The sequence below is a fragment of the Peribacillus sp. NPDC056705 genome, assembly GCF_043656335.1.
Genome location: NZ_JBHTYI010000022.1, coordinates 1 through 57,671, shown reverse-complemented (window position 1 = coordinate 57,671; position 57,671 = coordinate 1). Strand labels below are relative to the sequence as shown.

General features: G+C 38.5%; 53 protein-coding genes, 2 pseudogenes and 1 riboswitch (1 of these 56 running past the window's edge). Of the genes and pseudogenes, 10 read left to right on the top strand and 45 right to left on the bottom strand.

Translation table 11 applies throughout. From position 1 onward, the window contains the following. Positions 1–192 carry the 5' portion of a serine/threonine protein kinase gene (locus ACFRAK_RS20565; RefSeq protein ID WP_387598840.1) on the bottom strand. The gene continues 405 nt to the left of window position 1, outside the view, so 192 of the gene's 597 nt are visible here — the first part of the coding sequence; its start codon is at positions 190–192; the stop codon falls past the left edge of the window. 326 nt (positions 193–518) lie between these two features. Here ACFRAK_RS20565 and ACFRAK_RS20560 point away from each other — a divergent pair, with 326 nt between their 5' ends. The 3 genes from ACFRAK_RS20560 to ACFRAK_RS20550 all read left to right on the top strand — a co-directional run bounded on the left by ACFRAK_RS20560 (position 519) and on the right by ACFRAK_RS20550 (position 3,373). Beyond that, positions 519–992, top strand: a complete 474-nt coding sequence (locus ACFRAK_RS20560; protein ID WP_394572360.1) for an NUDIX hydrolase — start codon at positions 519–521, stop codon at positions 990–992. Continuing rightward, on the top strand, positions 992–2,080 hold the full coding sequence (locus ACFRAK_RS20555; protein WP_387598845.1) for a glycosyltransferase: 1,089 nt from the start codon (positions 992–994) through the stop codon (positions 2,078–2,080). Before ACFRAK_RS20560 ends, ACFRAK_RS20555 begins: the two co-directional genes overlap by 1 nt. 504 nt (positions 2,081–2,584) lie before the next feature. Beyond that, a complete protein-coding gene (locus tag ACFRAK_RS20550) occupies positions 2,585–3,373 on the top strand; it encodes a HipA family kinase (RefSeq protein WP_387708337.1) in 789 nt (262 codons plus the stop codon). 59 nt (positions 3,374–3,432) lie between these two features. Here ACFRAK_RS20550 and ACFRAK_RS20545 read toward each other — a convergent pair whose 3' ends face one another. Further along, positions 3,433–3,807: a hypothetical protein gene (locus ACFRAK_RS20545; protein WP_387598851.1), complete on the bottom strand. Its 375-nt coding sequence runs from the start codon at positions 3,805–3,807 to the stop codon at positions 3,433–3,435. 578 nt (positions 3,808–4,385) lie between these two features. Here ACFRAK_RS20545 and ACFRAK_RS20540 point away from each other — a divergent pair. After that, entirely contained in the window at positions 4,386–5,030 is a 645-nt protein-coding gene (locus ACFRAK_RS20540) for a 2OG-Fe(II) oxygenase (protein ID WP_387598853.1), read from the top strand. A gap of 178 nt (positions 5,031–5,208) precedes the next feature. Here ACFRAK_RS20540 and ACFRAK_RS20535 read toward each other — a convergent pair whose 3' ends face one another. The 4 genes from ACFRAK_RS20535 to ACFRAK_RS20520 form a co-directional block, all read right to left on the bottom strand. Beyond that, entirely contained in the window at positions 5,209–5,988 is a 780-nt protein-coding gene (locus ACFRAK_RS20535; protein ID WP_387598856.1) for a hypothetical protein, read from the bottom strand. A 597-nt stretch (positions 5,989–6,585) separates the two neighbouring features. Beyond that, positions 6,586–7,266 carry an NAD(P)H-binding protein gene (locus ACFRAK_RS20530; RefSeq protein WP_394572358.1) on the bottom strand — a complete coding sequence of 227 codons (681 nt, stop codon included), beginning with the start codon at positions 7,264–7,266 and terminating at the stop codon, positions 6,586–6,588. A 73-nt stretch (positions 7,267–7,339) separates the two neighbouring features. Further along, positions 7,340–7,909, bottom strand: coding sequence for a histidine phosphatase family protein (locus tag ACFRAK_RS20525; RefSeq protein WP_394572369.1), 570 nt, complete (start codon positions 7,907–7,909; stop codon positions 7,340–7,342). 27 nt (positions 7,910–7,936) lie between these two features. Next, on the bottom strand, positions 7,937–8,281 hold the full coding sequence (locus tag ACFRAK_RS20520) for an avidin-fold protein (RefSeq protein ID WP_394572356.1): 345 nt from the start codon (positions 8,279–8,281) through the stop codon (positions 7,937–7,939). 241 nt (positions 8,282–8,522) lie between these two features. Here ACFRAK_RS20520 and ACFRAK_RS20515 point away from each other — a divergent pair, with 241 nt between their 5' ends. Beyond that, positions 8,523–9,044 (top strand): DUF2179 domain-containing protein, encoded by a 522-nt coding sequence (locus ACFRAK_RS20515; RefSeq protein WP_034306915.1) that lies wholly within the window; start codon positions 8,523–8,525, stop codon positions 9,042–9,044. Between the two features lie 41 nt (positions 9,045–9,085). On the opposite strand, the gene ACFRAK_RS20510 is transcribed toward ACFRAK_RS20515, so the two are convergent. The 27 genes and pseudogenes from ACFRAK_RS20510 to pdxS form a co-directional block, all read right to left on the bottom strand. Beyond that, positions 9,086–9,364: an HNH endonuclease gene (locus tag ACFRAK_RS20510; RefSeq protein WP_387598864.1), complete on the bottom strand. Its 279-nt coding sequence runs from the start codon at positions 9,362–9,364 to the stop codon at positions 9,086–9,088. Between the two features lie 15 nt (positions 9,365–9,379). Then, a complete protein-coding gene (locus ACFRAK_RS20505; protein ID WP_387598867.1) occupies positions 9,380–9,784 on the bottom strand; it encodes a cytosolic protein in 405 nt (134 codons plus the stop codon). A gap of 63 nt (positions 9,785–9,847) precedes the next feature. After that, positions 9,848–10,603 (bottom strand): exodeoxyribonuclease III, encoded by a 756-nt coding sequence (locus ACFRAK_RS20500; protein ID WP_260288319.1) that lies wholly within the window; start codon positions 10,601–10,603, stop codon positions 9,848–9,850. 75 nt (positions 10,604–10,678) lie between these two features. After that, positions 10,679–12,184, bottom strand: coding sequence for a cardiolipin synthase (gene cls / locus ACFRAK_RS20495; protein ID WP_387598871.1), 1,506 nt, complete (start codon positions 12,182–12,184; stop codon positions 10,679–10,681). A gap of 128 nt (positions 12,185–12,312) precedes the next feature. Further along, the gene (gene glgA, locus ACFRAK_RS20490) at positions 12,313–13,749 is read right to left on the bottom strand and encodes a glycogen synthase GlgA (RefSeq protein ID WP_394572353.1); all 1,437 of its coding nucleotides are present in this window, start codon (positions 13,747–13,749) and stop codon (positions 12,313–12,315) included. Between the two features lie 16 nt (positions 13,750–13,765). Beyond that, positions 13,766–14,872 (bottom strand): glucose-1-phosphate adenylyltransferase subunit GlgD, encoded by a 1,107-nt coding sequence (gene glgD, locus ACFRAK_RS20485; RefSeq protein WP_260288303.1) that lies wholly within the window; start codon positions 14,870–14,872, stop codon positions 13,766–13,768. Between the two features lie 17 nt (positions 14,873–14,889). Further along, on the bottom strand, positions 14,890–16,056 hold the full coding sequence (locus ACFRAK_RS20480) for a glucose-1-phosphate adenylyltransferase (protein WP_387598878.1): 1,167 nt from the start codon (positions 16,054–16,056) through the stop codon (positions 14,890–14,892). Further along, a complete protein-coding gene (gene glgB / locus ACFRAK_RS20475; RefSeq protein WP_387707936.1) occupies positions 16,056–17,996 on the bottom strand; it encodes a 1,4-alpha-glucan branching protein GlgB in 1,941 nt (646 codons plus the stop codon). The genes ACFRAK_RS20480 and glgB overlap by 1 nt, the downstream gene beginning before the upstream one ends. A gap of 247 nt (positions 17,997–18,243) precedes the next feature. Further along, on the bottom strand, positions 18,244–19,257 hold the full coding sequence (locus ACFRAK_RS20470; protein ID WP_394572351.1) for a glycoside hydrolase family 15 protein: 1,014 nt from the start codon (positions 19,255–19,257) through the stop codon (positions 18,244–18,246). Positions 19,258–19,582: 325 nt separating this feature from the next. Beyond that, entirely contained in the window at positions 19,583–19,909 is a 327-nt protein-coding gene (locus ACFRAK_RS20465) for an AzlD domain-containing protein (RefSeq protein ID WP_387598887.1), read from the bottom strand. Next, positions 19,900–20,640: an AzlC family ABC transporter permease gene (locus ACFRAK_RS20460; RefSeq protein ID WP_394572349.1), complete on the bottom strand. Its 741-nt coding sequence runs from the start codon at positions 20,638–20,640 to the stop codon at positions 19,900–19,902. Before ACFRAK_RS20460 ends, ACFRAK_RS20465 begins: the two co-directional genes overlap by 10 nt. Positions 20,641–20,661: 21 nt before the next feature. Continuing rightward, positions 20,662–21,180: a mismatch-specific DNA-glycosylase gene (locus ACFRAK_RS20455; protein ID WP_394572348.1), complete on the bottom strand. Its 519-nt coding sequence runs from the start codon at positions 21,178–21,180 to the stop codon at positions 20,662–20,664. Between the two features lie 1,392 nt (positions 21,181–22,572). Further along, complete coding sequence (locus ACFRAK_RS20450) at positions 22,573–23,472, bottom strand: sulfite exporter TauE/SafE family protein (RefSeq protein ID WP_349728375.1); 900 nt, start codon at positions 23,470–23,472, stop codon at positions 22,573–22,575. A gap of 154 nt (positions 23,473–23,626) precedes the next feature. Continuing rightward, complete coding sequence (locus ACFRAK_RS20445) at positions 23,627–24,259, bottom strand: NAD(P)-binding protein (RefSeq protein WP_394572346.1); 633 nt, start codon at positions 24,257–24,259, stop codon at positions 23,627–23,629. Beyond that, a complete protein-coding gene (locus ACFRAK_RS20440; RefSeq protein ID WP_394572344.1) occupies positions 24,240–25,001 on the bottom strand; it encodes a sirohydrochlorin chelatase in 762 nt (253 codons plus the stop codon). Before ACFRAK_RS20440 ends, ACFRAK_RS20445 begins: the two co-directional genes overlap by 20 nt. After that, on the bottom strand, positions 25,001–25,777 hold the full coding sequence (gene cobA / locus ACFRAK_RS20435) for a uroporphyrinogen-III C-methyltransferase (protein ID WP_387598900.1): 777 nt from the start codon (positions 25,775–25,777) through the stop codon (positions 25,001–25,003). The genes ACFRAK_RS20440 and cobA overlap by 1 nt, the downstream gene beginning before the upstream one ends. 19 nt (positions 25,778–25,796) lie before the next feature. Then, positions 25,797–26,012 carry a DUF3906 family protein gene (locus tag ACFRAK_RS20430; protein WP_260288293.1) on the bottom strand — a complete coding sequence of 72 codons (216 nt, stop codon included), beginning with the start codon at positions 26,010–26,012 and terminating at the stop codon, positions 25,797–25,799. Positions 26,013–26,032: 20 nt separating this feature from the next. Then, positions 26,033–27,658 (bottom strand): annotated as a pseudogene (locus ACFRAK_RS20425) (nitrite/sulfite reductase). Between the two features lie 16 nt (positions 27,659–27,674). Beyond that, positions 27,675–28,274: an adenylyl-sulfate kinase gene (gene cysC, locus ACFRAK_RS20420; RefSeq protein ID WP_061463380.1), complete on the bottom strand. Its 600-nt coding sequence runs from the start codon at positions 28,272–28,274 to the stop codon at positions 27,675–27,677. 43 nt (positions 28,275–28,317) lie between these two features. Further along, positions 28,318–29,466, bottom strand: coding sequence for a sulfate adenylyltransferase (sat, locus tag ACFRAK_RS20415; protein ID WP_387598908.1), 1,149 nt, complete (start codon positions 29,464–29,466; stop codon positions 28,318–28,320). 29 nt (positions 29,467–29,495) lie between these two features. Continuing rightward, entirely contained in the window at positions 29,496–30,200 is a 705-nt protein-coding gene (locus tag ACFRAK_RS20410; RefSeq protein ID WP_260288317.1) for a phosphoadenylyl-sulfate reductase, read from the bottom strand. A 182-nt stretch (positions 30,201–30,382) separates the two neighbouring features. Next, positions 30,383–30,526, bottom strand: coding sequence for a YezD family protein (locus ACFRAK_RS20405; RefSeq protein ID WP_072273036.1), 144 nt, complete (start codon positions 30,524–30,526; stop codon positions 30,383–30,385). Between the two features lie 170 nt (positions 30,527–30,696). Continuing rightward, a riboswitch (SAM riboswitch) is annotated at positions 30,697–30,805 on the bottom strand. Between the two features lie 279 nt (positions 30,806–31,084). Beyond that, entirely contained in the window at positions 31,085–31,618 is a 534-nt protein-coding gene (gene ssuE, locus ACFRAK_RS20400; RefSeq protein ID WP_192204939.1) for an NADPH-dependent FMN reductase, read from the bottom strand. A 211-nt stretch (positions 31,619–31,829) separates the two neighbouring features. Further along, complete coding sequence (locus ACFRAK_RS20395) at positions 31,830–32,417, bottom strand: TetR/AcrR family transcriptional regulator (RefSeq protein ID WP_387598913.1); 588 nt, start codon at positions 32,415–32,417, stop codon at positions 31,830–31,832. Between the two features lie 174 nt (positions 32,418–32,591). After that, positions 32,592–33,338, bottom strand: a complete 747-nt coding sequence (locus ACFRAK_RS20390) for an SDR family NAD(P)-dependent oxidoreductase (protein ID WP_394572341.1) — start codon at positions 33,336–33,338, stop codon at positions 32,592–32,594. A 155-nt stretch (positions 33,339–33,493) separates the two neighbouring features. Next, positions 33,494–34,093 (bottom strand): pyridoxal 5'-phosphate synthase glutaminase subunit PdxT, encoded by a 600-nt coding sequence (gene pdxT / locus ACFRAK_RS20385; RefSeq protein ID WP_387598916.1) that lies wholly within the window; start codon positions 34,091–34,093, stop codon positions 33,494–33,496. A 1-nt stretch (position 34,094) separates the two neighbouring features. Next, entirely contained in the window at positions 34,095–34,982 is an 888-nt protein-coding gene (pdxS, locus tag ACFRAK_RS20380) for a pyridoxal 5'-phosphate synthase lyase subunit PdxS (RefSeq protein WP_192204942.1), read from the bottom strand. A gap of 134 nt (positions 34,983–35,116) precedes the next feature. Here pdxS and pdxR point away from each other — a divergent pair, with 134 nt between their 5' ends. After that, positions 35,117–36,511, top strand: a complete 1,395-nt coding sequence (gene pdxR, locus ACFRAK_RS20375) for a MocR-like pyridoxine biosynthesis transcription factor PdxR (RefSeq protein WP_387707520.1) — start codon at positions 35,117–35,119, stop codon at positions 36,509–36,511. A 274-nt stretch (positions 36,512–36,785) separates the two neighbouring features. Here the strand turns inward: pdxR and pabB are convergent, their stop codons facing one another. The 7 genes from pabB to ACFRAK_RS20340 form a co-directional block, all read right to left on the bottom strand. Then, positions 36,786–38,534 carry an aminodeoxychorismate synthase component I gene (gene pabB / locus ACFRAK_RS20370; RefSeq protein WP_394572340.1) on the bottom strand — a complete coding sequence of 583 codons (1,749 nt, stop codon included), beginning with the start codon at positions 38,532–38,534 and terminating at the stop codon, positions 36,786–36,788. Between the two features lie 92 nt (positions 38,535–38,626). After that, a complete protein-coding gene (locus tag ACFRAK_RS20365) occupies positions 38,627–39,649 on the bottom strand; it encodes an LLM class flavin-dependent oxidoreductase (protein WP_394572339.1) in 1,023 nt (340 codons plus the stop codon). Positions 39,650–39,742: 93 nt separating this feature from the next. After that, positions 39,743–40,741 (bottom strand): LLM class flavin-dependent oxidoreductase, encoded by a 999-nt coding sequence (locus ACFRAK_RS20360; RefSeq protein ID WP_387598928.1) that lies wholly within the window; start codon positions 40,739–40,741, stop codon positions 39,743–39,745. Positions 40,742–41,034: 293 nt separating this feature from the next. Continuing rightward, positions 41,035–43,281, bottom strand: a complete 2,247-nt coding sequence (locus ACFRAK_RS20355; protein WP_394572336.1) for an AAA domain-containing protein — start codon at positions 43,279–43,281, stop codon at positions 41,035–41,037. Between the two features lie 232 nt (positions 43,282–43,513). Further along, positions 43,514–45,310, bottom strand: a complete 1,797-nt coding sequence (gene pepF / locus ACFRAK_RS20350) for an oligoendopeptidase F (RefSeq protein WP_394572335.1) — start codon at positions 45,308–45,310, stop codon at positions 43,514–43,516. 117 nt (positions 45,311–45,427) lie between these two features. Then, positions 45,428–46,054, bottom strand: a complete 627-nt coding sequence (locus tag ACFRAK_RS20345; protein ID WP_192204950.1) for an FMN-dependent NADH-azoreductase — start codon at positions 46,052–46,054, stop codon at positions 45,428–45,430. A gap of 232 nt (positions 46,055–46,286) precedes the next feature. Then, complete coding sequence (locus ACFRAK_RS20340) at positions 46,287–47,021, bottom strand: YqcI/YcgG family protein (RefSeq protein ID WP_387598938.1); 735 nt, start codon at positions 47,019–47,021, stop codon at positions 46,287–46,289. A 228-nt stretch (positions 47,022–47,249) separates the two neighbouring features. Here ACFRAK_RS20340 and ACFRAK_RS20335 point away from each other — a divergent pair, with 228 nt between their 5' ends. Then, positions 47,250–47,504 (top strand): alpha/beta-type small acid-soluble spore protein, encoded by a 255-nt coding sequence (locus ACFRAK_RS20335; RefSeq protein ID WP_260288278.1) that lies wholly within the window; start codon positions 47,250–47,252, stop codon positions 47,502–47,504. Positions 47,505–47,648: 144 nt separating this feature from the next. On the opposite strand, the gene ACFRAK_RS20330 is transcribed toward ACFRAK_RS20335, so the two are convergent. Further along, positions 47,649–48,860, bottom strand: a complete 1,212-nt coding sequence (locus ACFRAK_RS20330; RefSeq protein WP_394572333.1) for an iron-containing alcohol dehydrogenase — start codon at positions 48,858–48,860, stop codon at positions 47,649–47,651. A 128-nt stretch (positions 48,861–48,988) separates the two neighbouring features. Beyond that, the gene (locus tag ACFRAK_RS20325; RefSeq protein ID WP_387598947.1) at positions 48,989–49,876 is read right to left on the bottom strand and encodes a R2-like ligand-binding oxidase; all 888 of its coding nucleotides are present in this window, start codon (positions 49,874–49,876) and stop codon (positions 48,989–48,991) included. Positions 49,877–50,013: 137 nt separating this feature from the next. Between ACFRAK_RS20325 and ACFRAK_RS20320 the strand changes: the two genes are divergently transcribed. Further along, positions 50,014–50,700: a helix-turn-helix transcriptional regulator gene (locus ACFRAK_RS20320; RefSeq protein WP_387598950.1), complete on the top strand. Its 687-nt coding sequence runs from the start codon at positions 50,014–50,016 to the stop codon at positions 50,698–50,700. 42 nt (positions 50,701–50,742) lie between these two features. Here the strand turns inward: ACFRAK_RS20320 and ACFRAK_RS20315 are convergent, their stop codons facing one another. Continuing rightward, positions 50,743–51,831, bottom strand: coding sequence for a branched-chain amino acid aminotransferase (locus tag ACFRAK_RS20315; protein WP_141994439.1), 1,089 nt, complete (start codon positions 51,829–51,831; stop codon positions 50,743–50,745). A 683-nt stretch (positions 51,832–52,514) separates the two neighbouring features. On the opposite strand from ACFRAK_RS20315, the gene ACFRAK_RS20310 reads away from it, so the two are divergent. Both ACFRAK_RS20310 and ACFRAK_RS20305 read left to right on the top strand, forming a co-directional pair. Beyond that, a complete protein-coding gene (locus tag ACFRAK_RS20310) occupies positions 52,515–53,783 on the top strand; it encodes an L-lactate MFS transporter (RefSeq protein WP_260288274.1) in 1,269 nt (422 codons plus the stop codon). A gap of 594 nt (positions 53,784–54,377) precedes the next feature. Further along, positions 54,378–55,445 (top strand): AI-2E family transporter, encoded by a 1,068-nt coding sequence (locus ACFRAK_RS20305; protein WP_387708112.1) that lies wholly within the window; start codon positions 54,378–54,380, stop codon positions 55,443–55,445. A 359-nt stretch (positions 55,446–55,804) separates the two neighbouring features. Here ACFRAK_RS20305 and ACFRAK_RS20300 read toward each other — a convergent pair whose 3' ends face one another. Both ACFRAK_RS20300 and ACFRAK_RS20295 read right to left on the bottom strand, forming a co-directional pair. Then, positions 55,805–56,203 carry a VOC family protein gene (locus ACFRAK_RS20300; RefSeq protein ID WP_387598956.1) on the bottom strand — a complete coding sequence of 133 codons (399 nt, stop codon included), beginning with the start codon at positions 56,201–56,203 and terminating at the stop codon, positions 55,805–55,807. A 114-nt stretch (positions 56,204–56,317) separates the two neighbouring features. Continuing rightward, positions 56,318–57,278: pseudogene (locus tag ACFRAK_RS20295) on the bottom strand (IS1595 family transposase). Positions 57,279–57,671 lie beyond the last annotated feature (393 nt).

The window sequence follows — 57,671 nt, the reverse complement described above, 5'->3', positions numbered from 1 at the left end:
AAGTGCTTTCCCCTCTTTAGTTGCTGCATTAGGATTGACATATATTTTTACGCAAAGATCTTCATCAAGCTGAAAAACTGCACCTTGACTTCCTTCCCCAATTAGTTTAAATTTGGTTGGATTATGAATAATAAGTCCCTTTTTACCGTTCTTTTCTATTCTCTCAACCTTTATTGATTTAAAATCCTCCATCTACTCTTGCACCTCTTTTCTTCTTTTTAATAACCATTACCTATAATATGAAATCATCGATTAGTTGCTTTAGGTTAATAACACACTTTATCACAAAATTAAGTCATCCCCTCTTTTACAGGCTTCTTAATGATGAAAAGGTCCTAAAGGAAAGCTTTTCCCAGCATTTCTTCAGTGTCTTATGCTCATATACGTACAATTAAAAACTTCACAAAAAACATACAAATATATGTACTTGTCCGTTTCAAGTCCTTTCCATTTTGCATTTAATAAAAAAGAAGAATAACCAGAAGGAAAATGATCAATGATCAGAAAGGGGACTTGAGATGGGATACATTGAAGATTTACGGGCTCTCGTTGGAACCAGAGCTTTGATACTTACTGGGGTTACCGTTTTGGTTATCGATCAAAACAGCCGTTTTCTGATGGTACAATCTGATGAAATATGGAAATTGCCGGGCGGCTTTATCGAATTAGGAGAATCTGCGGAAGAGGCATGCAGACGTGAAATTTTGGAGGAAACGGGAATTAACATCGGTAACCTTCAATTAATTGGTGTCTTTTCTGGGAAGGACTATTTTACGAAACTGCCTAATGGTGATCAATACTATTCAGTCAACATTGCTTACGTGACCGAAGACATACTCAGCGGAGATTTAAAACCTGATGATATGGAAATACAAAAGGTTCAATTTTTTAAATGGTCCGCCTTTCCGAAAGAATTAACTGAACGAGATCGACAAATATTTCAAAGTTTTATCGAAAACTTGATTTCAAAGGGAAGGAAGAGATTGAAGTAATGAAGACCATCGCTTTTTACATTAGAGAACCTATTAAAATAAATCAAGGATTCATGTACAATCAGATCATCATGTTGGATCAATATCGGCCTATTGTAATAGGACCTTACCCAAATAGCGACAATGTTCAATATCAGTTTGAACATTATTTTAATTTAAACGAAATCCCAGACCTTGGAACCTTCCTTAAGGAGCAAAATGTCGTGGCGATTCACGCTCACCAAGGGAAACATTCCACTGATATATTACCAACAGCTATAGAGTATGATATTCCTTTGATTGTGCATTTTCGGGGACGTGATTCATCCACTCAAACATATAAGAGATTTCGCAAAAATGTCCTCCGATATCAAAATTTAGTAAAACAGGGAGCCGGCTGCTTTGCCGTTTGCCATTTTCTTGCAGATGAACTAAAAAAATTAGGATTTAAAGAAGATAAAATACATGTATTATATGGCGGTCTGGATTTAGAATTATACCCGTATGTCCAACGTTCCCTACCTGAAGAAGGTGAAATCCGAATCTTGTCTGTGGCCAGGCTTGTCGAGAAAAAAGGATTTTTTACGCTTTTGAAGGCTTTTCAACGGATTCATCAAGAATACCCAAGAACGACACTGCACATCATTGGGACAGGCAAAGATGAAGAGAAGCTAAGAGTTTTCATTGATGAAAATCAATTAAACGAACAAGTTTTTCTTAGGGGGCCAATGGATTCCAATCAAATTTCTAAGGAATTAAGAGATTCCCATCTCTTTTGCCTTGCCAGTGAAACAGGCGAAGATGGCGATGTAGAAGGAATCCCAAATGCATTAAAAGAAGCCATGGCAAGCGGTTTACCAGTCATCTCCACCTTTCATGGAGGGATCCCGGAATTGATTGAGCATAAAAAAACAGGATACCTTGTTCCTGAGAAAGATGATATAAAACTGGCTCAAGGTATAAAATATTTCCTGAATCATCCAAGAGTATGGAAGAGATATACCAGAAGTGCAAGACAGGTTATTGATGAAAATTTTGATTTAAAAAAACAAATCATCGAACAACAAAGGCTATACAGCTTAATGGAAAAAAATAACGGAGTTAATTGACATAGTCAAAGTAAATGATTATGTTGTCAGTAAATCAGCGATGTTCCTTTCTCCTTTTATCCCCCTCGGACTAGTAATTCTTAAAAAGCACTCCTGAATCACATTCCAAAAAAATACAAAATTCAGTTAGAATTTTGTCCATTTGATTGATCATGGAACATATTTGAGTGGATGTCATTAGTCTAATATAACGCTTACCCAGAATCTGAAATATGATATCCCTTACCAGAAAGAAACCGATGGGGATTCACTATGCTAAATGGAGAGGCTTTTACATCATTTGCAGAAAAGATTGTGCCCCTTCCATACGAATTAACTGCAAATCTTCCCTGTTAAGGGCGGGTTCCCAAAAGAGTAAAGTGAAGCGCTGTACCAATTTCTTTTAGAACAAAAGGTCATATACCAAATCTTATGACCAATTTGATCGAACAATGCAAGAGCAATATGGTCATAAAAAAGACAAGGTAAAAGCTAGACAAATATCTTTAAAGGAGACAAAGTGATATGACAAAATATCCTGTTCGATATGTACAAACATTAAGGGGCGGAACCGCACATGTCATTCTTTTCAGCGATGGTAAAGAATATGTCGTGAAGTGGTTCGATATTAAGAAAGAAAGAGAAAAAGAAGTGGTCAATGAATACCTGATCGGCAAATTGGCAGAGCTCCTTTCACTTCCCGTTATCCCATTTGATCTTGTATATATACCGGAAGAATTTATCAAGAAAACTCCTGAATTACAATCCACTATATACAATTATAGTTCTGGATACCAATATGGCTGTGTTTATATTAAAAACAGTACAGTTTTCGAAAATGTTAGACAGAATCTTCCCACTAAGTCGGATGTTAAAAACCGAGATATGCTAGCCGGTATAACGGTATTCGACCAATGGGTAAATAACTCTGATCGAGGTACGATGAATGTCATATTGGAAAATCTAAGTGATGGTGGCTATTATGTCCATATGATTGATCATGGCAGAGTTTTTCCTGGACGTTACAAATGGTCAGCTCAAACGCTAAGTGAAACACCGGTATATAACTACCATTGGCCTTTTTATAAATGGGCCTTCTCCCTTCTCGATGATCACACAGAGCTTACATCGTTTATAGAAAAGGTAGTGAAATTGCCGAACAAATCGATTTATCAAGTAATTGATTCCATCCCAAAAGAGTGGAATGTGAGTAAGAAGGATAGAGATGCTCTCTACAATTTTCTTTTAGACCAGAAAATTAAATTGCCAGATATCGTTAATCGTATCATCCAGCATCATAGCAACCCAAAATAACATTGGTTTTTCCCCTAGAAAAAAGTAACTCCTTATTAGCTTTAAAGGAGTTACTTTTTTTATCTATAAATCTTTCCATTCCATATAGAATCGAAATCCATTTCTTTTAACTCTTCCAAAAATAATGGAAATAGACCCAACTTTTTTAAACCTTTGAATATCAACTCTTGCCTGTTTCGAATTCTTATATAGGAGCTATAATGATCAATCACTTTTAATTCCTCATCTTTAGTTATAATGTGGCGCAAATCGATAGCCAATCTGGTAAACTTTAAACGTTTCATTTCTTTAAGCACAAAAAGAATTTGCCTTATCAATTTTTCTGATAAGATACCTCCAGACCTAAATATTGGAATGAAGTTACCCACAAGATATTCCAAATTAATATAGATTTGCCCGAGTGTAATAGCGGAAGTCTCTTGTGCAATTTTCAATACATCCACCGCTTTAACGAGATATTCTTGTTTTGCACTTTACAAGAAACTTAGAGAAAAAGAAAAAAGTAATGTATGAGGAAATGTTAAGGAAGTGAAGGAATTTAAATCTATGTGTTACTGAAGGGATTAAAAAAGTAGATGTAATAAAAAAAATCCAATTTCGAACAGTTCATTACGAAAGGAAGCATTTTTTTGAAAAGTCCTTCTATAAATGAAGAAGAATGATAAAACTTGCACAAAAATATGTGTAAGTAAGCGTCATTTCATCTTTATTGAACAGAAGGAAATAAATTCACGTAAGGATTTTTGAAAAAATGCACACATGAATATCTATACTAAGAGACTTGTGGCATATTGTGAGCTTACTATATTTTATGTAAAAGATTAGAGCATGCTATTGTCAAGGTCCAGTTCACCAGTAATTTTAACTGGTCCATCTCATAATCGGACTGTTAGCAAGAATTAAGAAACAGTTATATAACAAGGCTCATGGTATAATTAACATTGTAAAACGCTTACAGGAGCAATTCAAACTAATTGTTCGGAAAATTCTTTCTGTTGGGAGTCGATGAAAGTTGACAGTGGAAAATAAAATAAGTAAAGAACAAACTATCTTTAATCATATTGGAAATAAAATCAAAACAGATGATCGAGAAATTAATGTTATTGCTAGATTAGATGAACCACTAATTGTAATATTAGGAAATGTTTTGAGTGACGAAGAGTGTGACGGGCTTATTGAATTGTCAAAAGACAGAATGAATCGTTCCAAAATTGGAGCTAAGCACGAAGTAAATGAGATAAGAACGAGCAGTAGTATGTTTTTTCAAGAAAATGAATATGATATCATTACCAAAATTGAAAAAAGGATTTCAACCATCATGAATATACCCATTGAACATGGAGATGGTATTCAAGTTCTTAAATATACACCTGGGCAAGAGTATAAAGCTCATTTTGATTTTTTTACATCCTCAAGTATAGCAGCAAAAAATAATAGAATTAGCACAATCATCATGTACTTAAATAATGTGGAGCATGGAGGGGAAACTTTTTTTCCTAAACTGAATTTTTCAGTATCCCCACGAAAGGGAATGGCTGTGTATTTCGAATACTTCTATAACGACAAAAATCTAAACGAACTGACTCTACACGGTGGAGCACCCGTTATCACCGGGGAAAAATGGGTTGCAACACAATGGATGAGGAGACAAAAGTAGTCTGCAGATTGATAATGTGTAAACGGCAGCCTTTATAAGCCTCAATTTTAGGTGCCTTTGTTCATTAGGCACCTATTTCATTAGGATCATGTTCATTAAAAAACGATGAAAACACAAAAAGAATGATCAATATTACCCTGGTTGGTCTCTTTGATCTCAAAATTTCTGAGCACACTATTCATTTTCCCTTAGTACTTTTTCTAAAATTATCGTAATCGGTCTTAATGTAATGAAATACCTTCGCGTTGCCATTATGGTCCGGATGAGTTATTTTTAATAACCCTTTATATTCTGCTAATACTTCTTTATTGCTCGCCGTTTTAGAAAGCCCTAATTTTTCACTATAATCATTTGATTGTGTAGTGGAGTCAATATTGTAATTGTTTCTGATGTTTTCTTTTAATTTTATCAATTCATTACGTAATTCAATATTTTCTTTTAATAAATCCTTTGTTTCATTTTGTAATTCACTTTTCTCATTCTTTAGAATGGCAACTTCCTTTTTGAACATATCCCTCTGCTGAATCAATATTCTTTTTGCAGTTTCATGAAGTTCTTCAATACCTTCTATATGCTTATCTTGAGCTTGTATTTTTAATTTTAATCGGTGTATGATTTCGTCCTTATTTTGGTCTATGATATCATTTATAGCCAGCTTTGGAGCTAATTCATCGCTTATGTAACCATTGTTCCTCTTACCGTTTCCAGAGTATTTAATCTTACCTTCGCTAAGCCAGCGTTTAACAGTTTGCACACTATTACTTTCTGTTACTCCTGCATCTTTTAGCATTTCAAATGCTTGATCTGTGCCATCCATAATGTATCCAGTTTTTCTATTCTTGTTTCCTCCCTCATATTTAATCTTACCTTCACGAAGCCAGCGTCTAACAGTTTGTATACTGCTACTTTCTGTTACTCCTGCATCCTTTAACAGGTCGAAAGCTTGATCTGTGTTCACATTGTTCCCCCTTTCCTCTTATTACGCAATGCATGTTAATCGAATGATATTAGCCTATTAAAAGGAATGTATTTTACAACGAATGCGACTAATTTGTATGTCAATGTTTTAAATAATAGCATAGCCATTATCTAAACAAAGAACAAATAGATGAAGAATGTATGACGAATATCACAGAGAGATAACGATAAGGTATCAAAATTAAAAATGTGAAACCAAAAATACATGATCGGTAGCCACTAAAGGCATGATATCAATGGTGGAGTTCGGTTATTAATCGCAATATATACATTCAGATTGAATCCAGGATCATGTGAAAGTGAGAATGAACGCTACATTATACATAAACAGATGTTATCACATGCTCTGCTACCTTGCGGGATGATCTTTGGCTGCATATGAAAAGAGATAAGAATCATTGATTTCTATAGATTGACTTTTCAGGTCCCTACAGTTTTTGCTTTACCAAGTCCTCTGGTTCTCCACCTTCACTCCATTCCTTTTTTCAGCAGCAAATGATCATCCGTTTATTTTTCCTTAAAGCAGGGATCAAAATTTGCTAATAAATTAAAAAACCGAGCCTTTTGGAGGCTCGGTTCACTGATAAATAGTTTCACTTTGTGAAAGTTTCTCAATTTCATCAGAATTATAAAAATGATATCCTTTTGCCGTCGTTTGGGCCGCAGCGTACATTGCAGCAGCTACTTTGTTTGCATTTATTGCACGATATGGACGTACAGGACCCACAAAGACATATTTAGCAAAAGTACTTATCAGCCCAGAAATCTTTTCACCTGCCCTGAATTCCTGGCGTTCTCCAAGTAATAAGGAAGGGCGGAATATATGTACAGTATTCAATTCCAAGTGTTGTAGTGTTCCTTCTACATCGCCCTTAACACGACTGTAGAAAAACTTTGATTTGGAATTCGCTCCCATTGCAGTTATGACGAGTAATTTTTCAACATTGGCTGTCTTTGCCATTTTAGCTGCTTCGATAACATAGTCATAATCCACTTTACGAAAAGCTTCCTTCGATTTAGCCTTTTTGATCGTAGTACCCAAACAAATGAAAACATCGCTGACTTTGAACAAATCGGAGTACTTGGATAAATTATTGAAATCCACCACATGGCCTATGCACTTGGCATCCGTTATTTTCATTTCGCTTCTTGTCAGTAAATGGATTCCACTATAGATTTTGCTGTTGCTTAGCTCTTTCACCAACTGGGTGCCGACTAAACCTGTAGCCCCTAAAACCAATGCCGTCTTATTAGTCATGATTCCCTTCTTTCTATAATTAGTACCTTACTATCAATCATATCCTTTTTAACTATAACCGAGCTTAATAGCACTAAGATAAATGATTTACTTGATTGAAATCATCAATTATCCAAGAGTCGACTTCAAATCTTATCGTACTCAAACATGCATTGAACAATCGCATTTCGTTGGATACGATTGACTCGTTTGACATCAAACGTAAAATAAAATGAATGACGGCTCCATGTGCAACAAGTATGACTTTCCCCTCAGGATACTCCTTCTGAATTTCCTGGAGTCCATTCATCAGCCTGTTTCGTAAAGATTCCTGATTTTCTTGACCAGGATATTCTTTATTCACGAATGCTGACTCCCTTTCAGCTGCTGTCATTCCTTCAGCAACGCCAAAATCCTTTTCAATGAATTCCATTTTTTCAATAACCAGGACTTCAATATAATGCGAGATGATATCTGCCGTTTCCCTTGCCCTTTTTAAAGGGCTTGAAATAATTACATCCCAATCATCTTTTGACAAAAATTCACCACATTGCCGTGCCTGTATCTTTCCGAGTTCATTTAAAGGGATATCAGTCTGCCCCTGCAGTTTCCCTAGTGCATTCCAATCTGTTTGACCATGCCGCACTAAACAAATAGTAGTAATTGTCCTCAAACCCCTCTAAGTAAATTGTTATTTCTTCACTTCTTCAATGATGGAATGTCCTTCAGTCTGCTCGAGATCTGACCATTTCCATTTTTCATGCAAGCGTATCCTTCCATCGGGCAACATTTCAGGGGTGGAAAGACAGCTGCCTCCTCTTATTTCCCCTTTTTCATTGATATGATTATACCTGAATTCCAGAGTTCCATCCAAATTGACAAGCCCTATTAAAGTCCCTTTAACAATCTCTCCGCCCTGATAACTTGCCGTGAGAATTGAGCCTTCTTGTGAATAGTGGAAGGAAGTCTTTCCTGACACTTCTCCATTTTCAGAATTGACTTTAGCATTAAATATCCGACCATCATAATCAAACATCATCATTCCCCCATATGAATTAATAAGGATAATGATACCAAATTATTCAAAAAAAGAATATTGAAAAATCTTATGGGATTTTAATTTTGTGTTGATGGAAATGACACAAAAAATACATAATATTCCCCATTGAATTCCACTATTATATTGTGGTTAGATTATGGAAGATGTTACTTATGGAATGAACAATCCCCAAGTTGAAACGTCTAATTTAACTGGAAGATGTTGGTGAGGTGCTCAAGTGAAAGAAATACTTCTGATTCTACTATTACAACTTATTTATGTTCCGATTTACACGTTGCGAACCATTTTCTTAGTAAAAAATATTACCATACTTGCCTCGATACTTGGTATAGCGGAAATGTTAATATACGTTTTTGGTTTATCCCTAGTATTTGGCGGTGACCAAAGCATACTCGCCATGGTTGTATATGCAGTCGGTTTTGGAATCGGAATAATTTTTGGTACGAAAATTGAGCAGAAACTTGCCATCGGTTTTATTAATGTAACCGTTAATACTCAAACCAAAAATGAACATTTGGTAGATACACTGAGGAACAACGGATTTGGTGTAACTCTTTATACGGGCGAGGGCAGGGATAGCAACCGTTATCGCATGGAAATTTTGACAAAACGCAATCGGGAACAAGAATTGATAGCAACCGTTGAAAAGTTTGAACCTAAGGCTTTCATCATTTCATATGAACCACGTTATTTTAAAGGTGGATTTTTATTGGATCGGTTGAAAAATAAAGCAAGCTGAATGAAATGCAAAAGCCCATCTTTTCAAGATGGGCTTTTGCATTATTTCGTTTTTGATTTTCTAATCTTCACAGCCCTCGTTACTGGTTGTTTTTTAATCCACTTTAAGTATTTTTTTAATGCTTCATCATCTTTCAGCAATAGCACGGTATTCAGTCGGAAGGCCAGCTCTCGGTTTGAATACAGGGCGTGAATCTGTTTGTGACAAGATTTACAGAGATAGGCAATGGGTAAATGGCTGCCGCCTAATTCTCTAGGTGTTAAATGATGGATGGTCAGTTCTATCTCATCCCTGTCACAAAGCTCACAAGTACCTTTCATTTCATAACTCGTCCATTATGGCTTTACGGATTTTCCTTCTTCAACAATATGAAACATCAAATGGGCAAGATGGTGGATTGGTCCATACTCTTCATTGTCATCATCTTCTTCATTCTCCGCTTCCACTTCATCCATCCCTTGTAAATAAAGAGCCATGAACTCATAAAAATCATTTTTAGTAAAGGAATAACAATCACTTGGATCCTGACTATCTTCTTCATACTGTAAAACTAGATGAGATAAATCACCCTCATCATCTTCAGCATCAAAAAAAACGAAATACCCGATATTTGTATCCAGTTCAAATAATCTGCGAAAACCGCGTGATGTTGATTTTTCAAACTCAGCCGACGTCAATTTTTGCACTTGCATGCTGTCTACATTATCTTCCTGATGAAAGCCCACGATAAATGTGTTCATAATCTAACCTCCTGTTGAATATGGATAACCATTAGTATCCCCATTTAACAGGATTTATTCGATTTAGAGATTTGCTTCCAAGACAACCGGGCAATGATCGCTGCCCATGACATCGCAGTGAATGTTAGCCTCTCTTAAGGAATCTGCCAAACGTTTTGAAACAATGAAATAATCGATTCTCCACCCAATATTCCGCTCTCTCACTTTAGCCATATATGACCACCAACTATAGGCACCTTCCCGGTCCGGATAAAAATGACGAAAAGTATCGATAAAACCTGCATCAAGTAATTCAGTCATCTTTCCGCGCTCTTCATTAGTGAAACCGGAATTCCCAATATTGGTTTTTGGGTTTTTTAAATCCAGCTCAGAATGTGCGACATTAAGGTCCCCACAAAAGATAACCGGCTTCACCAAGTCCAGTTCCTTAAGATAATTTATCATTTCATCTTCCCATTCGAGACGGTAATTAAGCCTGGATAAATCCCTTTTTGCATTGGGTGTATAAACATTCACCATATAAAATTTCTCGAATTCCAGTGTTATGATCCTGCCTTCCGGCTCCTCGTTCAGCTCCCCTACGCCATATTTGACGGAAAGCGGTTTTTCCTTCGTGAAAATGGCTGTACCGGAATATCCTTTTTTCAATGCATAATTCCAATATTGATGGTACCCTTCCAACTCAAGTGAAATCTGCCCTTCTTGTAGCTTAGTTTCTTGAAGGCAAAAAATATCTGCATCCACTTCTTTAAAGTAATCTAAAAATCCTTTTTTTACACAAGCCCTTATTCCATTCACATTCCAGGAAACCAATTTCATATTTTCTTTAATTCTCCTTATGGCCAATTAATTTCTTTACATTTCAACTATACTATTAATCTGCTTTTTTTCCCATTAGAGTACATTCGAAAACAATCTGGCAAATGATTCTTTTGAACGTTCCAGTAAACCACGCTTGTTATATCCGATAGGATCTAGTTTGTCACTATCCATCATATCCTCTTTGTAATGAATGATGAGATCTTCAATGGAATGGCTGCCCATAAGAAAGACATTGACTTCAAAATTCAGATGAAAACTTCTCATATCCATATTTGCAGTTCCTATGGAAGCCATATCACCATCAACGATAATAAGTTTCTGATGTAGAAAACCCTTTTTATACAAGTATACCTCTACACCGAATTGTAGCAGCTCCCCGAAATAGGAGCGACTTCCATATTGGGTTAAAAACCCATCATTTACTGCCGGAACCATGACCCTAACTTGTATCCCCTTAATTGCCGCATGTTTTATGGCTGCCTTAATCGCTTGATTAGGTACGAAGTATGGACTTGCAATCCAGATTGATTCAGTCGCGTTTGTGATAAGTGAAAAGTAATAATCACTCATGATTCCCTGTTGTGTATCAGGTCCGCTTGCTACCACCTGAACGGCTCCATCCCCTTGTTCCCCTTTATTCTTGAATTCTGGACGTTCTTGCAATACATCTTCCCCACTGACATATTCCCAATCCAAAAGGAAAACAGTATGAAGCATAAATACCGCTTCACCTTTAAGTACCATATGTGTATCTCTCCAAAAACCAATGTTTTTATTTCGTCCTAAATATTCCTCCCCTACGTTTAAACCTCCAACAAAGCCAACTTCCCCATCTATGATGATTATTTTACGGTGATTCCTAAAATTAAACTTTTGATTGAAAAATCCGTGTTTCAGTGGAGAAAATGGATATGCTTTTATCCCGGCATTTTGCATCCGTTTAACTTCATTATTTGAAAGGCTTAAACTTCCGGCAGCATCAAAAATGAATAAAACTTCCACACCACTTTTTGCTTTTTCAATAAGTATATCTATAATTTCAGTACCAAGCCTGTCGGAACGAAAAATATAATATTCAATATGGATGAATTTCTCAGCTTTTTTTAACTGTTTTATGATTTCTGTAAACGTTTCGTTCCCATTTTTCAATACTTCCGTTTGCGATGATGTACTAATGATGGTCTCAGAAGCATTTTTGGCAAAAGCTGCGAATGATTGCTGATGATTATTCAAGAAAGATAAATCTGGAGATGATACCTGTGTGACAAGGCTCTTCCATTCTTCACGATCTTTTTTCCTTTTACTTCGAAATAAATACCCCTTTAAATAGAGCTGACCTGAGAATAAATAAAATACATATCCAAATACAGGAAAAAACAAAAGCACATACATCCACAAAAGGGTCTCGTGGGCAAATCTATTTTCAAGCATGAGTGAAAATATGGTAATAAACATGACCAAAATATATAATCCAATAAAAAATAGCTTCACGTCGAAGCTTACTTGAGTGAACAGGATCATATAGATTGAAGCAATTAAAATAAATAAAAATACAAATTCCATTCTTCTTCTTTTCATCTTTTCATTCTCCTACACAGCAATATTATATATATATCTATACATATACCCATATTTGATGGTAAAAGAAACAAAACACTTACGAAAACATTATTCGCAAGTGCTTTGTGTATTACCTATCCAATTACTCACTTCATGACAGGAATCAAACTTTCATACAGCTCCATATACTTTAAGGAAGATGATGTCCAACTGAAGTCTAACTTCATTGCACTTTCGGCCATTTTCCGCCACCTTTTCGGCTGGAATTTGTACAGACCAACAGATTGCTCAATTGTATGAAGCATATCGTGTGCATTATAATTCGTAAAACTGAAGCCATTGCCTTCACCAGTAAATTGATTATACGGTATGACAGTATCCCGAAGTCCGCCAGTTTCCCTCACTAAAGGCAGAGTACCATACCGCAACGCCAAAAGCTGGCCGATACCACATGGTTCGAATTGTGACGGCATCAAGAATAAATCAGAACCCGCATATATCCGTCTTGCTAAACCCTCATCAAAATATGTATTGACTGAAACCTGATTTGGATATTGGTCAGCTAAATGGCGAAATGCCGATTCATATTGCTCATCACCCGTACCTAAGAGAATGAATTGAACTCCTTGGTTCATCATTTCATGAAAAACATGGAGAATAAGATCAATTCCTTTTTGATCAACAAGCCTGGTTACCATCGATATAACCGGGACCCCCTCATTTACAGGAAGGTCCAACGATTCCTGTAGCTGACGCTTATTCTCCATCTTACCCTCATAGGAATCGAATGGAACAGCAAGATGTTCATCTGCCGCCGGATTATATTCTTCATAATCTATTCCGTTGATAATCCCTTTAAGGTCACCATTTCTCTTACGTAAAAAACCATCCAGATTTTCCCCGAAATAAGGACTTTGAATTTCTTCCGCATAACTTGGGCTTACAGTTGTGACAATGTTAGAAAAAGCTAGGCCGCCTTTCAAATAACTTACATTTCCATGAAATTCAAGACCATCGATATTAAAATATAACTCACTCAAATCGAGTAATTCAGCTAAAACAGCTTTAGGGTAAACTCCTTGATAGCGTAAATTATGTATAGTAAATATCGTTTTAATATCTTGATAGAATGGATGGTTACTATAATGAGCTTTCAGCAAAACGCTGACAAGGGCCGTTTGCCAATCATGACAGTGTATGACATCCGGCTTTTCTCCTAAATAGGGTAAAGCCTCTAAAATTGCACGGGAAAAGAAGGCGAACCTCTCGCCATCATCAAAGAAACCATAACTACCATGTCTTTTGAAATAATATTCATTATCCAAGAAATAATATGTAATTCCATTAGCAACAAGTTTTTCGATGCCACAGAATTGCTGGCGCCAACCCACAGGAACTTCAATACTCGTCATATGTTCCAATTCCTGTTTGAATTGGTCAGGAAGATCCCCATATTTAGGAAGAATGACACTTACATGGACTCCCTGTTTTTTCAGCGCTTTCGGGAGCGCTCCTATAACGTCTCCGAGCCCTCCCGTTTTTATAAAAGGGGCGCATTCTGAAGCAGCAAATACAACATTCATTGCCGCACCTCCTCTATTAAATTACTTCCGCTTTTTTTATTACAGTAGGCTGTTTTAAACCAATAACTGATTTTTCACTAGTAATTCTCACTTCTTTATCAGTTATGACATTTTCAACGATGGCTCCTTCTTCAATCACGCCTTTTTGCATAATGATGCTATTTCTTATAATCGCACCCTTTTTCACCTTTACCCCACGGAAGAGTATACTGTTTTCGACAGTCCCTTCAATATCACAACCATTGGCTATTAATGAATTGGCAACCTTCGAAGAACTTGAATACTTGGTTGGTGCCTCATGTTTGATTTTTGTATAAACATCCCAAGTATCCCCGAAGAAAGAACGGATTACCGAAGGATTCAGGAAATTCATATTACTGGAATGAAAGCTTTCAATGGAATGGATGAATGGCATATCTCCAGTAAAATTATAGCCTTTGACTGTAAAGCGATGAAGATTTGCTTTCACAGCGTCTTTCAAAAAGTCGTATTCCCCACTGGCAACACAGCTTTTGATTAAGTTCACCAATAGCGTTTTACTTATGACGAAGGTTTCTAGACAAACATGGTCACCAGGTCTAGGGATGGTATAAAAGCTAATGTCCGTAATGTCTTCATCCTTATCTACCGAGCATGTGTGATAGATTGGTTTTTCAATCAATTCCCCTACATAATCCTTATATACGACCGTGATATCCGCTTTTTGTTTTTTGTGATAATCAAGCACTTCATTAAAATCCAATTTGCATACATGGCTTCCAGGGGAAATGATGACAGTATCTGCCTCTGCACGTTCGAAAAAACTGAGATGATCATGAAATTGTTTCATATCACCCGTTACCGTTTCATCCGGATGGATAGGGGGCAAGATGTATAAGCCTCCTGAACGCCGAGCCAAGTTCCATTCTTTACCTGAGCCAAGATGATCCATAACAGAAAGATACTTTTCTTTTGGGAAAACGGCTACTTTTGATACATCTGCATTAATGAGATTCGACATCGTAAAGTCAATCAAACGGTAGCGTCCACCAAATGGCACAGATGCTACATTTCGGTGAGCAGTGAGATCTTTTAAATGTTGTCTTTCATTGATTAAGTTAATAATACCCAACACATTTTCCATAGCATCTTCCCCTTTTTCTAATTAAGAGTGATCTTTTTTTTGTTTGGATTGATAATGGTTTGATTTTCACCAATTAAGGTAATATCGGATGTAATCGCTGAATTGCCAACTACTGCACCATCTTCTATAACACAATTGCTTGCTATGATGCTTCTTTCTATATGAACGTTTTCACCAATAGTGACATTTGGCATGATGACTGAATCTTTTATGGTTGACCCATAGCCTACCTGTACATTATAGGATAAAACCGAATGTTCAATTTTCCCATGAATCATGCACCCTTCATTGATTAGTGACTGACTGGCCTCGGCATCCGGTGATATATATTGCGGCGGATGATTTGCATTGCGGGCAAAAATTTTCCATTTCTGATCATCCAACTGGAAATTTGGCGTATCCTCCAATAAGTCCATATGTGCCTGCCATAGGCTTTCGACAGTTCCGACATCTTTCCAATAATCATTGAAACGATAGGCATATAGCTTTTTTCTGTCTTCAAGCATCTTTGGAATGATGTTGCTGCCGAAATCATTGGAGGAATTTTCATCCTTTTCATCATTTATTAAATACCTTCTTAGGGTTTTCCACTTGAAAAGGTAAACTCCCATTGAAGCGAGATTGCTCTTTGGATACTTTGGTTTTTCATCGAATTGAGTGACTTTATCATCATCATTGGTATTCATGATCCCGAAACGACTTGCTTCCTGCCACGGTACTTGAATGACTGCTATGGTTGCCTCTGCATTTTTTTCGATGTGATAATCCAGCATCTTACTGTAATCCATCTTATAAATATGGTCACCCGAAAGAATCAGTACATGTTCCGGATCATAGTTATCAATATATTGGATATTTTGATAAACAGCATTTGCCGTCCCTTTATACCATTCCCCGCCTTCTTTCCCTTGATAAGGGGGAAGTACGGAAACTCCGCCAACATCCAGATCAAGGTCCCAAGCTTTGCCATTACCAACATAATCATTTAGAATCAATGGCTGGTATTGAGTCAGTACCCCAACCGTATCAATACCAGAATGAGTGCAGTTACTTAATGGAAAATCGATGATTCTATATTTACCGCCAAAGGGAACAGCTGGTTTTGCCAAACCAATTGTCAATTCACCTAACCTTGAACCCTGGCCTCCTGCCAATAACATTGCTATCCATTTTTTCGCTCCCATTATTCGTTCACTCTCCCCCGCCTTTTTTTTGTTTGCTTCATAAAAATGGAAATGCCTAATGGAGGTACTGTTATTTCCATGCTGAATGGTTGATTATGGTATGGTTCCTTTTTGACATTAATGGGTTCCTCATTGATCTGTCCCGATCCTCCGAAAGATGCTGAATCACTGCTGAAAACCTCTATATATTTACCCTGGGATGGTACGCCAATTTGATATTGAGCATGAGCCTGTGCAGAAAAATTACAGACAACAATGCAATAATCGCCTTTGCGTTTACCCTTTCTCATAAAGGTAATGATACTCTGTTTACTATTGTTCGGATCTATCCACTCAAACCCCTCCTGGACATGATCCAGTCGCCAAAGGGAGGATGATTGCCTATAAAAATCCTGTAGGGTGCGGAAGTAATAGGCCAGTTTTTCGTGTGATTCATATTCCAAAAGAAGCCAATCCAATTGTTCCTCATCTTTCCATTCTATGAACTGGCCAAATTCACCGCCCATGAATAGAAGCTTCTTTCCGGGATGTGTCATGAAATACCCAAAGAGTAACCGTAGATTAGCGAATTTCTGCCAATAGTCGCCTGGCATCTTATTCAATAAAGACTTCTTGCCATGAACCACTTCATCATGTGAAAAGGGCAAGACGAAATTTTCTGAAAAAGCATAGAAAAAAGAAAATGTTAAGAGACTATGATGATTTGGCCTTTCCCCCGTTTCAAGTTTCATATAACGAAGGATATCGTTAGTCCATCCCATATTCCATTTGTAATTAAAGCCCAGGCCGCCTATATCGGTAGGAGAAGTTATAAGTGGTCGGTCTGTTGCTTCTTCAGCCATCATTAATGCATTGGGATATTTCTCGAAAACCACTTCGTTAAGCTTTTGCAAAAATTGTATGGCCTCCAGGTTTTCCTCACCGCCAAACTGGTTTTTCAGCTTGATCGGCAATGGATTATCATGATTTAAGTAAACCATTGACGATACCGCATCGACACGGATTCCATCAATATGGTATACCTCCATCCAAAACATTACATTTGATATAAGGAAACTGATTACTTCAGGTTTGGTAAAATCAAAGTTGTATGTCCCCCATAACGGGCGATCTGCTCTAGTATGATCAATTGGTTCATAGAGAGGCGTTCCATCGAAACGGGAAAGTCCATGCGCGTCTTTACAAAAATGGGCGGGAACCCAGTCAAGAATTACCCCTATGCCCTTTTTGTGGCAAAGGTTAATTAAATATTTAAAATCTTCCGGCGAGCCGTAACGACTGGTTACAGAATAATAGCCCGTGACCTGGTATCCCCACGATTTATCAAATGGGTGTTCCATTATGGCCATGATTTCAATATGTGTAAAACCATTTTCAATCACATAATCAATCAACCTATCAGCCAATTCACGGTACGAATAAAACTCGCCATCTTCTTTCTGTTTCCATGTTCCTGGGTGCACTTCATAAATGGACATGGGTTTATGATAAATATTTTCCTTTTTCCTATTAGCTATCCACTTCGAATCTTGCCATTCAAAATTATCCAGCCTTTTAATGACCGAGGCTGTATTTGGTCTGACTTCCGAATAAAAGGCATATGGATCGGCTTTTAGGATTCGTTTACTTCCAGGTGTATGTATTTCGTATTTATAGAGTTCCCCTTCTTGTAGTCCCGGTACGAACAACACCCAGATACCTGATCGCTCGATCCTTTTCATCGCATGATCTTTTCCGTCCCAATTATTAAAATTACCGACTACTGAAACTTGCTTGGCATGGGGGGCCCAAACGGCGAAGCGTACTCCTTCTTTACCTAATGATGTTACAATGTGTGCCCCAAGCATTTTATAGCTTTCATAAAGGGTGCCTTCATGAAATAAATACAAATCGAAATCGCTTGGATAAATCTCTTGTAGCTGGTCAATAATTGCACTCAATAAAACCCCTCCATCAGTATTGAATCGATAGTATTTTAATCATCCTTCCCCAGTTATTATATATATTCGATGAAAATGATATTAATCCTTCAAATGGAGGTGAAGATATTGTTATAAATAGCCGTTTTTTTGTAAATTCAAACATTTTTCAAGAAAATTATACATTTATTGTAAAAAAAATTATTATACCAATAAAAGCCCTCCCCATTTTTTTGGAAAGAGCTTTAAGGTATCATGTATGAATGCTTCATGTTATTTGTTCAGTTCGAATCATGGAAGTCTTCGTCAAAAATAAATAGGATAATGATACTGACCATGCCAAAGGAGTATTCTTGTTCGGAATATTCCTGCCCCCTATATATAATTCGGGTACTTCCCAATTTTCCGGTATGATCATTTTCGTTTTATCAATATATTCCTTAACTTTGTTCATCATTCCAAGTTCAAGGTAGCATAAGCCCAACCACGGAAGCCCGAAACACCATTCCGCCTCTTGACCGTCATTATAATAAAGGTCCTTTTCATATCTTATACAACCATTTGTTCTTTCAAGGCGCTCCGTGACATTCTTCAATATTTTTATTGCTATTTCACGGTCTACCAGCCGATAAGGATAAATTAAGGATAAAAGGGCTAAATCCGTCTCTTTTGAATAACTTTCCCTTGGAAGTAAGAAACGAAGAGTTTCTTCTCCCTTTTTAATCAGCTCTTCCTTGACGCTGACCAGCATTTTGACTGAATTCAAACCAGCCACACATGCACCTATGCTTGAAGCGTGGATTTCTATATTTTCTTCCCACATCCCATTATCTTCCGATTGCCAATATTGCAGGCATTCCAAGTAATTGACCAACTTTTGAACAATTTGTAAATCCCGTTGATTTCTCATCACCTTTTTACCATGCCTATACCCTTCACCGACACCCCATAAAAAGGCACCTATCGCATCATTCTGGGCATGCCCCCACTCATCGGGCAGTTCTTTAAGCTCAGTGGAATACCTTGCATGGATATGTTCAAATAAAAACTGAGGTTTCTGTTCCGTATGAATATCTATCTTCCACTCATAGGATTGAAATAAGTCGAATAAAGCATGATATGCTTTCTCGTAACGATTGGATGGATCATTTATGAAAGGGATTACTGTATAAACGACATCCCTTATCCAGACATAATTATAATCATCGGAAACGCTTGCAGTATATGCGCCATTAGGAAGCCGCATGCGATCAAGAACCTCTAGTGCACCATTCACATTCATTAATTGACACCTCCATAGTAACTTGCCTATTCCCATTGTTGACAGACTCCCATTTTCTAAACGTTTGTTGTTTCATTTTCAATTTGAAGCGCTTTCAATTCAGCTAACCAAAACAATTTTTCAGAAGTACATTCACCTTAGTTTATGTAATCACTGCCCTTTTTGATAATCAAGCTTCCAATGTTCATTAAAAAGCGTCATTTGCCTAATCGAAACGAACTAAAAAAGCGGCCTGTCATGAAAAATGTTCTTTGAAAAATAAAAACCCAGTAATGGCAATCCATTACTGGTTATATCGGCCTATCATTTAATTGTTTAGTATATATTAAAAGAAAAATCGTAATATCATCAATGAAAGCACGCCAATCACAACCGTACCCAATAGACTTCTCGTAAAAATGGCAACCAGAAAAGCCGGTAAAGCTGCGGCCAAATTCAAAGCATTATCCTTAATTGAAAAGACCTGTTCCGATAATAGAAGTTCTTGAGCCAACAACGCCGCCATTACAGCCACTGGCACATGCTTAAGCCAATCGATGCCCCACTTTGGAATCTCCATTTTACTAAGCAGTACCAAAGGGACGACCCTGGGTATGAAAGTTACAATCGAAATCCCTACAATCACAGCAAGGATATATCCGCTTATTTCCACCTGCCAATCACCATCCCTATCGTTGCAGCTACAACAGTTGCCACTATGACGCCAGTACTGCCTGGAAAGAAGAAACTTACTGCAACAACGATTAATATGCTGCTAAACGCGACTGCAAGATCTATAAAAAAGTCCTTTTTACTTAATATTTGCAGAACTAAAAGGCCGATAAACATCGCTGGCAGGGCGAAGTCCATCCCATATTTTTCGGGATTTGGAATCCATTGGCCAAAGAAACCGCCGGCAATATTTGCAATGAACCAATTTAAATAGGCTGCAAGATTCAGTCCAAGCATCCATTGAAAATCAAGTTGTTTCCTCTTCTGTGCCGCCGTGACGGCCACTCCAAAGGTTTCATCAGTTAATAAGGCTCCGGTTATCAGGTTTTGTTTCAAACTTTGCTGCTTGAAATATGGAGCCAATGCAGCACTAAGTAATAGATGGCGACTGTTCACAAAAAAAATCGTAAAAATTATGGCCGATACTGGATGACTTGCAGCTATCATCCCCGCAGCTATGAATTGGCCAGACCCTGCATAGAGCAAAAGCGACATAAGTGCCACTTCAATCATACTTAATCCAGACGTTTTTTCGACGACCCCTGCAGCAAAACCGATACTTAGGTATCCCAATAATGTAGGAATGCAATCCTTTACTCCTTGCCAAAAGCCTTCCCCATCATTAACCTCGGAAAATCCATCGCTTTTCCATTCAGCACTATCCTGACTCATAAAATTCCACCCTTGTTTTAATCAATTGCTTTTCAGCTTGCCAAGCAGAATTGGCAACTCCCTATATATTTCGATGATTTGTTCTATCGGCATTCTTACTAAACCGCTGGAAGAAGGGGCAACGAATTCAATGGTCTCATTCAATGAAGGTTCTTCTTGAAGCCCCCAAGAGAATTTTCGTAATTGACGATATTCCTGATAGACACCCTTGCCTACAAAACAGACTAGTTTAGGTTTATACTTTTCAATTTTCCTTTTTAATTGCTTCCTTCCTTTTATGTACTCTTCTTTAGTGATTTCGTCCGCACCTTTTGTAGGCCTTGAAACGATATTGGTGAAACCATAACCTAGTTCCAGTAAAGACGAGTCTTCCGTTGGTTCATATTTCCTTGGCGTCAACCCCGACTCGAAGAGGATTCTCCAAAAGCGATTGTTTGGATTCGCATAATGATGGCCAGTCTGGCCTGAACGAATGCTTGGATTGAAACCTACGAACAATATATCCAAATCTTCCTTTAAATGATCAGAGATGCCCTCCATATTAAAACTCCTTTTAAAATTTGCTATTTACTATTTAATCATTGTACAAAACTGAAAAATATTTAACTACCTTTTCCGCCATTTTCACGACTTATATTAAAAACCAAGGCTCTTCTCGTTAAGATTGTTGTTTTTAAAACGCGACTATTTAAGGTTGATTGGAGTGGAAGTGCGAGACTCCTGCGGGAGCAGAGGGACAGGTAAGACCCCATTTGTTTACGCCGAGGAGGGTCTCACCGCCCGCCCCGCGGAAGGCGAGCATTTTGAGGGGAAATCAACCACACCACATCACTTGGTAAATAGCAACAAAGTATGCGAAAACAGCCAAAACTAATAACGTTTTGAATAGAATGAACGATGATAGCTGAATAATATGGGTGAAAAACTGACAAATTGAATATTAAAAAACCTATTGCTCCTAAAAAAGTCCGTTCCTGACTCTTCACGGGACACACTTCCGGAAATTAGTTATACAAGTTTTTTTACAGTTTACAAATGGCGCTGTTGCAGTTAGTGAACCGGTAAAAAAACATATACAAAATTACTTCCCAAAGAATACACCATTAAATGCAATGGATTTGATAACCGATTTCTCCCCATTCCCCTTCATTGGAATTATGAAGAAAAGTGAATATCCTCTGAGTGCCCAAATCTATACTCACAAAGACAACCCGGCATAAAGCAAAAACGTGCATGCTTTTAAACAAAGCTTTCAGGTATTCAAAAATAGAGGATGTCCCCAATCTTCATGTATTCATCGTCGAAAACGACAGCCAGCTAATGGACATTAAAGCATGTAGCTGATAGCATCCAATTTTTAAAGCAAGAAAGAGTTCATTCATTTCACTGGGGAACAAGAGAATGTGAAAGTGCACATGCAGACCAATGGCCTGGTTACTTTGAAAACAAAGGCATGCGAAAGGCCCTTTTATTTTTTATGGAAATCTCGGATATTTTGGGACGGTGAAATAGCCTCCAACAACTAAATCCCGATGTTCAAATAGGAAGGGATTTAAAATCGATAATAAAAAAATATTATAACGCTTATTATATTATATGAAAGTACAATTCACTCATTTGAACTAAATGCATGGCCATCAATTAATGGTTCTGCTGCTGTTCTAAAATTATTAAATCTCTCACGATAGCTGACTTTTTTAAAGGGGATACCATTGATTAATCTGTTAGGAGAATAGACCGGGGGCTTCAATCTCTCGATAATTAAGAGAGTTAAATCTATTTGACAGGATCAAGAACCTTTAATGAACAACAACTTTAAAGGGGTAATCCATGGCAAAATACTTTACTCGTAGGCATTTATGTACCTACGAGTTTTTAAGTTACATTTCTGAATACGCTTTTGTGTATATTCGCTTCTTTCAATCTCGGAAATCAGGAAACATTTTGCCGTTGTTCGATATGATCATGTTTTCTCGCATTGGACATCTTATTGATGGTTAGAAGAATTCCAGAAAGCCATATAATCACTATGCCTGTATAGATATATATATGAGCTTCAATCGGAATCCATGTAGCTAATAATGTTCTTACATTGATTAAGATAATGAAACCACCCACTAAAACACCCATTAATTGAGCAGGTAGCATCCTGACGAGCCAGGCTGCAATCGGTGCGGCAACCACACCACCAATTATCAATGCTACGACCCAAAGCCAATTGACAGCTTCCCATCCAAGCGAAATGATAAAACCAAGACTTCCGAAGAAAGCAATGGCAAATTCACTCGTATCTACAGTCCCTACGGCTTTTCTCGCCGTCATGCCTTTTTTTGACAATAAAACGGGCGTTGCAATCGGTCCCCAACCGCCTCCGCCTGTTGCATCACAAAAGCCTGCAAAAAGGCCTAACGGAATGGATTGTTTTGCGGTCAATGGCTTTACGATTTCAGTTTCCTTCGACGGTTTAAAAATAAATAAAAAGCGGAATAAAACGTAAACACCCAGGCCAAATAAAAATATGGCAATATACGGTTTTGCTAATTCGGCTGGCAGGTTGCTCAGGAAACATGCACCTACAAATGCACCAACAGAACCTGGAATTATCAAACGATAGACCATATTTCTATCCACATTCCCAAACTTTATATGCGAAGCTCCGGATACTGCTGTGGTCACTACTTCCGATAAATGAACGGATGCTGATGCTACTGCAGGGGCAATCCCGAATGTCAACAATAAGGAAGTGGAACTCACTCCATACCCCATTCCAAGCGAGCCATCGATTAATTGGGCTAAAAACCCGATAAAGGCTAAAACGATTAACTTTTTCATGACATTCCCCTTTTTTCACTAAAATAGAACCTAAATAACACCGACCCGACGGTACCGTTTGCCTGTATAAACCATTTAGATTTCCGTTAAGACACAAAGAGGCACCTAACCAAAATGAAATGACATGTTGGTTAGGTGCCTTCAGTTTTTCTGATCAGCCCAATGATATATTTTCTTCAGCTTCTACTGGTAAAAGCCTAGCTAAAAAACGATATCTTTCTTTTAGGGAATATTTATAAATATCCTCTATTGAATCTTTCAATAACTTGGATTTTTCCTCTTTTGAAAATGAACCATTCTTTATTATCATCCTTGCTTCAAAAAGGAATTCAAGATATTCTTCATACGATTCATCATATACTTTACCTAAGTCATTCCGAATTTTTTTTGCGAGCGTTGGACTTGCTCCATTGGTGGAAACACTTATGGAAAGCATGCCTCTATTCACTGTCGCCGGTATATGAAAATTACCCAGCTCATGATTACTGATTACGTTCACCAACTGACTTTCGGATGCATTTTCGTACACTCGTTCATTAACTTCAGTAGAGTTTGTTGCAACAATGATTAAAAACGCATCTTTATAGTCTGTTTCTTCCACTTCTTTAAGTAAAACTCGAATCTTACCTTCTTTCTCCAACAATTGAAAACCAGTGCATATCTCGGGGCTTACGACTGTCACATCAGCACCGGCTTCCAATATTGGACCCGCTTTAAAGAAACCAATTTTCCCACCGCCGATGATGACACACTTTCTTTTCTCAATATTAAGCGTAATTGGATACATAAGCTCCCTCCCCACTCACTTCATGAATTCGTTCCGATATGGCTTTTTCAATCTTTGGGTGATAACCTAGGTATCGGCAAAGTATGAATTTCTGCTTACCCTTTTTTTGGATCATTTTTATACTATTTTCGATGGACTGCATTAAGAGACCGGTAAACAATAGGTAAGGAATGATAAATACTTGGTTTGATCGAGATTCCTGTGCAAATTCCAATGCTTCTCCTAAGCTCGGTGTGGCAGCTGTCAAATAACACTCTTGCACACGGATTTTTTGAAACCTATTCCTTAGCAAATCGGCCAATCGAGACAAATCCCTTTTCACGTCGGGATCACTGCTTCCCCTTCCAACCAATAAAACCAAGGAATCCTCCGTAACCTTTACATTTGTTTCCTCCAACCGTTCCACTAATATGTCAACCATTTTATCACTGACACCAATTGGCCTTCCATATTTCAAGTCAACGGCAGGGTACCGTTCTTTCATTTTGTTCAATATGACTGGAATATCATGTTTTGCATGTACAGCTGTTAGCAATAGAACTGGAATGGCAATGATTCTCGTCGCACCCTTTTGTACGCATCGTTCGTAGGCTTCTTCAATTGTTGGAGTTTCCAATTCCAAGAAGCAATACTCTTGAATGGAATTGGGCTGTGCTTGCATACAAACTTTAATAAAATCAATGGCTTGGGTTGAAGCTTCTTTAACACGGCTGCCATGGCAAATATATAAAATGGCTTCCATTAAAAGGCCTCATTCGCCAACAAATTTTCGGTTTGTTTTCCTTCAAACCATTTAATTTTTTCTCGTAAATTAACGACATCGCCCACGACTATCATGCAAGGGTTCGAAATCTGTTCGTTATTGGCGGTTTCCACTACATTAGCCAATGTACTGACAGCTGTTTTTTGCGTTTTTAATGTCCCCCAATGAATAAGGGCTACCGGAGTCTCAGGACTTTTTCCATGTTCCAATAGTTTTCCTTGAATATATGGCAGGTTTTTAACGCCCATATAAATGGCCAATGTATCGATTCCTTTTGCAAGGGATTCCCACTTGATATTATCCTCTTCATCCTTTTTCCGATGACCGGTAACAATTGCAAATGATGAAGCATGGTCCCTATGTGTAACTGGAATTCCCGCATAAGCTGTAGCGGCGATTCCAGCGGTAATTCCTGGTACGATTTCATAGCTCACGCCACTTTTGGCAAGGGCTTCCGCTTCCTCCCCGCCTCTCCCAAAGACGAAAGGATCTCCGCCTTTCAAGCGGGTGACTATTTTCCCCTTTTTTGCATATTTGACCAGGAACCGATTGATGGTATCCTGCTGCAATAAATGATAATCCGGCAGTTTACCGCAATTAATCAGCTCTACACCGTCTTTTGCATGATTCAATAGTTCTTTATTCACAAGTCGATCATATAAAATGACATCAGCTTCTTGAATGCATTTTAATCCTTTTAATGTAATTAAATCTGGATCTCCGGGACCGGCTCCTACTAGATATACTTTCCCCATTTTTGCAACCTGCCTTCCCTTAGAGAATTGTTTCGAATTCCGATAAAACGAAACCTGCTCCATTTTTAATTTTCCTTTTTTCATATAATGAGATGTCATCCACTTCAGGCAATTTCAAATAATGCTTTTCCAGTTCGATATCAACAAGTTCAAAAGCCTTTTCATCTGAATCGGCAACAATGATGACATGGATTGGTTTTTCCTTGATAGTGACTTCAAAACGGTATAGATTCATGGAATGCTTACCTTCCCCTATTAAACGGAAACTCCCGCTAATATATCATCAAGTTTACTTTGTAACTCGTCTACCCCTATCCTTTCCACAAAATCGAGAAAGGTTTCTGATAGAAGTTTTGTTTCTTTGAAAAATAGGATCAATTCTTTCAAAACATGATAGAGCTGATCAGCTTCCACTTTTCCTTTAAGTTTTTCATTGAACTTCCCGCCTTCGTCCAGCGTTCCTCCAACGTATATTTCAAATGCCTCGACCATCTTTTTGTCCTGGTTTTTCATTTTTATGCCTTGCAGCCCTATTTCGGCGATGGCTCTTTGACCGCAATTATTCGGACAACCGACCATATGCATCCTTACAGGTACATCGAGATCTATTTCCTTGTCCAGTGATTCAGAAATGGTCCTCATTCGGTTTTTAGTTTCTACAAGGGCCAGGTTGCAATACTCAATGCCTGTACAAGAGACGGAATAACCAATGAATTTCTTTGGTTGATATGGAAATCTTTCAAAGATGGTTTCCTGCTTTAATTCCTCAAGTTTTGCATCCGGCACATTGGGAATGATTAGATTTTGGGAATTACAGTTGCGGATTTCACCATTTCCATATTTTTTCGCAAGTTCGGCAAACTCAATCACTTCGTCCGGATTTAGACGACCCACTGGTATATTGACTCCAACATAGTTAAGACCATCTTGCTTTTGTTTATGGATGCCGTAGAAATAACCTGCATTCCATCCCTTCACCGCACTTTCTCCCTTTTCAGGAAGCGGACCGGTGTATTCCAGCAATTTTTCCTTGAATTGTTCAGGACCCCAGTCAGCAACAAGGAATTTCAAGCGCGAGCGATGACGCTTTTCACGGTACCCAAAGTCACGGAATATCGTCGTGATGGCGGCCGCTACTTCCACTGTTTTTTCAGGTAAAATGAATAAATCAAGTTCTTCTGCCAGCATCGGAACGGAGGAAAGCCCCCCGCCTACTTTCACGTGAAATCCAACTTCCGTCACCCCATCGATTTCTTTAGTGGCTGGATTGAATGAAACACAGTTGATTTCAGCATTCGAAGCATTATGGATATTAGCACTGATGGACATTTTATATTTCCTCGGAAGGTTGGAATAGTCTTCGTTAAGGCGGAAATACTCAAATACATCATAAAGTACCTCGCGTGTATCAAAAAGTTCATCGGGATCGATGCCTGCTAATGCATTCCCGATGATATTACGTGTGATATCACCACAAGCACCAGCCGTAGTCATTCCAACCTTTTCCAAACGATTTAAGATATCCGGGACTTGTTCGATAGTCAGCCAGTGGAATTGAATGGCTTGACGGGTTGTAATGTCATATACGCCCCTCCCGTAATCTTTTGCGATGTTAGCTAGAGTTATTTGTTGATCATACGTCAGGATACCTCCGGGAATAACGACACGCATCATCCAGTAACCAGCTTCTTTTGGCCGTTGCAGGTATAGACCTGCCCACTTGAACATATCCCAATTCTCTTTAGGGATGGAATCAAAACCATTTGCTGCTTAATGTGGAATATCATCAAATATCTTCAATCCGTCTTTTTCCAATTTCCAGATTTCCGTTTTATTTTTAGCGATTAGTGGATTTTCCGACCAAAATTTTTCGTAAACCATTACATTTCCTCCTTGATTAAATCGCTTTCTTTGCTGTCAAATAGCCGATTACCTGTTCAACACACTCTTCAATGCTGTATTGGTCGGATTCTAAAATGATTTCCGGTTGTTCTGGTTCTTCGTACGGAGAGTCGATTCCGGTAAAATCTTTTATGATTCCTTTACGTGCCTTATCATATAGACCCTTTGGATCACGCACCTCACACTCTTCGATCGGACACTTTATGTATACTTCAATAAACTCCCCTTCTTCGAGTAAATCACGTACAATCTGCCGATCTGCCCTGAATGGAGATATGAAGGCAGTCAATACGAACTGCCCACTATCCACGAATAACTTGGAAACCTCACCGATCCGCCTAATATTCTCGGTTCGATCCTCTTCAGAAAAACCTAAATCTTTATTTAAACCGTGGCGGATATTATCACCATCCAAAACATAGCTTCGAATATTCCGATTATATAATTCTTTTGCGACCGCGTTCGCAATCGTTGATTTTCCGGAACCCGAGAGTCCTGTAAACCATAGAACTGTGCTTTCATGCCCGTTTTGCTTCCGGCGGAGCTCCTTGGTCAATGACGTTTCATGCCAAGTGACATTCGTACTTTTACTCATATAATAATCCCCCTCTTCATGTGATCCTTCAATTTATGTCCTATCAGTTATAAACTTCATTCTTTTTCAGACCTTCGATCAACACCTCGATGACCTCTTTACGGCTAAAGGTAGCTGGAGGAATTTCTCCATTACGCAACATTTCCCTTACCTTCGTTCCAGACAGGATGACATGATCTTCCCTGCCGTGCGGACAAGTTTTAGCGGAAGCCATGTTGCCGCATGCTTTACAGTAAAAACTATGTTCAAAGAATAATAACGTGATCCCTAACTCATCGGCGTTAAAATTCCCAAAGATTTTTTGGGCATCATATGTGCCATAATAATCGCCCACACCCGCATGATCACGTCCGACGATAAAATGGGTGCATCCATAATTTTTACGGACCATTGCATGGAAAATGGCTTCTCTAGGTCCTGCATAACGCATGGCAGCAGGGAAAACTGCAAGGGAGACACGATCCTTGGGATAATATTTCTCAAGCAGCACTTTGTAACTTTCCATTCTTACATCTGCCGGAATGTCATCGGATTTAGTGGCACCTACGAGAGGATTTAAGAATAAGCCGTCGACAATCTCCAATGCTGTCTTTTGAATATATTCATGTGCACGGTGAACAGGGTTCCTCGTTTGGAAACCGACAACCGTTTCCCACCCTTTTTCAGCAAAAGCTTTCCTTGTCTCGACAGGGTCCAGATAATTAGCTTGGAATAACGGACGCTCTATTCTCTTAATCAACTTTATTTCCCCGCCGACATATACATCACCGCGGTTAAATAAATTTTTCACTCCGGGATGCTTCTCATCATCCGTTTGATATACTAATGTCGCTTCCAATTGCTTATCCGGAGTGTAAATATCGGAAACGGTGAGAACCCCGTATGTTTCACCCTCATGAGTCAGCGTTACTTCTTCACCTATAGTAAGGGTTTCTGCAATTTCTTTGGTCAAAGGAAGCGTAATCGGGATGCTCCATACATGTCCGCTGCTAAGCCTCATATCCCTGACCACTGTCTCATAGTCACTTTTTGTAAAGAATCCCTTAATCGGACTGTAGGCACCAGTGCCTATCAATTCAAGATCACTTAAAGCGATTTCATCGATTTCGATTGCCTTTGTTATTTTACTAAAATCATATTTTGGTTCCCAAAGATCGATTAATGTTCCTCCGTGCGGTAGACTGATTGTCATGCTAATTTCCCCCTATGGTTTCTATTTATTTAAGATAAATGCAATCCGCATTCCGTTTTTTGTGCTCCTTGCCAACGGCCTGAGCGTAAATCATCTGCATTGAATGCAGGTGCTGTACACGTTTTACATCCAATGCTAGGATATCCATTATCATGCAGGATATTATATGGAAGTCCGTTTTTGTGGGCGTAGCGCCAAACGTCTTTCCATGTCCAATGTATGAGTGGACATATTTTAACCGACTTGAACTTATTATCCTTATTGATATACTCGGTTTTAGCCCTTGTTTCGGATTGCTCCCTCCGCAGTCCCGAAAGCCAGGCTGTTGCCGTTGAAAGCACATCGGTAAGCGGAATGATCTTACGGATGTTACAGCACTTATTGGAATCACTAAGCCATAATTCATCCCCATATTCCGCTGCTTGTTCCTCAAGCGTCAAGGCAGGTTTCTTCATTTCGATTGAAAGTTTTGGATAGCGCTTCTTCACTTGCTCGATCAATTGGTAGGTCTCTTCAAAATGAACATCTGTATCAAGGAAAACAATTTTTGCCGAAGGGTTGACCTTCGCCAATAAATCCGTAAGCACGATGCCTTCAATACCAAAACTGCAAGCATAAATCAGTTTGTTTCCATAATGGTCATTCGCCCATTGCAGAACTTCCAAAGCTCCTTTTGTGTCACTGTCTTCAGGAAATACAGGGAATTCCCCTGAATTGAAATTTTCATAGTTTATTAATCCAGCCAACTTTTGTAGCCCCCTCTAAAAACTTGCTGTATCAGATTAGAGTAACTGTTGATCAATACCCGTTTTAATCTTCCCCAGTTTATTTGATTCTAGGAAAAAGAGACGAATCTAACCAATACTCTCTTTATATCAGTTAAACCCGCCTCTAGTTTTTCTAGTCAGCAGATACCTTATTTAATTCTTAATTTTTCATTTCTTTCCATTTGAATGATTTTACCATCCTGGACTATAAGTGTAATCGATCCATATTTCATTGAATTAAGCATTTCTTGAAGTCGTTCAAATATTTCTTCAAGCTGATTCTCTTTATCCAAACCAGTTCCTCCTTTAAGAAAATCTGCGAATATTTTATTTTCGACGCTGATTAAATGAATTTCTTAATTTTATATAATTCCATACAACCTTACATTGTTATGGTTTACCTGAAATTTTTCCAAAAACAAAAATCTTTCCATGATGGAAAGATCCCAAGGTAAATATCATTACCTTATCTTCCAAAATGATCAACATTTTGTTGGAGGTAGCACCTTGCATCCATCATGCAGGTTGCTGGACTTCAAAGGGCCAATTCCCTCCGTCGCTCTGGATAAGTTTTATTATTTTAAATATTAACATATATTTAATCCTTGTCAATGGAGTTTTCTTATAAAATAACTTGGTTTAATATTATGGATGAACTGTTATTTTTATACACACTATTCAATTTATGATTTTATGTTCATTTAAATACGAAAATAGACTCATTTTTTTAGATAGAGTCTCCAAAAAAATGAGTCTATTTTCATTAATAAACCTATTATTGACGAATGTAATCACTTTAAGAAATACGTTTGAATGCCAGTCCTTTTGTTGAAGGGATTACTTGAAATTCATTAATTTCTTAACTGTATTGCTTCTACAAATTCTTGAACTTGACTCTGGACACGATCAATTAAATGTGAATCATTAATCGGATTTTCAGAATTCTGTTTATCTATTTCCTTATCAACAAAGTAAATGCCCTGAAGCGGTTCGCCTTTTAATATTGAGATTAATGGTTTAAGCGCATAGTCAATCGCCAATAGATGCCTGTTACTTCCACCAATCATGATTGGCAGAACTGGCTTACCCTTGAAAGCACCTTCTGGCAGCAAATCAATCAAGGCTTTTAATACACCTGTATAAGAAGCCTTATAAACCGGTGAACCAATGATGATTCCTCTGGCTGCTTGAATTCTCTCTGAAAGTTTTAAAATATCTTCGCTATTATATTTCCCTTGGAATAAATCATCTGCTGAGAAATCCGTTATTGAGAAATAAGCTGTGGTAAATCCTTCTTTTTCGACTAATGATTGAATATGTTTTAGTGAAATGTCCGTTCTTGATGGAATAGCCGGACTTCCTGATAAAATTACGATATCGCTCATACAATCCCCCTCCATTGTTACATGATTTCCAGATAAATTCTTCGTAAAGCATTTCGTGTAGTATACATTTATCGTAATAGTCTGAAAAATATAAGTCAAATCTTACACTCTGGTTTAATAGATTCACAAATTTGACTGCATCGTTTCTGAATGCATATAAAACGGTCATATTTGCGGCTTGATGCACATGCCTTTAAATATGACCGTTTCTTTATGTATGATTTTGTTTACCATGAATACCATATACCAAAAGTTGTGCAATGTTCTTAATTCGTTCAGGAGTAAAATACGGCTCCTTTTTTTGTTGATGGATTTCATAATGTGTAGATAATGCCAATGTAAAAGAAATGATCCCTACATTAAATAGGATAATGTCAGAGATATATTGTATCTCTCCGCTATCTATTCTCTTTTGTATTTCAATATGCTTGGCATTTGTCTTGAAAATCTGATCTATATATTGCTTTGAAATATCTTGATCGAATTGTGTTTCCCTAAATAATATTGAAAACTGTTCTTTATTTTCAAGAATTTTTCTTATCATGGTGCAAACATGATTCTCCACTAGTTCATCCGTGGCTAGATGGCTAGTCACATCTTCGGGTTCCTCATTTTCATTAGGGGTGATTGTAGCCAAAAGCAAATCTTTTTTGCTGTCAAAGTATTTATAAATAGTAGCTTCGGAAACATTGCATGCAGAGGCAATTTCATTCGTTCTTGTCATGTCAAAACCTTTAGTGGCAAAAAGAGTCCGGGCTACATTTATGATTCGTTCTTTGGTTTGCTGCCCTTTTTTCAAAAATATCAACCTTCTTTTATAAAGATAAGACCGGTTTCACCAATCTATTTCTATGATATCTCGGTGGTAGCAATCGGTCAATATTACCTTTGATTTGTTAGAATTAATATTCCCATATATCATAAATAGAAAACATCGTCTAATTGGGACGATGTTTTCTTTTTTTTTTGAAAATCACTTAAAAGATGCATAGCCATCATCGACCATGACTACACTTCCATTGATCGCATCCGCTTCCTCTAACGATAATAGATAGACGGCATTTGCAATGGCTTCTGGCTTGATTAATTTACCGCGCATTTGACTTGCATTCAATTTATCGATGATTCCCATATCTTTATAGCCTTGTATGATAGGAGTGTCAACCCCGCCTGGCGCAATGCCCACTACGCGTATGCCATAAGCGCCCAATTCCAAAGCTGCTGTCTGTGTCATCATTCTTACAGCGCCTTTAGTTGCCTGATAGGCAAAAGTCCCATGGGAAGCTAAGTAGCCAAACACGGAAGCGGTATTTATAATGACCCCCTTGTTATCTAGCTCCTTCATTTTCCGTCCTGCTGCCATGATTCCAAAAGCAACTCCGTGCTGGTTCACTTCAATCGTCTTGAAGTAACCCTCCATATCTTGATCGAGGATCATACCGCCTGCACCAATGCCGGCATTATTAAACATGATATCGATCCTTCCGTATGTTTGCACTGCTTTATTGATTAACGATTCAACTTCTTCCTGCTTAGAAACATCCGTTTTAACAAAGATGGCCTCTCCACCATCCGCTTTTATCTGTTCAACAGTTTCCTGTCCCATTTCCTCATTAAAATCTGCAACGACGACCTTGTCCCCCTTTGCTGCGAATTTCAAGCATGTTGCTCGGCCAATTCCGCTTGCTCCTCCTGTAATAACTGCAACTCTTGCTGTCATTTCCATTCCCCTCTCACCAATAAAAAGCATGTAAGTGATTACTTACTTTTTATATTATAAAAGTAAAGGATATTGAATTCAAGCAATATGTATTTTTATAGTGATAGGAGCATTCAAAAATGAAGCTGCCCTATTAATAGGACAGCTTCATTTGTTTAGGAGGTTTTCAATTCGACCTTACTTACGGAGGTCTTCACCATTTCAATGAAAAGTTGCAGAAAACGATCATCACCTGTTAATTCTGGATGAAACGCACTGACAAGGACATGGTCTTGTCTTGCAGCCACTACATTCTCTTCATAAACTGCCAATACTTCCACACCTTCTCCAATTCCATCAGCAAACGGCGCCCGGATGAATACAGCCTTATAAGGGTCTTCCATTCCTTTGATTGTTAGTTCAGCCTCGAAACTATCCCGTTGACGTCCAAATCCGTTCCGTTTCACGGAAATGTCCATTAGTCCAAGATAGGCCTTCTCATCGCCAGCCAATTCATTGGCCGCCAATACCATCCCTGCACATGTACCGAAAATAGGTTTTTTACCCTCGAAGAAAGTTTTGATCGGTTCCATAAATCCATAACGATCCATTAGCTTCCTCATCGTAGTGCTTTCTCCGCCTGGAATGATCAAGCCGTCGATTTCCAGCAACTGTTCCGGTTTTTTTACTATAATTGCTTGTTCGCCGGCAGCTTTGATTTGGTTCAAGTGTTCTTCAACTGCTCCCTGTAATCCCAAAACACCAATAGTTATCATATTACCATCCACGTTCCTGCATCCGTTCTGCCGGAGCTAGTTTGGAAATATCAATTCCTTTCATTGCACTGCCCAACTCTTTGGATAACCGGCCAATCAATTCATAATCGGTGAAATATGTAGTAGCTTGAACGATTGCCGATGCGAATTTTTCTGGATTTTCAGATTTAAAAATACCAGAACCCACAAAAACGCCATCTGCTCCCAATTCCATCATCAGTGCTGCATCAGCTGGAGTGGCAATTCCGCCAGCTGCAAAGTTAACTACAGGCAATTTACCTGTGCGTTTGATTTCTCTTAAAATTTCATAAGGGGCTCCAATATTTTTTGCCTCTGTCATTAATTCATCATCACTCATGATGCTCACTTTACGAATTTGTGACTGTACCTTTCTCATATGACGCACAGCTTCCACAATATTACCAGTACCTGGTTCTCCTTTTGTACGAAGCATTGATGCTCCTTCACCAATACGGCGTGCAGCTTCGCCTAAATCACGGCATCCACAAACGAAAGGTACGGTGAAATCACTTTTCAGAATATGGTATTCTTCATCAGCAGGAGTCAGCACTTCACTTTCATCGATATAATCCACTCCCATGGATTCAAGTACCCTTGATTCAACAATATGGCCAATCCTTGCTTTAGCCATGACCGGGATGGACACTGCATTCATTACTTCCTCGACAATTCGCGGATCTGCCATTCTAGCTACCCCGCCAGCCGCACGGATGTCGGAAGGAACCCTTTCCAATGCCATGACAGCGACAGCACCTGATGCTTCTGCGATTTTTGCTTGCTCAGCGTTAATGACGTCCATGATTACGCCACCCTTTTGCATTTGTGCCATTCCTCTTTTTACTGTTTCAGTTCCTAATAATTTTTCCATTTCTCTTCCCCCTAATATTTGCATTTTTTGGATTTGTTAGACTTAGTATAAAAAATAGTTGACCGCATTGAAAGTGTCAGTTTTAATAAACTTAATGGGGTCATCATTAAATTATTATAAAAGGTGGAAACAAAATGAATATGCTTTCTTGTGATTTAATTAGGTCAAGTGAAATACCTTTGTACGAACAATTATATTCACATATTAAAAAAGAAATCATTGATGGCCGTCTTCTTTACGGTACAAAGTTGCCATCCAAACGGAAATTGGCAGAGTTCCTTCAAATAAGTCAAAATACTGTCGAGACTGCATATGAACAATTGACTGCTGAAGGATACGTTGAAGTCATACCCAGAAAAGGGTACTATATTCAAACATTCGAGGATTTAGAATATACACAAACGAACCAAGTATCCTTGGAAAAAAATAATCATAAAAAAAGGGAATTACTGTATCATTTTCATCCCAGCCAAATTGACACGGAACACTTCCCATTTGAAAAATGGAGAAAATACACGAAAAGCAAAATCGATGAATCACATCAAGATCTTCTTTTACTGGGGGATTCTCAAGGGGAATATGAACTACGATGTGAAATTGCCCATTATTTGTATCATGCACGTGGTGTACAATGTGTTCCCGAACAGATCATCATTGGTGCAGGAATGGAAATTTTATTGCAGCAGCTTGTCCTTCTATTCGATAAAAATGCCATCTATGGTGTTGAAGATCCTGGGTATCACTTGATTCACCGGATTTTACGCAGCTACCCAAATGAAGTCCACCCCCTGCAAATTGATGAAGAAGGCGTAAAGGTTAACCAAATTGAAGATACGAAGATCGACGTCGTGTATGTCACTCCCTCACATCACTTCCCAAATGGGACGATCCTATCCGTTAACAGAAGGACGCGATTGTTGAACTGGTCCCAGGGGGCAACAAACCGCTATATTATCGAAGACGATTATGATAGTGAATTTCGTTATAGTGGAAAAACAATTCCTTCCTTACAAAGTATGGATGCTGGTGATAAGGTAATTTATTTAGGGTCGTTTTCCAAATCATTAATGCCATCGATTCGGATCAGTTATATGGTTCTTCCCGCTCCATTGTTACAAATTCATCAACAGGAATTATCTTTTTACCATTCCACCGTTTCTCGGATCGATCAGCATGTGTTGACACAGTTCATGAAGGAAGGCGATTTCGAAAAGCATTTGAATCGAATGAGGAAAGTTTACCGTCGCAAGTTGGATAAAGTGATCGATTTGTTTAAACCACATAAGCAAATAAAGATCATTGGTGAACGGTCAGGTTTGCATATCGTCCTCATCGTTAAGAACGGAATGGATGAAGAGACACTTATTCAAAAGGCAAACGAAAATCATATTAAAATTTATGGACTATCGACATATTCTATTGAAAAAATTGACGATGCCCCTCCAAAAATCATATTGGGCTTTGCAGGGATCCCTGAAGCCGAATTGGAAAAGGCCATCCACCTTTTATTGATCTCATGGGGTTTATAAAGAAAAAGAAGTTCACTGTCGTGAACTTCTTTGCGCTTGTCAAACAAAATGAGGTTCGGAATGCTCTCATCCCGATTCCCTTTCAAATTTTAATACTAGACTTTTATTTGTGATGAAACCGTTGAAGAAATTTGCGACACTCCGGCCGAATGTTATTCCAATACTCATTCCTGAATTTCCGGTTTATTCGTCAGCAAATGAATATTTTTTCACTCGCAAGCATTCCATAAACAGCAATAAAGATTTCAATTTTCACTTTTTACGAATAATCAGCTTAGAAAGTTAAATTGACTTTTAATTTCCCTCGCACGCTATTAATAAACCAAATTTCCTCAGCGTTATTTAGGTCATCCTTTGAAATGGTTTTTTCTTTGATTTCCTTCTTCCTGATCAAGTCTTGACGAAATGTTCCAGCAAGGAGACCTGAGTCCACCGGAGGGGTATAGAGTTCACCATTTATCTTCACCACAACATTCCCATTCGTGAATTCCGTAATGAATCCTTCTTCATTCCAAAGCAGAACATCCTGGAAGTCGGGATTATTCATTTGAAAGCCTTCATATACATCACGATTGGTGGTCTTATGAAATAGAAATGGGTTTGCACTTGATATTGGAGTTTCAGCCAGGATGGCCGTAAATTCCGCATCAAGGGGCTTGATTGCTTGTCCGGAGACTTCAATTTCACCATTTTCATTAAGTAGCACCCTTACCTTTTGCAACGTCCCAAGGTTTAATTCCGCATATTTTTGGAGTCGATCTCTTAAACACAATTCAGAGAATCGGTAATCGAAGTAATCAGCGGATTGTTTCATCCGATCGATATGATCATTCAACAAATAATATTCGCCATCCTTGAGTTTCATCGATTCCAATAGTTTGTAAGCAGGCCTTTCCACCGTCAATAATTTGGCTTTTAAAAAGGCTTCGTCATATTCTTCCGATAACTCGGAATCCCAGGTGATTCCCCCGCCTACCCCATACTCAGCTTTCCCTGTTGCCTTATCGATCACGACTGTACGAATCGGCACATTAAAAACGGCTTCGGATTCAGGGGTGATAAACCCGATTGCACCGCAATAAACTTCACGTGGTGAATTCTCGATATCAGCAATGATCTCCATCGTTTTTATTTTAGGTGCGCCTGTTATCGATCCACATGGAAAAAGAGCCTTGAATATATCAATGATTGTTGTTTCCGGATTCGTATCAGCTGTAATCGTGGATGTCATTTGCCAAACGGTCGGATATTTTTCAATTGCCTTAAGCTGAGGAACCTTGACGCTTCCAGGTTCTGCAATCATTCCCAAATCATTTCTCAGCAAGTCCACAATCATATAATTTTCAGCTTGATTCTTTTCCGAGGCTGCTAACCAGTCTGCATTGAGCTGATCCATTTTCAGAGTCGTTCCCCGCTTTACCGTTCCTTTCATTGGGCGAGTAATCAGCTGACCATCTTCCCAACGGAAAAACAACTCGGGTGAAGCCGATAGGATTCGATGTGTCCCCACATTCAAATATGCACTATAGTTCGAGCGTTGGGCTTTCTTCAAGCGATCAAAGAAAGCGAAGTCATCTCCTTTGAATTGGGATTTCAAACGCATCGTATAATTGACTTGATAGGTATTGCCTTTCTCGATTTCGAATTTTATTCTTTGAAACCCGGAATGATAGGTATTTGAATCCATTTCTGATTTCCATTCAGCTAAATTAAAAGCCCCGGTCATTTTTTCAGGTAATTCTTCTTCCGCTTTATCAAAAATCCCGAACCATAATAATGGCATTTTGGCTCCATCTTTTACTTTAAAAGATTTTTCAAAAGCAGGTGCCGCTTCATAGGAAACATATCCCGCTGCATAATGCCCCTGTTGAATTGCTTCCTGGACTTTTTGGAATTGGGGAAGGACATCCTCAATTGAATGGGCGGTGAACACTTTTTTCGGGTTCGTAAAAAAAAGAGGCCGGCTGTCACCTTGTTTATCTGTGAAGTGAAATATTAAGGATAAAGGATCTTCTCGTTTCATTCTGCTCTCCTAACTTTGTTTATGAAGACAATCGGTATGTATTTTATAAAAAAGCTTGCAGACACGTAATCTGCAAGCTCATTCTTTGACACTTATTTCATTCCAGTAACTTCTGCAATGATTTCATAAGAACGAAGGCGTGCATCCTGATCATAAATGGCAGAGTTTATAATCATTTCATCCGCCTGTGTTTCATTTAAAAATGCCTGCAACTGCTCTTTAACCTCTTTTGGATTTCCTATAATGGAAGCGTTCAGCTGCTTCATGACAATGGCCTTTTCATATTCTGTCCAAAGGCCCTCCATCGTATCAACTGGAGGAGCAAGTTGACCAGGTGTGTTCCTTATCAAATTCAAGAACTGCTGTTGATAAGATGTAGCGATCCTTTGCGCTTCATCCGTAGTATCAGCTGCAAATACATTCATACCAACCATGACATAAGGTTTATCGAGAACGTCGGATGGTTGGAAATTATTGCGGTAACGAGCTAAAGCTGGTTGAGTGTTTTCAGGGGAAAAATGGCTTGCAAATGAAAATGGCAATCCCAGCTGTGCTGATAATGCTGCACTGAATCCGCTTGAACCAAGCAGCCAAATCGGGATATCCTGTCCTTCGCCAGGGATGGCGCGAACACGATTATGTTTAGAGTCCGCATCTAGATAGCTACGGAGCTGTGCCAATTGTTCAGGAAAATCCTGACCGTTATTACGTACATCACCCCGGAGTGCCATGGCTGTAAATTGGTCGCTTCCCGGAGCACGTCCCAGTCCTAAATCTATTCTACCAGGATACATTGCTTCCAATGTTCCAAATTGTTCTGCGATAACCAGTGGTGCATGATTCGGTAGCATTATACCTCCAGAACCTACACGAATTCTTTCCGTCCTACCTGCAACATAGCCTATAAGCACTGACGTTGCAGAGCTTGCAATCCCAGGCATGCTATGGTGTTCTGCAACCCAGAAACGGTTGTAATTCCATTGCTCCGCATGTTTAGCTAATTCTACTGTATTTTTAAAAGCTCCCGAAACTGTACCACCCTCAACGATAGAAGCCAAATCCAGAACGGAAAAAGAAATGTCGCTAAGTTTTTTAGCTTGTTGATCAGCATTCATATCTTCATCTTCTTTCTTTCAATTATGATTAATTGGACGCAAAGCCATCATATAGAAAATGCACACAAAATGCACATAAAATGCTCGAACGGATTAACTGTTAAGAATTTCCCTGGCAATCAAACGAAACGAATTAAGCCGATCCTCCAACTTATGAGTGATGGTTATCAGCATGATTTCATCAGCTTGATATTTCTCCTGAATCTCCAAAAGCCGATGCTTCACTTGTAAAGGGGTACCAAAAATCAGTTTTTTATCCAAGGTTTCCATCAGTGCTTTTTCTTTTTCAGTCCACACATGGTTCCTTACCTCTTCTATACTTGGAACCTGCGTTCTTTCCCCTTGACCACTTTGAATTTTCCATAGAATGTTGCTAAGAGCGATTTCTTTTGCACGTTCCTCGGTTTCTGCGCATATGGCCGAAACCGTAACGATTGTTTTAGGTGCTTTAAGTAACCCTTTTGTTTGAAAGTCCTCACGGTACTGGTGAAAACTCTGCACGCCATCATTTTCACTCATGAATTCACCAAACGCGTATGCAGTGCCATTCTCAGCGGCAAGTTTTGCACTTTTCCCACTTGTCCCCAATATCCATGGTTCAGGCGGTACCATTGGGATAGGAGCAGCAGAGAGATTTGAAAAAGGATGTTCTTTTGGAAATTCATCTCTTAGAAAATACAACAGTTCTTGAACAAGTTCTGGCATTTTGTAAACATTCTGAAGAAAATTATCGGATAATGCCATCGTTGCTTCTGCAGAGCCACCAGGAGCACGCCCCAGTCCCATATCAATCCGTCCTGGAAAAAGTGTTGCAAGCATATGATAAGTCTCTGCTATCCTATATGGCTTATAATGCGGAAGCAGCACTGCCCCTGATCCAATCCGGATATTTTTTGTTTGTGCACCAATGTAGCTTATCAAAACCTCTGGAACGGAACAGGCCAATCCCGGCAGATCATGATGTTCAGTTAACCAGATTCTGCTATAGCCCAGTCTATCCCCTTCTTGTGCTAGTTGTAATGATGCCTGCAATGCTTCTTGTGCTGTCTGTCCGGATGCAATTGGGGATTGATCCAAAATGCTCAGTTTCATTTTTTGTTACCGCCTTTCTTGGCTTTCGTAACTTAATGGTAAATCATAACTAGTCGAAAGTCGCTTGAAATGCTTGCTTTGTTATTTTAGTTTGCAGCCTTTAACGGATATTATAAGGGGTTGAAACTAAATCGGGGAGTAGAAGCGAACTATATATTCTAGCGAGGTATTTGGTTTAATACATTAATTGCGCAGGTGCTCGGGTAAGGAGTCATTTCACCACTTATTCTATCGAGGTTTTTTTTGAAAGAAATGCATATAAAGAAAAGCCCTTTTTAAGGGCCTTTCCGAAGTTATTCACTTTTTTTGAATTGAGATAGTAATTCATCTGCCATTATTTGCGAATCCAAACGGGCCGCAATAAATGGGGGCTGGACCCGATTATTGGACTCGACGGGCAAACCTAGCCAGACAACTCTTTTATCAAAGATGATAAAGGAAAAGGAAACTGGTGAACAAATAAAATGATCAGCGTTGATATCAGGATTTCTTTTTGCTGAAATGGTCGTCAATTTCACTGCAGGGTTTCTTTTCATCAAATATTGCTGCCATTCTTCTGACAAACTGTTCAAATCTGGAACAGCGATAACCATCTCTTGTTTTGTTGATTCAATATCTTCCTGAAAGTCCCCTAATTTACGGGCATGCATCCATTGCAATTTCGGGTGCTGGTGTTTAACCCATTTTCCAATGTCTTTCTTTGATACAATCTGATCATTTTGAATTTGATGATCGACAAGCTGACGAAGTGTTTTGCTGCGATAAACGTGTTTGTTAACAAATGAAGTGTCACATACATGTACGAACTTACCCTTAGTCCTTGTTATGGCCACGTTAATGAGCCTTTCACTTTCTCTCCCTGTCAATAACATTCCAGCCCTGTTTTGCGGATAACTATCAACAGTGTCAAAGATCATCATCTCACGTTCACTTCCCTGGAAACGATGTACAGTTGCAGCGATGATATCCGCCGTTTGCCGTTCTTTCCCATATAAGTCATCCAATAGTTTTTCCATCAAGTCTGCCTGAGCACGATAAGGGGCAACATAACCAATTGACCTTGATCCGCCCACATAAGCTTCATGAATCAGTTGAAAAGATAAAAGCAATTGCCATATATTCATTCTCGAATGGGATGTCCGTTCAGTAATGCAATATTCCCCTGCTAAGCTAGTATCAAGAAGTGCTGCTGCCTTATTGGCAAACGGTTCCGACAGCATTATACCTTCCCTGCTAGTCGCAACACTTTTATGATCGCCAACAAAATTGTTATAGACGACACGATTAGTGAATGCTGAAATATCCGGATGCATGCGGCGCTGTTCCTTTAATAGGAATAAATGAGGGTGGAGTTCTCCTTCTTCAACAGACTGGGCAACACCTGCCCGATGAAATATGTCTTCCTTCAGCCAAAGTTTCACGAGGGAATCGCGAGCAGAAGCTATGGGTGGCAATTGTTTGAAATCACCACAAACGATAATATGCTTGGCTAACGCTGCAGCAAAAGCTACCTGAGGTACGTAAGCCATACTCGCTTCGTCCAAAATAACCAGATCATACTCTTTTTGATAAACCGTTTCATCATTTGCGGCTTTAGCTAAGGTCGTTCCGATGACTTTTGCTTCTTTTACGAATTGAACCTCTTTTTGGCGGATTTTCTCCAAGACTTTGGCCAGCTTTTTCTCTATCTCAATTAATTGATCTGTATCCCTTTTACTGAATGACCCTGCCAAGTCATACTTTAATAGACGTTTTTCTTCGCCAAGCTCTTCTTTTTCTTTAACTAATGTCGGTTCATGTTTCCCTAATAATTGCCCTGTAACAATATCATCATGGTTGGCTAGTGATTCACCGGTTTGAGATCCATAGCGAAGCACATCGCCTTCTTTGAAACGATCTTTCTTTTTAATGAATGATGAAATTTCAGCCATCAAAACATCGACAGCTGTGTTGCTATGGGACAAAACCAGAATTTTTTTATCTTGTAAATAATGATTGGCTACTGTACGAGCCAGTGTATAGGTTTTTCCTGTACCAGGGGGTCCCCAAACAAAAGTGACAGGATTGAACTTCGAGCGCGCATATAATTCTTTTACACTGCTTTGTTTTTCATTTAATGGATGTTTTTGCGGCATGGACGGATCCATCAGGCGCTTGATCCGAAGCCTTTTCCTTTTGCTTCTCTTGATTTCATCCAAGCGCACAATCAATTGTTCCAGCAATTCCCAGGGATCATGGTATAAAAAGGCTTCACCTATCATATCTCCTAAAGAAAGATCAAAAACAACGATTATACTTTTCCCCTCTGATGAAAGGATTCTTCCATCTTGTTTAATCCCTCCCCATTCCAGTCGAACGAGGGAACCGACAGGGATTTTTACCGATGAACCTGTTTCAAAATAATAATTGAAAGAACCGTCACTTGTAAGCAGATAGCCGTTTGAAACCAGGTATTTTGTGCTGCCATACTTTTTCAAATGCAAGATCTCAAGTTGTAGTGCCTGCTGCCATTCTTTTATATAATTTACTGTCGAATTCATTTTTCACTTTCCTCACAAAATATGCCATTGAAGTACAAAGAAACTGGCCCATTGGCTAGGCTCCGATGTTTAAAATAACGCTGTCACCATGACTTTTTTCGCGAATTACCTGTTTCTTCAGCATATAAAATAAGGCCCAATCTATTGATTGGGCCTTTCCTACGCCAATGTTTTAACTATACCATTATTTATAAAATCATACCATGGGCTCTTTTGGAAGAAATGGTTTAGATTAGCCTTCGGACAAATCAGTGAATTGGTCGACCAGATCGCTGAAAATCTTCATTGCATTTTCGATTGGATCAGGTTTAGTTAAATCTACGCCTGTTTTCTTTAGCAGCTCCAATGGAAAATCGGAACTCCCGCTTTTCAAGAAAGTCAAATAACTTTCAAGTGTTTTTTTGTCCCCAGAAAGGATCTTATCAGCGATAGTAATGGCTGAAACGTAACCAGTAGCATATTTGTAGACATAAAACGGACGATAAAAGTGTGGGATGCGTGACCAGCCATACTTCACTTCTTCATCGAAAATTATTTCATCTCCATTATAAGCACGAAATATCGATTCATAGGCTGTATTAAAAACCTCGGCATTTAGAGGTTCATCATTTTCAGCTTTTTCATGTACGATCTTTTCGAACTCCGCAAACATCACCTGTGTGAAGAATGTTCCTTTAAAACTATCTATGAAATGGTTAAGTAAGTGTTTTTTCTTCTGTACATCTTTTGTAATCTTAATTAAATGGCGAATCAAAAGGATTTCATTCACAGTTGATGCAACTTCCGCGACAAAAATGGAATACCCTGCACTTATTTGCGGTTGGTATTTTGAGCTATAGTATGAATGCATACCATGTCCAGATTCATGAGCAAGTGTAAATACACTATCTAAGTCATCACGGTGATTTAATAAGATGAAAGGGTGAACGCCATAAAGTCCTAAATTGTAAGCACCTGATCGTTTTCCAGGTGTTTCCCTGACGTCGATATATCTTTTTTCCTTAAAGGTTTTCAGGATTGTGATATACTCTTCGCCAAGAGGTTTCAGGGCCTCCACCATCAAAGAAAAACCATCATCGTAAGAAATCTCCTCTTTAGCGCCTTCAACTAATGGTACACTTAAATCATAGGCACGCAATTCTTTTACACCCAACAATTTTTTCCTTAAGTGAATGTATTTATGCATGGGTCCGATATTTTGCTTAGTAGACATAATCAAATTATCATAAACCTCTTTTGGAACTTGATCTCCAAATAATGATTTTTCCAAGGCAGATGGATAATTTCTTAGTTTTGACAGATTCACATTATTCTTGATTGCTGTGGAAAGTGTGGAAGCGATTGTATTCTTCAATTGTACATATGGCTGATAATAGGCGAAATAGGCCTCTTTTCTTTTATCGCGATCATCGTCTTCGATCAATTTGGAATACATTCCTCGCGTCAGCTCTACCCTCTCGCCGTCTACATTCGTAACTTCACCAAATTTAATATCAGCATTGTTTATCATCCCGAACGTTTTTTGAGGTGCTGAAAAGGCTTCGCCTATTTGGGAAAGCACCTCTTCTTGTTCTTTCGTTAACACATGGGCCTTATAACGGAAGGAATCCAGTAGATCCTCCTCAAAATATTTCAAACCCTCGATTTCATTTATGTACCCTTTTAATGTGGGTTCTTCCAGGCTCAAAAGAAAAGGCATGAAAAATGCAGAAGCATTGCTTATTTTCTGCCCTAACTTACCAGCCCGATCCAGTAATGCTTGTGATGAGGTTACCCGTGTATCCAAATCTGCTTGAAGCATGGCAAAAACATATAGCTTGTTATAAATGTACCCAAGTTCCTCACTTAATCGTAAATACTCGAACAAATCTTGAGCCGACTGAATATGTCCATCGTAAGTTTTTAATTTCTCTGTCATCTTCAGGACTTCTTGATAATCTTTTTCCCAATTAGACTGATCATCGAAAATATCTTTTAAGTTCCATGTTTCTTCCATTTTTATTTCGTCACGTGATTTAAACGTTTGCATATTGTCTGCACTTCCTTTCATGCTTATAGGCTTACCCTTTATTATAATCGACTTTCAGAAAAATCTGCATAGAAAAACCAGTATGCTAAAAATACATACTGGTTTCGCCTTTTATAATTAGAATTTTGCAGCAGTTTCAGCCACTTTCGCTAATCCTTCGGCAACGATATCCTGTGAGCGATCTGGGTATTGATTATGTCCCTCGATTACGACTGTTTCTGGGTTTGTTATACCCCATAAGTTCAAATTCATCGTTACGTATTTCTCTGCCATTTCGCCAGCATCCATTCCAGGCAATGCATAATCGGACCCGCGTGCATTAAGTAATGCCACTTTTTTACCTCCAACTAAGCCGACTGGGCCTTCAGCTGTATATTTGAATGTTGTTCCCGCTTGAGCAAGATAAGAAATATAAGTTACCAATGGTGCTGGAACCGTTGCATTCCATAGTGGGAAAGCAAATACTACTTTATCGGCAGCAAGGAATTGATTCAAGTATTGTTGCACGATATCGGCAATCTTCACTTCTTCTTCAGTCAATTCCATACCTTGGCTGCGTTTATATAGAGCAGTAATTGCTGTATTTCCGTAGTAAGGTAAGTTCAGGTTAAATAAATCCAATTCAGTTATTTCATCGTTACTATTTGCTTCCTTATATGTGTTCAAAAACGTTTCATACATTTTGACACTAATAGCTTGATCCGCAGGGCGGTCATTTGATTTAACAAATAATACTTTAGACATTTTCGTTCCCCCAATTGTTAATTTTGTATGTTATTTTAAAAATAGCATTTAATCCATATATCTCGAATTAACTGCAATTGCTACTTTCACATTATAAAACCGAAAATCCAATAAGGCAAGAAATTTGTTTTTTATTTTCAAATGTCCATTTCATGAATTTTCACGGATTGATTTTTTATCCCCATTACCTTCCAAGGAAGATACGAAAAAACCGAGAGCAATTTGCTCTCGGTTAAGTTAACTCTTTATGATGGAAGGGGCACTTACCTTTTATCGGTTCTATATCATCCCCTATGAAAAATTGTTTCCATTCATTATGATTTACATCTCCAAAGTGACTGATATCAGGATGTTTTGGAAGGTTATCCCATTTCTCCACTCGTTCCCGAACCTTTTCACGCGACATGATTCCGCCTTTTTCCGTTCCTTCCAGGCCTTCAAAGATCATCCTGGGCTGGAATCCAAGTACAAGGCTATTTCCTAAATCTCGGGTTTTACGCTGTTTATAAGCAGGTGCATTACCAAAGACGAAGATTGGTTCCCCTGCAAAATGATAGTCCCATAAATAATGTTCGGGATCTTTCGGCGTTTCAATTGGCCAAGGTTTTTCATCTGCTTTATGCAGGTATTGCAGGATATCCCAAAACCTTTTACGGTACAATTCTATATCACCCTCTATCGATTCAGGCTCCATAAAGACAAAAAGGCCATGCCTGATATATGGTGGATCCTGAAATAAATCAAGAAAGCTTTCCACTGCTTTTGGGAGATTGGACCAATCTTCCTGAGTGATATAAGCATAACGAAGTTCCCCTTTATTTTCAGCTTTCATACCAAAATAACAAGGAAAGGTTTTATCGGTCACTGTATTATGGAATGTTTGATATTCCTTAATTAACCATTGCGGCACTCGATCGGGATTTGTCATATCTTCTTTTGTTAACAAACTTGAATTAGCAGTCAGCATCATTTTTCTCCTTACATCATTTTATTATATGTTACCCGCTTTAAATAAACTAAAACTTCTTCTGGCTGGAATAAACTCAATCAATCGTATCCTATATAATTACTTCATTATTTAAGAGATTATGACTGACTCCCGATTCATCGGGAGTCAATTAAAAACTTTCGATCTGCCTATTAATCATTTTCTTTACATTGGGATAACCTAAGAAAAAAAAGGAGTGATGCAAAATTGGCAAGGAGAAGGAAAATTCTAGTATCTGAAGCACGAAAAGGACTCGATGATCTAAAAGCCAAAGTAGCTGGTACAAAGGATCCCGAAGAAGCAAAGTTTGAAGTAGCAAAAGAAATGGGCGTACCGCTGAAAAAAGATTATAACGGAGAACTGACCTCCAAGCAGAATGGAAAAATAGGTGGAAAGTTAGGCGGAGGCATGGTCAAGGAACTTATAAAGATGGCACAGGAGAACTTAGGAAAAAAACATTAAAAGAGCCGATCCCGGTTGGGGTTGTTTATTCAAAAGATCATATATTAATCGAACTGAATGAACGAAAAAATTCGGAACTTAGTACATCGCAATTATTACTCAACGCAAAAGAGCCAACCTTTATAGGCTGGCTTTTTTTTAGTATTAATTAATTCTCACGGGTGTAACTCTTGAAACTACTGACATTATTAATTCCTCCGACATCGGGTAATTAGCGGCAGCTGGATCCGTCATTACCGCTTTAAGAATTCTTCCCATATTTGAATGGTCAATTCCATAGGCGCCGAAGTCGGAAGGCAGCCCAAGATCAGATAGGAAAACACGGAGCTTTTCTACCACTTTCGCTAAGATCCCTTTTGAATCTTCATCATGTATTTTCACATTAAAAGCTTCGGCCATCAAATGGGCCTTTGGAAGATATAAATCCGGATTTGTTTCCATGACGACCGGTAATAATACGGCATTAGCCAAACCATGCGGAATACGGAATAATGCCCCATATGCGTGGGCAAAGTTATGAACTGGAATCGCATTCATTGCACTGCAAAATGCAGTGATTCCCATCATGCTTCCATGAAGCATTTCCATTCTGGCCTCAATATTCGTTCCGTCCTTTACGGCCCTCGGTAAGTTTCTTTCAATAACTCGAATGGCCTGATAAGCATACGCATCGGTTATTGTTGTCGCTGCAGGTGAAACGATCGCTTCAATTGCATGTGTCAATGCATCTGCACCAGTAAACGCCGTAATGTCAGATGGCAGTCCGACTGTTAATTCGGGATCTAGAATGGCAACATCCGAACTTAAAAAAACATTGTATATATTCATTTTGACTTTTTTACGTTCATTATATATGACTGCGATCGGGGATACTTCAGAACCGGTCCCTGCTGTTGTGGCTACGGAAATATGCGGGATATTCATGGATTGCGCTTTTGGAAAACCCTCATACAGATAACCGCCTGGTATCGAATCATTTATATCCGTAATTCCTTTATATAATCCGAATTTCAATGCCTTTGCTGTATCGATGACACTCCCTCCACCAATTGCAAGGATGGCATCGGCATTCACTTCGCGTGCATATTTCAATGCTTCGTTTACACATTCACTAGCCGCGTCTTGTGTAACATCCAGAAACTGTCCCACTATTTCAGCTTTGGCACTTAATTTCTGTTGCTCAAAAGTTTCTGCAACTTGTTTAACGACACCTGCATTTTCCAAGCCGGCATCACTCACGAGTAGAATCCTTTTGGCCCCGAAACCATTGAATAGGGCCGGAATGAGTGAACGAGTGTTAGTGCCACTGTAAACTGAAGACCTTAACCAAAAATTCGAATGAGCGTTTACCTTCATAAAATTTCACCTCAGATATACTAGTTTATAAACGCAATTAAGAATTGTTCATGCCCGGCTATCAAGTTTCTGATGGCCAGTCAGTATGAAAAGTAAAATGGATACTAAGCTTGTCTCTTTTATCGGCTTTATATAACCCCATATTCCTTTTCGTTAGTTTGATAGATCTCTTCAATCCCCTTTCCTTTTGCCCTGGCCAAAATCTCCATCCGTACTGTTAATTGTTTCATGGTAAAATTCAATATAGCTTGTTGGTCATTATCAAATGGATTTCCTAACAGATCATATCCCTCTGTATTTAACGCGATGGCTAGTGGTGAAAGTTCCTCCATTCGCTTTTCAACCTGTTTAAAGATATGCGGATGTTCACTGATGATTCTCTGCAGGAGGAAGGTCCCATAAGCAATATGGCGTGATTCATCCTTCTTCAAAAGTCCCACACCTTTTAATAAACCAGGCATCATTTTATTTGCTTCGAGGGTCTGATAAAACCCAAAATATCCAGTTTCTGCAAGCACACCCTCTGTAAACATATTATAAACAGTGGCTGCTTCTGCCAATGCTTCAGGTGATTGATCGGATAAGAGTTTCTCCATGGCTTCAGGCAATATTTCATAAAAAATCGATTTATAAGTTTCTGAGTGATAAACCGTCAAATCACCCGTTTCACCTATTTGATCTAATGTATAACGAAAGAACTCCATATGCTTCGCTTCCTCGAACAGAAATGTCGTTAAGTACATTTCTTCTTCAATCCTGCCTTCCTTGGCAATCGTCATAATTAAGGGAAGCAAATCCAAAGTCACCGCTTCTTCCCCGCCCTGAAAAAGGGAAATGATCCTTAATAACACTTGCCTTTCAATATCAGTAAATGACTTCCAATCTTCTTTATCCTGGTTGAAATCAATGTCACGAGGATTCCATATACCGAATTTCTTTGCCTTTTGATAAAGTTTAAATGGTAGGGAATCTTCTTTAAAACTCCGGCTGGTGGTCGTTAAATTCATTCTTTTCATGGTAATGCCTCCTTGAAATTATGAACTTTGAACTTTTGAATCTCTGGATTTTTAAAATTTGTAAGAGTTTTCATTATATTGTAAGATATTAGTAGCGTTTATCCTAGCACTGAAAATGTAGGGAGGAATAAAGTCGAATGCTTGAGGAAACTCTGTTGAATCATGTAAGAAAGATATCCCAACAAAAAGATATGGCAGATAAATCACAAATGATTGTAAAAGGCTGTGTGGATTTTTTTTCATTTCAACGAGCATCTTTATTCAGTTATTCATGTTTAACGGGAATGGGTGAAGGAATATGTGCATGTACAAGTGAAGATACCTTTTCATTACATAATGTTAGAGAAAATATTCATGATATATACCCCATCCACCAAGCAGTCATCCATAACAAACCCATGTACTTAACCATACAGCATGCAAAATCCTCCATCCCTGCAAAATACGTTAAAAGATTTTCCATCTCATCATTGGCAATCATTCCGATAATTGTGAATGACTTGGCTATCGGTTTAGTTTTAGTCGACCCCATTCACGCTAACGAGCCAATTACCAAGAATGATTTAAATAAGCTTTCCCATTATTTAAAACTGGCTGTCGGTTCAACAATGGATTCCGCCCCTCCCACTTACCTTCTAAGCAAACGTGAAGTGGAGGTCCTTCAATATTTAGCCAATGGAATGGGATTAAAGCAAATGGCACCAATAATGAGCGTTAGTGAATTTACCGTCAGAGATCATATTTCTTCTGCTATCAGGAAATTGGGAGTGAATCATCGGACAGAGGCCGTCGCGGTTGCCATAAGAAACAAAATGATTATGTGAAAACAAAAAAAACCTTCAAAGAAGGTTTTTTTTGTTTAAGTATTATTGAGTTACTTTTTCTTCAACTTTCGCAGTCCAGTTCAACTCGTCTGCGACTTTACCTGTTTGCACACCTGTCAGTGTATCATAAAGCTTTCTAGAAAGTTCTCCAGTTTCCCCGCTTTGAACAATCATTTCTTCACCATTCCACAAAAATTCACCAATTGGTGAAATGACCGCGGCTGTACCCGTTCCAAAAGCCTCTTCCAATTGACCTAATTTATAGGCTTCATGGACTTCTTCCATCGAAATGCGTCTTTCCGACACGGGAAGGCCCCAATGTTTCAGCAATTCGATAATGGAATCACGAGTAATACCCGGAAGGATACTTCCATTTAAAGCAGGAGTGATAATTTCACCATTAATTTTGAAGAAAACATTCATGCTTCCAACTTCTTCGATATACTTTTTCTCTACTCCGTCTAACCAAAGAACTTGGGCATAGCCCATCTTTTCGGATACTTCTTGGGCTTTCAGGCTCGAGGCATAATTACCGCCCGTTTTGGCTTCACCCGTACCTCCATTAACTGCACGTGTGAAGGCTGACTCCACTGCAATTTTAACTGGATGAATACCTTCTTTATAATACGAGCCCACTGGTGACATGATGATGATGAACTGATATTTATCCGATGGAGAAACTCCTAGATATGGCTCAGTAGCTATAATGAATGGCCTGATATATAAGGATGTCCCTTCTGCCTGGGGAACCCAATCCTTATCAACGCTAATTAAAGTCTTTAAGGCCTTCAACGCAAAATCAACGTCGATATCCGGTATGCATAATCGGCTATTTGAACTATTTAAGCGTTGGAAATTCTTTTCCGGACGGAATAAGATAATTTCATCCTCAGGTGTTGCATATGCTTTCAATCCTTCAAAAACGGATTGACCATAGTGAAAAATCATAGCTGACGGCTCTAATGAGAGCGGTTGATAAGGAACAATTCTTGGATCATGCCACCCTTGCCCTTGTGTGTAATCCATTATAAACATATGATCGGTAAACTGCTTACCGAACTCAAGCTGGTCCGCCTGTGGCTTTTCTTTCTTTGTTGTACTAAGCGTGATTTGCATGTCATGTTCCTTCATTACCAAAACCCCTTGTTGATTAAATTTACAAGATTTCACTTCCATAAAATCTATCTTTAATTAGTTTACTCCTATCAGGAATCATAGTTCAAGCCTTCAAGACGAAATTTTCGGAATTTTTTCAAAATAAATGGAATTTTATTGATTTCCAGACTATGATTCCTGAAAAAAGGATGAATTATTCCTGAAATCTTTCAAAAAATATCAATTCCGATTGTTCGCCAAGGTGTCCTGAAATAGTGAATATTAGAATAATTTTACCAAAATAATTAAAATAAAGCCAATGAGAATGATTCTAGTTATTTCATCATGGCACCTTAAGTAAATTCCTTCGTTTTCCTTTTTGCAAACAGTAAAATCGATAAATAAAAAGATATGCAGCAAGTTCCTGATTGCAGGTGCTCTAAAAACACTTAAAGCTGATACCTACAAACTTATATATATAACACCAAAGAAAATATAACTTTTTTTATACTGATTCATAAAGTTGCTTTTTCGTGCCATTCCCAATTTTAATCAAATGGAATAAAGAGGGAAATTTTCAAAAAATTCAATTTAGTAGTTTACTACTAAATAATAATCTTATATACTTATCCCACAAGATAGATAAAACGCATGCAAAATTAGAAATTATAGATAAAACGCATGCAACTTTCTTATTTTTGACGAAAAGGGGTAACAACATGACAAAAAACAGATGGTTAATCGCTTTATCAGCTATCGCCATTCACCTTTCCATTGGTGGTGCGTACGCCTATAGCGTATACAAAAAACCGTTAGTTGAGACTATGGGGTGGTCAGAAACTGAGGTAACGTTAGCATTCACAATAATGATGGCGCTTGCAGGAACTTCTGCAGCCTTCTTTGGTAAATTCGTGGAAAAAAATGGTCCGAGAAAGTCAGCTATGGTCGCGGCTGTATTATTCGGTTTAGGCCAAGCCGGTTCCGGTTTAGCAGTGATGGTCGATTCACTTCCGCTATACCTATTGACATATGGGGTTTTAAGTGGACTTGGCATGGGGATCGGGTACATTTCACCAGTATCCACTTTAGTCAAATGGTTCCCAGATCGCCGGGGATTAGCAACAGGAATGGCAGTATTAGGATTCGGTGCCGGAGCTCTCATTACAGCCCCAGTAGCTGCAAGCCTTATGGAATCCGTTGGGATTTATACTACCTATTATATTTTAGGAGCGGGCTATTTCATACTGATGTTCTTAGGTGCATCCTATATTGCACCTCCAAAGGCCAACTGGCTACCTGAAGGAATGAAGAAAGATATTGAATCAGGTAAGAAAGAACTAAAGAAAGACCTAAGGCAATTAACTGCAAAAGAAGCGGTTAAAACTAAACACTTCTGGATGTTATGGTCCATGAAATTGATAAATACCAGTGCAGGAATCATGATGATTTCTGTAGCTTCACCTATGGCTCAAGACGTTGTTGGTCTGTCTGTAGCAGGTGCAGCAACATTAGTCGGCATTATGGGAATCTTCAATGGCGGAGGAAGACTTGGCTGGGCAGCAGCATCTGATTATATTGGCCGCCCAAATGTTTTCGTCATTTTCTTCATCATTCAAATCGGAGCGTTCCTTTTACTTCCGACGACTACAAATACACTATTGTTCCAAGGACTCATTTTGCTGGTCGTTAGTTGTTATGGTGGAGGATTTTCAAATCTCCCTGCGTTTGCCGGGGATTTATTTGGAACTAAGGAAATTGGGGCCATCCACGGTTATCTTTTAACTACGTGGTCTCTAGGCGGGGTTTGCGGACCAATGTTGGTTACTGCAATCAGGGAAAGTACGAACAGCTACATCCCGGTATTCTACGTTTTCGCAGTATTAATAGCGATAGCATTCGCCATCTCCATCTGGCTGCGTCTCGACATTAAAAAAATGCAAAGAGCACAGAATCAAGGAGTAACGAACACATTAAGTAAAATATCCTAATTTAAAAACTTGCAAAAAGGCATTATCAAGTAAACTTCCCTAAACGGAATTTACCTTTGATGATGCTTTTTTAGTTTGTTTATGGCTATTACGGTGTATCTTTTTGAACTGTAGCACAACCGAAGATTTTATGGATTATGCCATTCTCCCGGAATGTTTGCTCGTACAGTTGTGATCATTTCTAATGCTTAATCGCAGTAGTCATGGGAATTGCATTTAGAGGTGCAATCCTTGTAGGCGGACTTTATTCAGGACTTATGCACGTAAAGGCAGGAAAACGACAAAGTACCGACACCGATATTTTTTTAATAATTAACCATCATTTCACAGTGAAAGTCTTGTATTCGATTCCAACAGCTTCGTTTGGTTGCTGCTTTATCTATCGGAATTCCAAAAAAGTATAAGAAATACGAATTCCAACTTTTTAAATCAGGTGATTAGATTCAAAAGTGAAACATTCCAATCGAATTAAAGATGAATGATAAACGTTCATCATTATAACATGTTTTGCACCAAACTTTTGAACAAGTTATATAGTTTAACATTAAGCTAAATCAGGGAATTAAGTAAGAGATGGATTTAGGAGGGATTGTCTTGTGGATCAATAAACCGTTTTTCAAATATGCATGCGCGACCATTTTGATCATTTTAATTATTTTTTTACTAGGTAAGATTGATTACGTTCTGCTGCCGCTACAAAAAATCATTGCTGCCATGTTTTTCCCTATTATTGTGGCTGGGCTTTTATACTATATATTACGGCCGGTAGTTAACTTATTAACTGAATTTATCCCGAGGTCAATTAGCATCTTCACCGTGTTTTTGATTATATTTAGCATGATTGGGATGGTAAGTTACTTTGGAAGTCCTTTAATCGTGGACCAATTTCAAAAATTATCTGAAAACCTCCCAAGCAAAGTCAAGGAATTCTCTAAAGAATCTGAAGTGATGATTGAGAAAAATGATTTTGGCATGGTTAATATGGAGGATCTAAAAGAAAAAGCGGTCACGCATTTGAAAGATTACTCGGAAAAACTAATAGTGAATGTCAATACCATTTTTTCCACAATCACGAGTGTATTAACAGTATTGGTCATTACACCATTCATTTTATTCTATTTCTTGAAGGATGGAGATAAATTAAGACCATTTCTATTAAAATATATACCGAACGATGTTGAATCAGAGGGAAACACTATATTAAAAGACGTCGATAAAGCCCTTTCAACATATATTATCGGTCAATTCATCATATCAATCGTCATTGGGACTTTGATGTATATCGGCTACTTGATTATCGGTCTCGATTATGCACTCGTATTAGCCATATTCGCCATGATTTTTACCGTTGTACCATTCCTTGGTCCATTAATAAGCATCATCCCTGCCCTTTTCATTGCCTTACAGCAAGACATTGGGTTGGCAGTGAAAGTACTCATTGTCCTTACCGTTGTTCAACAGGTCGAAGGGCACTTGGTTACACCGAATATTATGGGAAAACGGCTTAACATTCACCCGCTTACCATTATCTTATTGCTGCTTGCTGCAGGATCAATATACGGTTTCATAGGCATTTTAATCGCTATCCCCACTTATTCCGTAGTAAAAACGATTATAGGGAATTTCAGGAAATTTTATAGATTACGAAAAGGGATTACTTAATTAAGGACTGTATCCTTAGTAATCCTAAATAGAAGTATTTTAAAAAAGGACATCCTATCAACGCTTCTGATTGTAGATATAGTAACCTCGATGAGAAGCGGGTTGGCTGCAGTTTTTTTCTTGAAAAGTGTTCAATTGAAATCCGCTCCCTTTCCGCCGACTGCCTGCCAAGCCTCCACTCCGCAAGCGGCTGCGGGGTCTCGGCGAGCCAGTTTTTCGGCAGGAGTGTCGCAAAGGTCTTAAATCCAATAAGTTTACCTGCGGATTTAAAAAAACGCTGTTTTGGTAATGTTTTTTGCTATTGCCTTAGTAAGATAAAGGAACTTAAAAATTGCTTGAAGTTCCCTTTCTTCAAGCTGTTAAACTTCTATTGTTTCAACGATTGCTTTAATACGTTCTTGCTCTTCGTTCTTATCCAAGTATTCAAAAAATCCAAGTCGATTTCCCCACGGGTCTGTGAAAGTTCCCCATTTAACTGGAACTTCTGGTCTTGAATGTATTGCAAAACTATCAATCTTTAGCTCTTCTACAAGTCTATCTCTTTCAGCTTCAATGTTAGTAACCCCTAATCGTAATGGTCCGTTACCGTCAATAAGAAGTCCTTCAGCGACCTGCAACCAACAACCAGGAATGAGTTCCCACTCTGCAAATCCATCGTGTGGAGTAAATTCAGGCTCCTTATTCAGCAGTGTTCCATACCACTTTTGCCCTTCTTTTATGCTGGAAACCCGAACCTGAGTAGTCATTTCAAAAATCATTAGTAACCCTCCTAAATATGTATAATCGAATATAATTATACCATAATTTAACAATTAATTCTGTAGGGATTTTCAAGCAGTTCTTAACATCTGAACTGTTGTATTATTTGATTTTTAACTGGCTGAAATAAGCTTTTGCTCAACTTATTTTTTCAAATGCTAAATGCTTATCTATTTCTAACCAAACCAATAGGGATAGTTATCAAGGTATTTTGTAGCCACGCCTTGGAAACGTCTAATCCACGTTTTCAATCGACTATGAAAGTTATTAACGTGCTGAATATGAAAAATACCTTTCTTCACCCGTAGTTTTTGACGTTCATTGATTGTTTAGAATTGTAAGCCTTTAATGTTGGCAAACTTCTTGTAGTTAGTTACCGTATCAGTGCATAGTAAAGCAGTTGGATGAATATATTTGCCAATCGCTGCATCAATCTCTTCGCTTTGACACGCCCTGTACCGGCTTTTAGAGCAACGATATTATAAATACTGTCTTGTGACGCCACAACAGCAATTTTTAGGTCAGATATGCCTCTTTTTTCGTCTTTTGCAGTACACTTCTTGGCTATATGGTGTGTAACTTCTTGCCCTTTCATTGACTCAAGAAAGAAAGTCTCGTCAATTTCCACAATACCTTATAATTATTCAAAGTCTACTGAACGAAGTGCATTTAAGATTTTATGTCTCCAATAAAAAGCGGTTGAAATGTGTATTTTTAGGCGTTTAGCAATTTTAGGCAGTGTGTAGCCTTCAACCATCATTTCCATTTACTTTACCCATTTTTCAGGATAGCGTGAGCCTAAAAATGGTGTTTTGGTCATATCGTTAAAGGTCTTATTGCAATCTTTACACAGATAGCGTTGACGTATCTTGTACTTTCCTTTCCGTTTTGCTGCTGTACTCCCACAATGAACCCAAGCCATTCCGCTACTAAAACGAATTTCTTGGATAGTTTTGAGAAGTTCGGTAATCTTATCAGGTTCATCTGGAAATAAGTCGTTTTTAAGTGCTTTAAAAGCTCAAATTGTTCTTCTTTTGTAAGTTCATTTACATCTTCATACACATCTAACCACATACCGTCGCCACCTTAAACATGATTTTATCGACCTATCAATAGGGGGGCAAGAAAGCAACAATTTATGCGAAAACAGCGTTAAAAAAACATTCCAGTTGTTTGGAACGGAAGGCGCGAGACTCCTGCGGGAAACTCGTCCAAGGGAGACCCCACAGGCGTTAAGAGCGCTGTGGAGGCTCCCGGGCCGCCCTCGGAAAGCGAGTGCCTGGAGTGGAAATGAAAGTTCAAATTTCACAAACCCTCAAAAAAGTTCCCGTTGATTTCATAAAACCGTACCAAGAAGGAAAACCTATTTTTGTTTTAGGCTCTTTTCGTAAAGATTGTTGTTTTTAAAACGAAACGATTTAACGTTGATTGGAGCGCAAGTGCGAGACTCCTGCGGGAGCAGCGGGA

Bases quoted from the DNA above. Each gene is read 5' to 3' on its own strand.
- ACFRAK_RS20560 (WP_394572360.1), top strand. From the start codon at position 519: ATGGGATACATTGAAGATTTACGGGCTCTCGTTGGAACCAGAGCTTTG.
- ACFRAK_RS20480 (WP_387598878.1), bottom strand. From the start codon at position 16,056: ATGGGAGCGAAAAAATGGATAGCAATGTTATTGGCAGGAGGCCAGGGT.
- ACFRAK_RS20340 (WP_387598938.1), bottom strand. From the start codon at position 47,021: ATGCTGACTGCTAATTCAAGTTTGTTAACAAAAGAAGATATGACAAAT.
- ACFRAK_RS20445 (WP_394572346.1), bottom strand. From the start codon at position 24,259: ATGTATCCAATTACGCTTAATATTGAGAAAAGAAAGTGTGTCATCATC.
- ACFRAK_RS20450 (WP_349728375.1), bottom strand. From the start codon at position 23,472: ATGAAAAAGTTAATCGTTTTAGCCTTTATCGGGTTTTTAGCCCAATTA.
- glgA (WP_394572353.1), bottom strand. From the start codon at position 13,749: ATGAATGTTGTATTTGCTGCTTCAGAATGCGCCCCTTTTATAAAAACG.
- ACFRAK_RS20430 (WP_260288293.1), bottom strand. From the start codon at position 26,012: ATGAATCTATACCGTTTTGAAGTCACTATCAAGGAAAAACCAATCCAT.
- ACFRAK_RS20555 (WP_387598845.1), top strand. From the start codon at position 992: ATGAAGACCATCGCTTTTTACATTAGAGAACCTATTAAAATAAATCAA.
- ACFRAK_RS20300 (WP_387598956.1), bottom strand. From the start codon at position 56,203: ATGATTTTTGAAATGACTACTCAGGTTCGGGTTTCCAGCATAAAAGAA.
- cls (WP_387598871.1), bottom strand. From the start codon at position 12,184: ATGAAAAGAAGAAGAATGGAATTTGTATTTTTATTTATTTTAATTGCT.
- ACFRAK_RS20550 (WP_387708337.1), top strand. From the start codon at position 2,585: ATGACAAAATATCCTGTTCGATATGTACAAACATTAAGGGGCGGAACC.
- ACFRAK_RS20360 (WP_387598928.1), bottom strand. From the start codon at position 40,741: ATGAAACTGAGCATTTTGGATCAATCCCCAATTGCATCCGGACAGACA.
- pepF (WP_394572335.1), bottom strand. From the start codon at position 45,310: ATGCAAACGTTTAAATCACGTGACGAAATAAAAATGGAAGAAACATGG.
- ACFRAK_RS20330 (WP_394572333.1), bottom strand. From the start codon at position 48,860: ATGAAGGTAAACGCTCATTCGAATTTTTGGTTAAGGTCTTCAGTTTAC.
- sat (WP_387598908.1), bottom strand. From the start codon at position 29,466: ATGACAATCAGTCTACCGCACGGAGGAACATTAATCGATCTTTGGGAA.
- ACFRAK_RS20320 (WP_387598950.1), top strand. From the start codon at position 50,014: ATGCTTGAGGAAACTCTGTTGAATCATGTAAGAAAGATATCCCAACAA.
- ACFRAK_RS20365 (WP_394572339.1), bottom strand. From the start codon at position 39,649: ATGAATGCTGATCAACAAGCTAAAAAACTTAGCGACATTTCTTTTTCC.
- pabB (WP_394572340.1), bottom strand. From the start codon at position 38,534: ATGAAACGAGAAGATCCTTTATCCTTAATATTTCACTTCACAGATAAA.
- glgD (WP_260288303.1), bottom strand. From the start codon at position 14,872: ATGGAAAATGTGTTGGGTATTATTAACTTAATCAATGAAAGACAACAT.
- cysC (WP_061463380.1), bottom strand. From the start codon at position 28,274: ATGAGTAAAAGTACGAATGTCACTTGGCATGAAACGTCATTGACCAAG.
- pdxS (WP_192204942.1), bottom strand. From the start codon at position 34,982: ATGGAAAAATTATTAGGAACTGAAACAGTAAAAAGAGGAATGGCACAA.
- ACFRAK_RS20355 (WP_394572336.1), bottom strand. From the start codon at position 43,281: ATGAATTCGACAGTAAATTATATAAAAGAATGGCAGCAGGCACTACAA.
- ACFRAK_RS20325 (WP_387598947.1), bottom strand. From the start codon at position 49,876: ATGAAAAGAATGAATTTAACGACCACCAGCCGGAGTTTTAAAGAAGAT.
- pdxT (WP_387598916.1), bottom strand. From the start codon at position 34,093: ATGATAACTATTGGTGTTTTGGGATTACAGGGAGCAGTTGAAGAACAC.
- ACFRAK_RS20505 (WP_387598867.1), bottom strand. From the start codon at position 9,784: ATGAACACATTTATCGTGGGCTTTCATCAGGAAGATAATGTAGACAGC.
- ACFRAK_RS20455 (WP_394572348.1), bottom strand. From the start codon at position 21,180: ATGGAGGGCATCTCTGATCATTTAAAGGAAGATTTGGATATATTGTTC.
- ACFRAK_RS20440 (WP_394572344.1), bottom strand. From the start codon at position 25,001: ATGGAAGCCATTTTATATATTTGCCATGGCAGCCGTGTTAAAGAAGCT.
- ACFRAK_RS20510 (WP_387598864.1), bottom strand. From the start codon at position 9,364: ATGAAAGGTACTTGTGAGCTTTGTGACAGGGATGAGATAGAACTGACC.
- ACFRAK_RS20460 (WP_394572349.1), bottom strand. From the start codon at position 20,640: ATGAGTCAGGATAGTGCTGAATGGAAAAGCGATGGATTTTCCGAGGTT.
- ACFRAK_RS20530 (WP_394572358.1), bottom strand. From the start codon at position 7,266: ATGACTAATAAGACGGCATTGGTTTTAGGGGCTACAGGTTTAGTCGGC.
- ACFRAK_RS20500 (WP_260288319.1), bottom strand. From the start codon at position 10,603: ATGAAATTGGTTTCCTGGAATGTGAATGGAATAAGGGCTTGTGTAAAA.
- ACFRAK_RS20315 (WP_141994439.1), bottom strand. From the start codon at position 51,831: ATGAAGGAACATGACATGCAAATCACGCTTAGTACAACAAAGAAAGAA.
- ACFRAK_RS20470 (WP_394572351.1), bottom strand. From the start codon at position 19,257: ATGAATGTGAATGGTGCACTAGAGGTTCTTGATCGCATGCGGCTTCCT.
- ACFRAK_RS20520 (WP_394572356.1), bottom strand. From the start codon at position 8,281: ATGTTTGATTATGATGGTCGGATATTTAATGCTAAAGTCAATTCTGAA.
- cobA (WP_387598900.1), bottom strand. From the start codon at position 25,777: ATGGGGAAAGTATATCTAGTAGGAGCCGGTCCCGGAGATCCAGATTTA.
- ssuE (WP_192204939.1), bottom strand. From the start codon at position 31,618: ATGAGCGATATCGTAATTTTATCAGGAAGTCCGGCTATTCCATCAAGA.
- pdxR (WP_387707520.1), top strand. From the start codon at position 35,117: ATGAATATGCTTTCTTGTGATTTAATTAGGTCAAGTGAAATACCTTTG.
- ACFRAK_RS20310 (WP_260288274.1), top strand. From the start codon at position 52,515: ATGACAAAAAACAGATGGTTAATCGCTTTATCAGCTATCGCCATTCAC.
- ACFRAK_RS20345 (WP_192204950.1), bottom strand. From the start codon at position 46,054: ATGTCTAAAGTATTATTTGTTAAATCAAATGACCGCCCTGCGGATCAA.
- ACFRAK_RS20390 (WP_394572341.1), bottom strand. From the start codon at position 33,338: ATGACAGCAAGAGTTGCAGTTATTACAGGAGGAGCAAGCGGAATTGGC.